Genomic DNA, 57,671 nt, shown 5'->3' with positions numbered 1-57,671 from the left:
TCCAGAGATGCCGGCCGTCTGCGACGAGCTGTTGCGCAACGTCGAGTTCGGGTTTTTCGACAAAGCGAACGACGGGATGGACGCCCGGCGCATCACTCGTGCCTTCGTTGTATTCGATGTAGCCGTAGCCGGTCTCGGGTTTGTCGGGGCGGATTCCGAAGGTGACGATGCGGCCCTGTTGCGCGGCTTCGAGTGCCTGTTCGACTGCACTCCAGAATGCCCCCTCGTCCTGCACTAACTGGTCCGCAGGCATGACGAGCATGAGCGCATCGCTACCGTGCCGGTCCCTGATGACTTCCGCCGCGACACCGATCGCTGCTGCGGTATTGCGCGCGACGGGCTCCAGCACGAAGCCGAGAGAGGGCGGTTCGGCGCCGATTTCCGCGCACTCGTCCTTGGTCAGGAAATAGGTTTCGCGATTGGTGACGATGATGATTTCCCTCACGCCGGCGAGTCGCGATGCCCGCAGAAAAGTCTTCTGCAAAAGACTTTCCCCATCGGCGAGTCTCAGCAGCGGCTTCGGAAAGGTCTCTCGGGAAACGGGCCACAGGCGTGTGCCTGCACCCCCGCAGATGATGACTGGGATGAGATTCATAGATCACTCGTATATGGCGTGCAGAAGTCGACGCAGTGAGCGATTTTAGCGGAATTCGATAGGGGAACCTTCGTTCCCCATGTGTTGCCGTCAGTATTTACGGCCGGAGGAGATGAGTTTTCGCGCCGCGCGAAGCGGCGCGGTGAGTCGCCAGGACGTTGAGCGCTGCATGGCCGATACGATATGAGTTGCCTGCTCCAGCGCGTTATGAGCGGCAACCGCATCGTTCTGGATCGATTGCATCCGGTCAGCCATCGATCCAATCGTTTCCCTGCATTGCCGGATCTCGACATGCAACTGCTCTGCCTGAGCGTAAAGGCGGGTCGTGGTATCGAGCGACTCGCGGGTCTGGGCCTCGCTTTCGTGCAGAGCGTGCTGTAGTTCCTCGACACGCTGTCTGTAGCCGGCGGTTTCCGTGCTCAATTGCGAGTGCTGCTGCTCGAGGCGCCACTCGTGTCGCAGGATGGGCTCGAGGTCGTCGAGAAAACGCTGCGACTCGGCGAGTACCATTTCCGGAATCGGCGCGTGCATTTCGTCGACGACCGACGCGGTCGTTTGCATGGCCTGGAAGAGACTGCTTACCTGCCGTGGTGCTGAACGCACGACGTCGAGATCACCCGCTTCGAAGCGCGAATGCTGCAGTTGGCTGTCGAGGAATTCGCTCTGAAAATCACTGAACCGCTGTGCATCGATAGGCAACTCGAGCAGTTGCGAAATGCGCTCGAGTTCGCTGCGAGGGGATGCCATTACGCGGTCGTAGTCGACCAGAGCTCGCTGCGAGTCGTTCGTCGCGGCGAGCGCAGGGACCATATGCGCGAGCCATAACAGGAAAGACTTCTCCCGGGCGAAGTGATCCCGTTTTTCAAGCGACAGCGCGACACTGATCGGATTGCGAATGGTGACCACATAAACGACGCGCACGGCAATTCTGTCGAATACCGGTTGCCAGAATGGAAGGAGTCGGGTGATGCGTGGATCTTTGAGCGCGAAAATACGGCCTCGACATTTACCGCGAAGTATTTCGATTGCGCGGGTTTGCAGCGCATCGAGTTGCGGTTTTTCGATTTTCTCGAGTTCGATCGGCGCGAGGCTGTGCCAGTCAGTGCCGGCCGCGGACATGACGTCGACATTCAACGAATAGACATCCAGATCCTCAAAGAAGCCTTTGTCATTCACACCGGGCACCGGTGGCATCAGGTTGTCGCCGAATTCCGCGCCCATGACCTCCATGGCTCGGGTAATGGCACTCGTGCCGCTGCGGTGCATGCCCAACACGACGATGAGGACGCTTTTATCTGGCTCTGCCAATTTTGTGGGGGATTCCATGGGCTTTTTTTGCACTGGTCAACGGTGAACATGCACGACATGTCATACCCACCTCGCCGAAAGTATGGCGGCGAATTTTACTGATTGCAGTGCAGCCCCAAGCGCTCTGTAATATTCAATAATGTAAATTGCGTTTCGCTCTATATATTGGTCTCGGTGGGTCCGCCGATTAGATTCCGCATATCGCGCTTTTTTGCCTGAATGCCGCCTATTCAGTCCGTGTTTTTAGAAAGCAATTGCCTATGGTCGCGATTCCCCCGTCTGTAATGTGCCGTAATTTAGTGAGGCCGAAGATGGCCGGTTTGCGTACGGCGGGGGCTCGCTCGCATCGCTCATCGGGGGTGTAGCCGGCACCATTGATACGGGAACGTCCCCTGGCCGATATGCGCGAAATAGAGTTTGCACGATTGCGGGTCGATATCGAATCCGTGCTTCGAGAGTAAAGGCGTCGCTGCTTCTACGGCCTGCCGGTTCCCGGCGGTCGTGTCCTTGACGTCGTCGGCTCGCAGATCGAGGCGGCAATACCGGCCATCGACAGGTGCTGTCGGACGAACGACGCTCGCATGGAGGTGGAGGCGATCCACAGTCCGTTCGATGGCATCGCAGCCGCTTTTCATCGACGTCAGGCCAAGCACGTCGACGATCCTGTTCATGCTCGCCACGTTGTCGATGCGCCAGTTGTATTTGCCGTCGAGTATCGCAAACGTCGGGCCGCCGCGCTGTCTGACGATCTCGTGCAATCGCGCCTCAAATGACGGCGTGTCCGGGAAGTTGGCTTCTATCTGTGCGAACGCGACTGTGGAAGGGAAGAAGGTCGTGAGCCATCCCCACGGAGGATCCCCCCCGACGAGAATCCCTGTTGTTTTCGACGGCTCGTCGAGATGGGGCGTGTCTGCGCGAAATGCCTGCCGTGCCCACTTCTCATGTCCCCACGTCTGAACTCCTCCGGCTACGACGAGCAGCGTGCACGCGGACAAGATACAGACTGAGAGCCGGCGCGCTCGCGTGTACGACATCATGGCCGTCAGCAGAACATATAGCACCAGGGGTGCCAGCGTCTCGATTGGTACGATGTAGCGATAGATGCTGAAGACACGCATCCAGAGCAAATAGCCGAGCGCGACAAAAGCAACCACAAGCCCGGCTTGCTTAGGCATCGATGCAATGTGCCGTTTTGTTACGCGGCGCCACGCACCGATCAAAACCCACGCGAAAAAGGCCATGTACACCACGGGCCAGATCATCTGATGAAGCGTTGCCTGCCCGACACGCTTTGAATCGAGCGAGAAGACGAACGGCCAGAAGATCCATTCCATCGCGCTACGCGGCAGCCACGATTGATCGGATATGCCGACCGGCGGCGTAAGTGGATTAGGGAACAGCGAACTGAATTGCGGGAACAGCGGATTGCCGAACGTATGCCACATCGTCCATATCCAGTATCCGCTGGTCAGCGCGAGTCCCATCGTGATCCCGATGCCATACACGAAGCCGAGGCGAATCCTGTGAATGAGCGTGCCGGGGTAGAACAGCAGCGCAACGCACAGGGCCGCGCCGTACACGACATTGGTCAGTTTCAGTCCGACCGCGAATCCTCCGAGTAAACCTGCCGCGAAGAGGATCGCAATGCTCCGCCACGAACGGCTTCCAAGTTCTTGCCAGCGCTTGAGCAGAAGCGCGAGCGAACTGAGCGTGAAGAGCGCAGTTGTATCGTCGCCCATGCTGTTCCCAAGGCCCGACAGGAAATTCGCAGTGAGCACACCGGCGAGCGCGAGCAGCAACGGAACACGAAGACGATCTTCTTCGGGAAGCTCGGGTAGTGATGAGCGGGCGATGGACAGTATCGCGACGAAGTTCAATCCATGCACGAAGCCCAGCAGAAATCCGACGAGTGGGGCAGGAAGCGTTGCGTTGGCAGCGAAGTAAACGACGTCGAGGACCGGATTGAAATACGTCTGAATACCCGCAGGCGCGAGGTCGGTGTGGAGCTTCCCGTTGAGGAATGCGTACGCGTTGTAAAGGTGATAATTAAACATGTCCCAGTTCCGGTCCTGGCCAAGCAGGACCGACCAGAGACCGAACAGGACGGGTATGCAGATGCAGGCCCACGTAATCGTACGAGGGCTATTGAGATCGATCGATTTGAGGCGATGCTGCCGTGGCGACTGCGGGATTGATGGTGTAGTCATGTTGGTCTTGTCAGTTCGACATACGGCGGCGTATCCGTCTTCGCGCTATCGCGAAATTGGACGCGTTGTCGGAGCATGCGTGAACACGTTGCTTCTCGCCCGGTTGGCAGCGGGCGTTGGCTCGTCTGCGGACTGTTTTTGCGATGCGGCGGACGGCCTGTGGCATTGGAGCGCAGAAACAGAAGTACCCCTGCCAAAAAGGCGGAGAAGTCAAGCAGGCCTGCCACCAGGTCGACAGCAAGTGGTCGCGAGATTCGATCAAGCTGTAACGGAAGGTAAGGGGGAGCCTTGCATCCCGCCGAAACGGCATCTGCGCCGCGTTCGGGCCGCGCTAAACGCGACCGGTATGGCGGCGCTACTTTACTATCGCCCGCCAGGCCATACAACCCGACCGCGTGAAAGTGACTGAATTTTTGCCCTTTCTCGCGTTGTATCGCAGCTGCGCTCGACGGGGTCCTTGTCAGCCGTAACAAAAAGCAAACTGGCTTGCCGAAAACCGGAATTTTGAGCAAACTTCGGAACTGCTGCGGCCCTAAAACGATCAAGTGTCGTCCACAAGACACGCCGTTTCCAATCTATGAATTCCATGCGCGAGCCGCGTTCCGAGGTCGAGGGACTGTCGATATCCATCGTTGTATATCGGCCGGATTTCGCATTGCTGCAAAGCACGCTTCAAGGCATCGTCGGCGCGTGCGACGCGCTCCGTGCCGTGCGTCCCACTTTTGCTCTTCACCTCTCGGTCGTTGACAACGGCGGTCTGCCGGATGTCACGGAACTGCTCGAGATTTTACGTACTCGGGGTGTTGTGTGTGAGGTGCTCAGTGGACACGGTAATGTCGGTTACGGACGAGGGCACAATCTCGCGATCGAACGCTCAGTGAGCTCATTTCATCTGGTGTTGAACCCCGACATCGAGCTGGATCCGCAGGCGCTCGTGAATGCGACAGGTTTCATGGAGGCGCATCCGGAAGCGGGGTTGCTGGCGCCGCGCGTCGGCGACGATGCGGGGCAGTTGCAGTATCTCTGTCGCCGGTTTCCGACACTCGTCGATCTGTTTGTGCGCGGTTTCCTGCCGACGGGCATCCGTCGACTATTCGCGCGACGCCTCGCGCGTTATGAGATGCAGGACGTGATCAACGAGCGCGATATCGTGTGGGATCCACCGATCATCAGCGGCTGCTTCATGCTGTTCAGGACGAAGGCGCTGAAAGCACTCGCGGGCTTCGATGCGCGCTACTTCCTCTACTTCGAGGACTACGACCTGAGCTTGCGCGCGCACGACGTGACGCGCGTGGCCTACGTCCCGCTCGTGCGCGCGCTGCATCACGGCGGAGGCGCGGCACGTAAAGGAAGCGCGCATATCCGGATGTTCGTCTCGTCGGCGTACAAGTTTTTCAACCGCTTCGGCTGGAAGTGGCTATGAGTCGAATGCTGGTCACGGGTGCAAATGGTTTCGTCGGGCGGGCTGCATGCGATTTGCTGGTCGCTGAGGGGCATCAAGTGACGGGATTGGTCAGGCGGACGGAAGGTTGCATCGCCGGTGTCGACAAGTGGATTGATGCGAGTCGCGATTTTTCCGACGTCGAACGCACCTGGCCCGCGTCCTTCGTGCCCGATTGCGTTGTGCATCTCGCTGCCCGTGTCCATGTGATGGATGCCGGGGCCCGCAATGCCGACGAGGCGTTCCGCGAGACCAACGTCGACGGCACGCTGAGGATTGCACAGGCAGCCGCACGTCGCGGCGCAGGCCGCTTTGTGTTCGTGAGCAGTATCAAGGCGGTCGCCGAAAGCGACGCCGGTCACGCGGTAACGGAAGTCGATCCGCCAGCGCCGCACGACGCTTATGGCCGTTCGAAGCTGGCTGCTGAGCAGGCGCTGATGCGCTACGGCGCAGAGTCGGGGATGGAGATCGTGATCGTGCGTCCGCCACTTGTTTACGGTCCAGGCGTGCGGGCGAATTTTCTGCGGCTGATGGACGCGGTATGGAAGGGGGTGCCGTTGCCGCTCGCCTCGATCGATGCACGCCGCAGTCTCGTCTACGTCGGTAACCTCGCGGACGCGCTGCTGCATTGCGCGACCGACCCACGTGCGGCCCGCCAATGTTTTCACGTTTGCGATGGTGACGATCCGACTGTAGCCGGATTGGTACGGTCGCTGGCGATGCATCTGCAACGGCCGGCGCGGCTGTGGCCTGTGCCGCCGACCTGGCTGCGCGCGGCTGGAAAGCTGACGGGCCGCACTACGCAGATCGAGCGGCTGGTCGGCAGTCTGCGGGTAGACGGCAGCCGCATCGAGCGCGCATTGGACTGGCGGCCGCCGTTTTCCATACAGGACGGGCTTGCTGCAACGGCCCGCTGGTATCGATCGACACACTAAGGATCGGGATCGTCAATGTTGTTTGAAGGTGTCTCTGTGGGGATTCTGAATCGGGTGCTGGCAGTGGCAGCCGGTGCCGGCTGCGCGAGCGGACTGATCCTGCTCGTGCTGTTGCGAACGGGTCTTGCATGGCGTCTCGCGACGGATGTCCCGAACGATCGTTCTCTGCACGTTCAGCCGACCCCACGGGTGGGCGGATGGGGCATCATCCCGGCCGTTGCAGTTGCGATGGCAGTTCTGACACCCACCCTGCGAATGGCTGCGCTGGCGGTCGTTTTTCTGGCACTGGTGTCGCAGGTCGACGACCGGCGCGGCCTCCCTGCGCGCGCGCGGTTTCTTGCGCATCTCATTGCGACCGTCGGTTTCGTGGTGCTGTTTCCTGCCGCGGCGCCGCTCTGGGTGCTCGCGATCCTTGCATTTTTGATGATCTGGATGGTCAATCTTTACAACTTCATGGACGGGGCGGATGGCCTTGCCGGCGGCATGGCACTGATCGGTTTCGGCGGCTACGCGATCGCTGCGCTCATCAGCACGAGCCCGATGCCGGAACTTGCCATTGCGTCGGCGGCGGTGGCCGGCGCAGCACTCGGCTTCCTGTTCTTCAATTTTCATCCGGCGCGCGTGTTTCTCGGCGATGCGGGCTCGATCTCTCTGGGCTTCCTCGCGGGCGCCCTTGGCTACTGGGGCTGGCGCGGCGGCGTGTGGCCAGTCTGGTTTCCCGTGCTGGCGTTTTCGCCGTTCATTACCGATGCGTCGATTACGCTTGCCCGACGTCTGTTGCGCGGCGAAAAATTCTGGCAAGCGCATCGCGAGCACTACTATCAACGTATGGTGCGCTCCGGGATAGGCCATGCCGGAACCGCGCTTGTCTGGTACGCGGTAATGGCGCTTGGTATGATGCTTGCTGTCGTTGCTCTTGGCTGGCCTGTTCCCGCGCAATGGTGTGTCGTCGTCGGGTGGCTCGCGGTGTTGTGCGTGCTGGGAAGACTCGTGGACCTGCGGTGGCGTCGCTTCGAAGCGACGCTATCTGGACAATCTTGAAGGTTTCGCGTCGATGCTAAAAACCAAAGCAACGTATCTTTCGTTCAGTGCATTCCTGTTCGATCTCTGCGCAGTCGCCGGCGCGTGGCTGGCCGCCTACATCATCCGTTTCAACGGAACCGTGCCGGAAGAATTCTGGCACGGCGCGATGCACTCGCTCGCGTGGATACTTCCGACCTACGCCGTCATGTTCCGCATCTTCGGTTTGTACCGGGGAATGTGGGTGTTCGCGAGCCTGCCCGATTTGATGCGCATCTCGAAGGCCATTATGTCGGGCGCGCTGATCGCAATGGTCGCGTCAGCGATGGTTCAGCCGATGCCCATCGTTCCGCGCTCTGTGTTGATCGTCTCGCCGCTGCTGCTGTTCCTTGCAATGGGCGGTTCGCGCGCGCTCTACCGCGCAACCAAGGAGTTCTATCTGTATGGCGGCCTCGTCGCGAAAGGCAAGCCGGTGGTCGTACTCGGTGCTGGGACGGCAGGCGCGAGCCTCGCGCGCGAGCTGTCGCGTTCCAGCGAATGGCGGCTTGTCGGGCTGCTCGACGACGATGTCGCGAAACACGGTCGCGAAATATACGGCTACAAGGTGCTCGGCTCGATTAGCGAACTGCCACGGCTCGCCGAATCTCTGAAGACGGAGTACGCGATCATCGCGATTCCGTCGGCGTCGGTCGAGACGCAGCGCCGCGTCGCCACGCTTTGCGTGCGTGCGGGCGTCAAGGCGATGGTCTTGCCGGCGCTCACTGAGATCACGCAGGGTCAGGCGTTCCTTTCTCGCGTCCGGCACATCGATCTCGAAGACCTGCTCGGCCGCGAGCCAATCAAGATCGATACGCCACATGTCGAGGCGCTGCTGCGCAACCGCGTCGTGATGATCACGGGCGCGGGTGGCTCGATCGGCTCCGAACTATGTCGCCAGATCATGCGCTTCGAGCCGGCGCAACTGATCGCCTATGACCTGTCCGAGTTCGCGATGTACCGGCTCATCGAGGAACTGCACGAGCGTTTCCCGAATATGTCCGTGGTGCCGGTGATTGGCGATGCGAAAGATTCCTTGTTGCTCGACCAGGTGCTGTCGCGCCACACGCCGTACATCCTGTTTCATGCGGCAGCCTACAAGCATGTGCCGTTGATGGAGGAGCAGAACGCGTGGCAGGCGGTGCGCAACAACGTGCTCGGTACCTATCGCGTGGCGCGTGCGGCGATCCGTCATCAGGTGAAGCACTTCGTGCTGATTTCCACGGACAAGGCGGTCAATCCGACCAACGTGATGGGTGCGAGCAAGCGTCTTGCCGAAATGGCATGTCAGGCACTGCAGCAAACCAGTACGACCACACAGTTCGAAACCGTGCGTTTCGGCAATGTGCTCGGCAGTGCCGGCAGTGTCATCCCGAAGTTTCAGCAGCAGATCGCGAAGGGCGGTCCCGTGACGGTGACGCACCCCGAGATCACGCGGTTCTTCATGACCATTCCGGAAGCGTCGCAACTTGTGTTGCAGGCGTCGAGCATGGGGCAGGGTGGTGAGATTTTCATTCTCGACATGGGGCAGCCGGTCAAGATCGTCGATCTCGCAAGAGACCTGATTCGCCTTTATGGATTTACCGAAGAACAGATCCGGATCGTATTCACGGGTCTGCGGCCGGGCGAGAAACTGTACGAAGAACTGCTCGCGGACGAAGAAACCACGATGCGCACGCCCCACCCGAAACTGCGGATCGCACAGGCTCGCGGCGTGCCGGACAATCTGCTCGACGAGTTGCTGCCGTGGCTGATGCAACACCGCGTCCCGGGCGACGCCGAAGTGCGGCGCGACCTGCGTCGCTGGGTACCTGAATATCAACCGATGCTTGCGCCGGTATTGAAGAGTGTCGAAACCGCCGCGCGGGTTCAGTGAAACCCGTTATTGGGCTACCGGCTGTCGACGGGACGGTGTGAGTGCGTCGATTAGCGTATTCACACATTCGTCGATCCCTTGATTCGACGTGTCGATAGTGACATCGGCGCCGGCAGGCGGCTCGTAATCAGCAGATACGCCGGTGAAGCCGGGCAATTGCCCTAGCTGGGCCTGTGCGTACATTCCCTTCGGGTCGCGCTGCCGACAGGTGGCAAGGGGCGTTGCGACAAACACCTCGAGAAAATCCGACCCAATAATCGAGCGAGCAAGTTGACGCTGTTGTACGAGCGGGGAGATTGTCGCGACCACGACCGTGTGACCCTCCCGCTGGAAGAGCCGGGCGACGTGTGCGAGTCGTCTCACGTTTTCGGTTCGATCTGCTTCGGAGAAGCCGAGGTCAGAGCAGAGCCCTTTCCGTAGCGTGTCGCCATCCAGCACGATCGCGTGACGATGGGCGTCGTGCAATCTCGCTGCCATCGCGTTGGCAAGCGTTGTTTTGCCTGCGCCCGGCAGCCCCGTCATCCAGACGACCGATGTGGTTGTCTTCGGGATATCGTGGGTAGCGTTCATCAGTGGAGCCTCGTATGCAGTGGCACCGAGTCTAGCGTTAGCTCACTGAAAAGTTGTCACCGACGTTTACAGTCGATTGCATTTGCAACACGTCTGTCATCCGCGTGATCCACATCCGTTGTGACCTACGAACGCCGCCCCTTCCTCACCACCAACCACCTCGGCGACTTAAACCTCACAATACTCACATAAAGCCAGACATAAGTCGCCGCAAACACAACGACAAAGCAGAACAGATGCACGGTATGCCGCCAGAACAGCGTAGCCGGAACCACGGCGACCAGACATAGCAACCACAAATAAGGCGACGTCAGCGAATTACGCCGCGTCAGCTCGCGCGCGGTCCGCACCCCGACAGCCCAGCGCATCAGCCGCTTATAAACCAGCATGTGCAAATGCACGCCATCGGGAATACCCGGCGACATCCCGCGAATAAACTTCTTCCGGTAGATCGAGAAACACGTCTCGAAGATCGGATACATGAACAGCAGCACCGGGTACCACGCCGACACGTCGCGATTGCGCATCACCAGCATGATCGACAGTTCGGCCAGCATGAAGCCGATGAAGTACGCGCCGCCGTCGCCGAGAAAGATCAACCCCGCGGGGAAGTTCCAGATGAAGAAGCCCATCACGGCGCCCATCATGATCAGCGACGCGGACAGCACGATCGGATCGGACACCTGAAAGGCCACGTACGCAAGCGACGCGAACATCATGAACGCGACCATCGATGCGAGCCCGTTGAAGCCGTCGATGATGTTGATCGCGTTCGCCAGCGCCGCGACTGCGAGCACGGTCACCGCGCACGAAATGACCGCATACGTGAGCAGAAAATCGAGCGGCGGCACGCTGATGCGCGTGACCGCGATGCCGAGCAGGAAGTACGCGAGGGCCGCAGCGCCCATCGTGCAGACGAGTCGCACGAACGGCGATACGCGCTTCGTCAGGTCTTCCACGAGACCCGACGCGAACGCGGGCATGCCGCACGCGATCAAGCCGAGAATGCCGCCGGACACAGCAGGATAGGTGTGATGCAACTGCGCGGCCGACACGACAAGGCCGACAAGTATCCCCATGCCGCCGATGCGCGGCACCGGCCGTGCGTGGAATTTTTGCACGCCGGCCAGATCGGTGTCGGTCGAAAACTTTTCGTGCAGATGCGCGTAGCGCACGATCAGCAGCGTGACCAGCAGCGAAACGATAAATCCGAGCGCAAAACTAAGCATAAAGTGGCCGGCCAGAACGCAAACGCACGATTATACAAACGAATCCTGTCGGCTCCGTGGGGCATCGGCGGTAGCGTGCCGCATCCGCTATGGCCGTCTCATGGATATCCCCTATCGATCCGCAGCGCAGCTGCGCCGATATCCCGCTGAGGGACGCCGTGCCGGCGGCCTGTATGTACCACGCCATCACGCCATCGAGGACGGACGGAATCACTATGCTCAACAACGTTACCATCCGCGGAGGGTTGACCCTGATCATCTGCATCTTCGTCGCGTTTCTTCTGACGGTGATCGGGGTCGGTTACGGCGCGCTGAAGCACACCAGCGACGGTCTGCGCGATCTGCAGCGCAGCTCGGTCGAGCTCGCGTCGCTGAAGGCCAGCTCGGAGAAACTGCTGCAGGTGCGGCTCTCGCTCGGCAGCTACGAAACGCTCTTCAGTGTCGGCAAGGAGACGGACGGCCTGCTGGCTTCCGCGCACAAGATGCTGCTCGACTCGAACAACGATTTCCGCACGTACGCGGCCGGCCCGTTCGCGAGCGACGACGAGCGCAAGCTCGCGCAGGCGGTGTCGCAGGCGCGCACCGCGCTCGTCGAGCAGGCGATCGAGCCGGAGCACAAGGCGCTCGTCGACAACGATTTCAATACGTTCCGCACGATCCAGGGCGAGACCGCCGATCGCTACTACAAGACCTACGCGAAAGCGATCGACGCGCTCGAGCGTCTGCAGATGGACAACCAGCGCCGTGGCGCCGACGACGTCCAGCAGCGCTTCCGGATGTCGGTCCTGCTGTTCGCGGGCATCGGCGCGCTGGCGATCGTGATCGGCGTGGCGGCGCGCATGGCGCTGTCGGTGGCGCTGATCCGTCCGGTGAAGCAGACGATTTCGCACTTCGAACACATCGCTGCCGGCGATCTGACGATCGCGGTCGGTGAGCGTTCGCGCAACGAGATGGGACAACTGCTCGGCGCGTTGACGCGGATGCGCGACGGTCTCGTCGACACGGTCGCGAAAGTGCGCAGCAGCACGGGCGCAATCGCACACGGCGTGAAGGAGATCGCGGCGGGCAATCTCGATCTGTCGCGCCGTACCGAGCAGCAGGCCGCAGCGCTCGAGCGCACGGCGGCGAGCATCGAAGAGTTGTCGTCGACGGTGAAGCAGAACGCGGACAACGCGAAGGAAGCGAACCGTCTCGCGCACGGCGCACTCGATACAGTCACGCGCGGCGGCGAGGTCGTGCAGCGCGTGACGCAGACGATGGACGGCATCACCGAGTCGTCACGCAAGGTCACGGAGATCACGGGGATGATCGAAGGCATCGCGTTTCAGACCAACATCCTCGCGCTGAACGCGGCCGTCGAAGCGGCGCGAGCGGGCGAGCAGGGGCGCGGCTTCGCGGTGGTCGCGAGCGAGGTGCGCAGTCTCGCGCAACGCTCGGCGACGGCGGCGAAGGAGATCAAGGAACTGCTCGGACACTCGGCGGCGCAGGTCGAGCAGGGCGCATCGCTCGTCGTGCAGGCGGGCGGCACGATGAAGGACGCGATGCAGGCCGTGGAGCGCGTCACGCGCATCATGGGCGAGATCGAAGCGGCGGCCCGCGAGCAAAGCTCCGGTATCGAGCAGGTCAATCAGGCGATCACGCAGATCGATGAGGTGACGCAGAACAACGTCGCGCTCGTCGAAGAAGCGGCTGCCGCAGCGAAATCTCTCGATGAACAGGCGGAAGCGTTGCGCGAAGCGGTGGCGGTGTTCAGGATTAACGAAGGGCGCAGCGAAGCGGTGGTCGAGGTGCGTCGGGATGCAGCGCGGACAGTTGCGCCGGTCGGGGCACTGGTGCTTTCGTGAGTGCTAACACGGGTAGTGTCGCTTCACCGAGGCGACACTATCAAAATCGACTCCCCTGCATCGTGACGTCCAGCTTCCGCTCCTGACGTTCCACATACTCTGCGCCCGACAGATCACTTACGGCACGCAAGCTGCCCCTCACTCCACATCCGCCACCGGCTCCCCCGGCAGCACATAGTGCATCTCGTAGAACAGCATGTCGCCTTTCGACGGCAACTTGAAAGGCGGGTTCGACGATGCGAATCCCAACGCTTCGTAAAACCCACGCGCCGACTCCCTCGCGGTACACCACGCGAGCCGTCCGCCATGTTGTAGCGCGTGCTCGAGGCACTGCTTGATCAGCAGCCGGCCGAGGCCGTATCCTTGCAGACCTGTGTCGACGGCTACGCCGCGCAGTCGCCATTCGGTATCGCTGTGCGAGCGGGGCATCGCTTCATTGCAGATCGTCGCAACTGCGACGATCTGTTCGCTACGGTAGATGGCAAGATGCAACGTGGATGGATTATCGTCGCCGCGGAAGCGGCTGCCTTCGGTCTGTCCGTCGAGCAGCACCGCGCTGCGCAATGGTATGACCTGTTCGGCGGGAACCGAACGAACGGCAAGCAGTGTCTCGTAAGAGGCCATATTCGATGATGCGATGATGGGTTACGCAGCCGTGCGCTGCCGTTTTTTGAAATGGTCGTCGCGGACCGTCTTGCATACGTGACACGGCAGTGCGCGGGTCCGTATGCGATGCGATATGCAACATGGTTCGTAGCGAGCGAACTTACCGGGTCTTTCGGCATCGCGCAACCGCTGTAGCAGTAAGCGATGCAAGGCTGCATGCCGCCGCATCAGATTGAACAGCGCTACCTATCAAGAGAGGCAGGTGGCGCATTTCGCCCTTCACAGGGTACCCTTCATCAACTTCGTACAGCCGGACAACAAGTCAACTGAGATCTCAGATGCTCGGGACCGCACAATCCGATACCCAGATGGCGTATGCCCAGATCCGTTCGCGGATTCTGGACGGCCGTCTCGCACCCGGCGCCGCCGTGTCGCCGCGCAACATTGCCGAGCAGCTGACGCTCGGGCACACGCCGGTGCGCTCCGCGATCCAGCGGCTCGTGGTGGAGGGGCTGGTGGAGGTCGTACCGCGTAAGGGGACCTATGTCGCCGCGCCGACCATCCACGATCTGCGTGAAATCTTCGAAGTCCGGCTCGCACTCGAAAGCACCGCGGCCTACCTCGCCGCCGTGAATGGACCCACCGACGGTCTGACCTCCGTCGTCCAGCAGTTGAAAGACATCGTCGATACCGATTCGACCGATCTGATGACCGAGCAACGCATCGGCTGGGTGTTTCATCAGGAAATGTTCTCCGCATCCCGCAACGAGCGTCTGTTCACGACGTACAAGATGCTGCGGGTGCAGACAGGTCTCGCGCTCAACGAACTGCATCGCGACGATGCGACGACGGTTCGGCGGGGCACGCGCGAGCACCTGCTCATCTACGAAGCCATCCACGCGAAAAACGCTGATGCCGCCCACCGGCACATGTGGAATCACATCGTGGACGGCACCGACGCACGAATCAAAATAATCAGAGGAAGCGATGAATCACACACGTAGCCGGTTTCCCCTTCCCGCGCAGATGCTGACCGGCCTCGTGCTGGGCGTCATCGCGGGAATTTACGCGCCGACCGCGAGCGTCAAGTTCGCGTTTCTGTCGGTGATGTTCGGTCACGCGATCAAGATGGTCGTGTTGCCGCTGATCCTGCTGTCTGTCACGACGGGTGTGTTCCGGATGGCTTCGCAGGGCGGCAAGCTCGGCCGTACGGCGTTGCTCAGTATCCTTTTCTTCATCCTGATGACCTGCGTCGCGAGTTCGCTCGGTCTCGGTCTGAACATGCTGTTCCGCCCCGGCGTCGGTGCGAGCCTCGAGCACACGGCCACGCTGCCCGCGAATCTTGCCGGCAGCATCGACTGGACGAAGTTCATCGTCGATCTGATCCCGGCCAACATCGTCGATGCACTCGCGTCGGGTAATTCGCTGCCGGTGCTCGTGTTCGGCGTGCTGCTGGGTGCCGCGCTCGCGGCAGTCAAGGAACGCGCCGAGCCGATGGTCGCGGTGCTCGATTCGCTGCTGTCGGCGCTCTTCAAGATGATCGAGTGGATCGTCGCGCTGTCGCCGCTCGCTATTTTTGCGGCGCTCGCGTCGCTGCTCGCATCGAAGGGCGTCGCGGCGATCCTGCCGCTCGTCAAGCTGCTCGGCATCGCGTACCTGGGCATGGCGGTGCTCGCGGTGATCCTGTCGCTGATCATCAAGGCGATGGGCAAGTCGCCGTTCGCCGTCGTGCGGCAGGTGAGCGAGCCGCTGATTCTCGCGTTCACGACGCGTTCGTCGGAGATCACGTTCCCGGTGCACCTGAAGCGTCTGACGGAGATGGGCATTCCGTCGGGCGTCGCATCGACCGTGCTGCCGCTGTCGTACATCTTCAATCGCGACGGCGCCGTTCTGTACACGGCGCTCGCGGTCGGCTACCTCGCCGACGCCTATCACCTCGCGTGGAGCTGGCCGCTGCTGCTGACCATCGGCGTGCTGACGATCGTCACGATCGACGGCGCGGCGAACGTGCCGTCCGGTGCGATCGTTGCGATCACGGTGATCCTGGCGGCGATCGGTCTGCCTGCGGAAGCGGTGGTGCTGATCCTCGGTATCGATGCGTTCTTCGACATGGGCCGCACTGCGCTGAACGTGTATGCGAGCACGGTCGCGACGACGGTCGCGATGCGGATCGCGGGCGCAGAAATGGAGCCGGTGTCGGAGCAGGCGCGCGTCGGCGGGATCGGCACGTTGCGCAGCGATACGTGAACGACGCAGAACTGAATTGAGTCGAAGCGAGCTTTGGAACGACTGAGCCTGCCCGTCCGCGAGCATGCAGCCATAAGCAGCAGCCACGCGCGGCAGGAGCAGCAAGCAGAAAGAACGGGAAGTAAAGCAGGCAGGAACGAGTGGTTGACGCCAGTGTTGCGAGCACTGGCGCCAACCTGACCACGGAAGCGTAATAAGAGAGACACCCATGGCTGACCGTATTTTACGGGAACATCGACGTGACGCAGTCCGGGACGGACACGTCGCGACCGACCCTTCAGCGTCGTTTCATTCGTCGCGTAGCGGCGTCGCGCCCGGCCGCATCGGCAGCGGCTTGTGCGTGTCGTCCGGTTGCGTGTGCCAATCTGTCGACGGGGAGGCGAGACGCTCATGAAAGGCCGCGCTAACGGCATACGCCGCAAGACTTCCCCCACGTCGCTGCTGCGCTGCGATCTGCGCACCGAGTTGCGTATGGGTTTGCGACCCTCCGGTCGCGCTGCGACGGAACCGCACGTGATCGCGCGGCGTCCGTCGCCCGAGTCGTTCGATACCGGCGTCGTGACGCCCGTGCGTCTGCCTTTGCGGCAGGGCGCCGAAGCGGCGGACAAGTCGCATTTTCTCTGTCGCGACGGTCGTGCGCTGCCGCTGTACGGCTCGATGAAGGATGCCGCGCAGGGTCTGTACCTCGGTCTTTTTCACGGCCGCGACAACCTCGCTGCGTCGATGAACGAGATGGGGGCGCCAGGTCCCGCGATCGGTCCGTTGCTGTACGCGAGAACCGCGTACGCGGCGCATCTGTATCTGCGCTTCGTCGATCCGGCCACTGCGGGCCAGTTCTTCCCCGAGTTTCTCGCGGAGGCGGAGAGCGGTCCGTTCATGGGCATAGTCGACGAGATCCCCGTCGATCTGGCGGCCTGCACGGTTCCGTACGACGGACGCTTCTTCGGCGACTGGACGGTGTTCTATCACGACGCGTCGCAGGACGAATCGCGCGGCGAAAGTGGCACGCGCACGAGCCACCGATAACGTACGTTGTCGCGCGCAGTCTACGGCTGCGCGTGCCCCGCATGGCTCGCCACGTCCGCGAGCGCACCCGAGCTCAAAGCCGTCCGCAAGATGCCGGCGAACGCATCGGAGGCTGCCGAACGGTACGCTTCCTTGCGCCTGAGCAGCGCCACCGTGCGCGCCGGAAATTCCGGTGCGAGCGGAATGTACGCGAGTTCGCCGTGCTCGCGCCGCATCGCGCCGGGCAGCAGCGTCGCCGCGCTGCCCGCCTTCACGACCTGCAGCACCGCACTGATCGAATTCGCCTGCACGACGATGTTCGGTTCGATGCTGTGCGTACGGAAGTAACTGTCGGCGAACGCACGCGACACGAAACCGCGCGTGAGCAACGCGAGCGGAAGCGTCTGCAGCTCATCGAGTTCGAGCGGGGCGGTCCGGTCCGCGAGCGCATGCGACACGCTCGTCACGAGCGTCAGCTGTTCGAGAAACAGCGGCTCGACGTCGATTTCCTCAGAGCGCACCTCGGTGAAGCCGACCGCCAGATCGATCGCGTCGGTCTCGAGCGCGGACTCGATGTCCTCCAGCGACGCTTCCGTCAGTTCGATCACGATCCCCGGATGCAGCGCATGAAAATGTGCGACCAGCGGTCCGATCAGATATTCGATGAACGTCGGCGTGTACGCGAGCCGCAGATGTCCGCGCGACAGATCGCGGACGTCGTGCAGCGCGCGCTGTCCCATCTCCAGATTGCGCACCGCGTGCCGCGCATGCTCGATGTACGCGCGACCGAAGTCGGTCAGACTCACCATGCGTCCGCTGCGGTCGAAGAGCTGTCCGCCGAGTTCGCGTTCGAGCTGGCGAATCTGCTGCGACAGCGCGGGTTGCGAAACGTGCAGCGCGTCGGCGGCTCGCGTGAAGTTGCGGTGCTCGGCCACGGCGAGCATGTAGCGGATCGGGCGAAGCAACACGTTACGCTCCATAAGCAACTGTTATCGAATCGATTCGGATCACGTCTTGGACGCCATCGACGCGCCCGGACATAATCTCCGACGCTAAACGGTAGCCCGAGCGATGTCGCGACGCTGCCGGATTGTATGTCGAATGTCGTGAGCATCGGAGCAGGAGGGGGTATGGTCGTGATGACGATTGCCGCGCTCGCCGCTGTGGCGTGCTGCGTCGTCGCGACGTGTCTGCTGGCCGCGCTGCTGCCCGACGAGGTTGCGCAGAGCAGCGCGCGCAACGGCCGCCACGCGTATCTCGGCGAACCCGACGAGGTCAGCGTGCCCGATTGTTCGCCTGACTGCTCACCCGCCAATCGCCCCGACCGGGGCGCCGCACGCCGCGCACTACGCAGCGGCGTCACGGCGCGGGAGCGGGCAGCCCGCGCGATCGCGCTGCGGCAACGCGTCGGCAGGCTGGGTGGCTGGGCGATGGCGTCGTGCAGGCATTCGAGATGACAATCGCTGCTTCATAGACATCGCTGGATTTTCGAACCCGCCGATCCCTTTCCACTTTCCTCGTTTTCGCGACCCGATCTTGTCCCGTTCCGTTGTTGTCCGCTGGCTTCTCCGTTTCGTTCCCATTGCTGTCCACGTTGGCTGGCGGGAGCGTGTGCGCGCGTGCATCGGCGCGCTGTTCGGCATCGCGTTGACCGGCGCCGCCACGTATCTGCTGATCGGGCCGGGCACGCCGATTCCGCTGCTGGTCGCGCCGATGGGCGCGTCCGCCGTGCTGCTGTTCGGCGTGCCGGCGAGTCCGCTCGCGCAACCGTGGTCGATCATCGGCGGCAATCTCGTGTCGGCGACCGTCGGCGTCGCGTGCGCGGCAGCCATTAACAACCCTGTGCTGGCGTCGGCGGTTGCGGTGGCCTGCGCGATCTGTGCGATGTTCGCGCTGCGCTGCGTGCATCCGCCATCAGGCGCCGTCGCGTTGACCGCGGTGCTCGGCGGTCCGACGATTCACGCGATGGGTTACGGTTTCGTCATCGAGCCGATTGCGCTCCAGTCGGCGGCGCTGCTGTGCGGCGCGCTCGTCTATCACGCGGTGACCGGGCATCGCTACCCGCATGCAGCGGCGGCGCCTTCCCCGAAAACCCATACGCCGACCGTGCAGGCGACCGATTCCGCGTTCACGCGCGAGGATCTCGACGCGGTGCTGAACCGCCGCAGCGAAATGCTCGACATCGACCCGAACGATCTCGAATCGCTGCTGCGCGAAACGCAGCTGCAAGCCTACGGGCGAACCTTCAACGAGCTGACCTGCGCGGACATCATGTCGCGCGACGTGGTCGGCATCAAGCCGATGACGACCGCCGGCACCGCGCTCGACCTGCTGCAGCGTCATCGCGTGAAGGCGCTGCCGGTGATGGATGCGGCGCAGCGTCTGGTCGGCATCGTCACGCGCGACGATCTGATCGGCACGCGCACCGGAACACGCGCGTTCGCCGGGCGCAGCACCGCCGCGAAGATCGTCGAACGCTGGTTCGTCCGGCGCGATGCGAGTCTCGAGGTGCCGGTCGGCGCGTTGATGACCACCCGTGTCCGCACGATCGACTCGACGATGCCGATCGCCGGCCTGGTCCCGCTCTTCGCCGACAACGGCCACCATCACGTGCCGGTGCTGGACGTGCGGAAACAACTCGTCGGAATCGTCACGCAGGCGGATGTCATTTCCGGTCTGTATCGACAGACCCGGGCGCAGCAGCGACGGGTCGCCTGACCCCGGGGGACCGGCCGCGGTGAACGTGGCCGATTGCAGGATCGTGCGGCACAACGCTTGCCGCCCTTCGTGAAAGCTCTTTCACGAAGGATGCCGCAATGAACAGCCCGCACGATCAATTCACGATGCGGGACCCCACGAAGCAATATCCTCAGCCCGAGTTTCTGCGCCAGCCGCAATCGCCGCCTGGACTCGCAGGAGTCGAGCTTCGTCACGGGCGAGGTGTACGGTGTCACAGGGGGAAATCACCTGCCGTGATGATGTGAGAAACAACCGCGCGAGCCAACATTACAAGTCCGCGCGGAAAAACATGACCTGCAGGTTATCGCCTGCGACAAACCAGCCACGCCCCCACCGCACCGCACACCGCCAGCGACCCGAGCACCGCATTGCGATGCATCGTGAACCACAGCGCGGGACTCGTCCCCGTCGCTTCGTCGTCGAACCGTCCGTGGGTGCGATGCAGTTGCGCGACTGGTTGCCACAGGTTCGACGGCGCATCCGGCGCGCGCGGAACCTGACCCTGCTGCGCACGATAACCGGTGCGCCCGAGGTAATGATCGAGCCACCCCGGCACGAGCTTGTTCGCGACGATCGCCTTGAACGACGACATACCGACCGCCACTTCGCGACGCCGATGCATCGCGGCCCACACGATCGCGCGCGCGGCGACCTCCGGCTGAAAAATCGGTGCAACCGGCCGCGCGACGTGCGGCATATGGTTGTCGGCCCAGTCGAACTGCGGCGTATTGAGCGCGGGCATCTGCACCATCGTCACGTGCACGCGGCTCTTTCGATGCAGCAGCTCGCAGCGCAGCGCGTCGGTGAAACCTCGGATCGCGTGTTTCGCGCCGCAGTACGCGGATTGCAGCGGAATCGACCGGTACGCGAGCGCCGATCCCACCTGAACGATCGCACCATGATTGCGCGCGGTCATGCGTTTGACCGCGGCCATCGTGCCCCACACGAACCCGAGGTACGTCACGTTCGTCACGCGCGCGAATTCGGCAGACGTCATCGATTCGACCGGCGCGAAGACGGTGACCATTGCGTTGTTGACCCACACGTCGATCGGTCCGAGTTCGTCTTCGATGCGCGCAGCCGCGTGTTCGACCGCATCGGCGTCGCTGACGTCGAGCGCGATCGGCAACGCTTGCACGCCGTGCGAACGCAGTTCGTCGGCGACGGTGTCGAGCGCGGCGGCATCGCGCGCGATCAACGCGACGTTCGCGCCTAGCTGCGCGAATTCGAGCGCGGTCGCGCGGCCGACGCCTGCGCTGGCACCCGTCACGACGACGGTGCGCACCCGTTGCGAATGACTGGCCATCATAGTTCTCCTCGCGCGGCGAGCGCTTCGATGCGATCGGCGGTGCGGCACGCGATCGCCTGAATCGTCAGCGACGGATTCACGCCGCCGACCGTCGGAAACACCGAGCCGTCGCAGATCCACAGATTGCGGATGTCCCAGCTGCGGCAGTCTGCATCGACGACGCTCGTCGCCGGATCGTCACCCATGCGCGCGGTGCCGTTCAGATGACAGGTGTCGTCGGGCTGTTCCCAGATGTCGTGCGCGCCGGCCGCATCGAGCGCACGGCCCATGAAGCCGAGCGAATGCGCGATCAATCGCCGGTCGTTATCGCACAGCGAATAGCTGACGCGCGCGACGGGCAGACCGGCTGCGTCCTTTTCATCAGCGAGCGTCACGCGATTGCGTTCCTGCGGCATCATCTCGCCGACTATTTTCAGTCCGGCCTGATGGTTGTAGCGACGCATCTCGTCGACCAGCGCGCGGCCCCACAGACCGCGGCTATTCTGCGTGTCGGCCCACGCGTTCGGCAGCGGTCCCTGGCTCATATAGCAGTAGCCGCCGAAGAAATCTTTACCCGTGTCGTTGTAGTTCCAGTGCTCGGTGATCGACAGCGACGGCGGTCCCTTGTACCAGCGGACCTCCTCATCCATCGTGCCCCACACGGCCTGGTTCGCCTGCACCATCAGGTTCTTGCCGACGAGTCCCGAACTGTTCGCGAGGCCGTCGCGATAGCGGTCCGTGGCGGACATCAGCAGCAGACGCGGCGTTTCGATCGCATAGCCGGCGACGACCACATTGCGCGCGCGCTGGAACTGCCAGCGTCCTTCGCGCAGATACTCGACGCCGGTCGCACGGCCCGCATCGTCAACAGCCACGCGACCGACCATCGCGAGATCGCGGATCTCCGCGCCCGCGCGCAACGCGCGCGGCAGCCACGCGACGAGCACGCTTTGCTTCGCGTTCGTCGCGCAGCCCGACACGCAGAAGCCGCGATACGCGCACGGATGCGCGAGACCGCGCGGCGCGGACAGCGTCGCGAGCGGCGTCGGTGACCAGTCGATACCGAGCGCCTCCGCGCCGCGCGCGAGCACGAGCGCCGCCGCATTCAGCTCGTGCGCGCGATACGGATAGCGCGGCCGTTTCGGTCCCCACGGATAGTTGACCGGCCCCGAGATTTTCAGCGCGTCTTCGACATACGCGTAGTAACGCCACATCTCGCGCCAGTCGAGCGGCCAGTCGGCGCCGTAGCCGAGCACGCTGCGCGACTTGAACCACTCGGGCCGAAAGCGCAGCGACACCATCGCGAAATGCACCGTGCTGCCGCCGACTGCCTTGCCGCTGTTGTTGGTGCCGAGCTTCAGCGGGTTATCGCCGTCGCAGATGCGCTCGTCGGTCCAGAAGAGTTTCGACTGATGCGTTTCGTCGGACGCGAATTCTTCCAGCGGACGCCACCACGCGCCTGCATCGAACGCGACGACGCTAAAGCCTTTTTCGGCGAGCCGGCATGCGAGCGTGCCGCCGCCCGCGCCGGTGCCGACGATCGCGAAGTCGACCGCTTCGTCCTGCGGATACTCGCGCATCGGCACCCAGCCGTTTTCGACGAACACGTCGGGTGCGCGACCATTCTTGCCGCGCGGATGGTGAAGCGCATCATCGAGCACGCCGGTTCTCCCTGCGCGCGGTTGCGTCGCCGTGTTCGTCGCCTTGCGCCGCTTCCCACGGATCGCGCCGGTCGAAACCCATCCGCACATAACCGCGCGGATTTGCCGGTCCGCCGAAGCCCATCGCGTTCCACGCATACGGATGCGAGTAATACGCGGCACAGATGTCGTGCAGCACGCGCTGCGTGAAGAACAGCGCGCATGGCATCCGCTGCCACGCGGCGGACGTGAGCGCGCCTTGCTGCATCGCGTGCAGCAGCGCGCCGCGCAGCACGTCGTCGAGATCCGCGAATGGTGAGCCGTGACGGCTACGGCTTTCGTCGTCGAGTGCGGCGAGGCCGATACGCCACGCTTCGTCGAGACGCGGCAGCGACTCATGACGATAACCGTCGCCATGCCCGCTCGCGATCTTGCGATCGACCAGCGCGGCGACCGGCGCATGCGGCTCGCCCGCCGGTTGCGGCACGATGCATTCGCACAGCGCGTGCAGTGTGCGCCATTGCGCGGGATCGCAGAACGCGGGACGGTCGTCGATCGCGAGGCGTTCGTCGAGGACCGCGTGCGTCGCGTCGTCCCATGAAGGCGAGTCGTGTTTGCGCAGCACGTCATAGTCCGGATAGCGCGGCAGCGGTTTATTCACGATTCCGGTCATGATTCCCTTTCCCTCAGACGAAGTGCGGCGAGTCCCGCGATGGCGAGCGCAGTGAAACCCGGCGGCGCGGGTAGCGGCGGCCCGTTGAGCAGGTTCTGCGTCCAGTTGCGCCAGCCGCCCTGGCTGCGCGCGACACCGCGCGCATGAAACGCAGCGCCGATACCGCCGAGCGCAGCAGTCAGGCCGAGCCATACGCGCGTGAACCAGCGCGGCCGCGGCGGCGCGAGTGCGGCGTGTGCGAGCAGCAGCGCACCGAGCGGCGGCACGACCAGCGGCGCGACCATCGCGGGATGCTGGAACGCGCCACGAAAATGCAGCAGCGCGACTTCACCGACCGTCCCGACGAGACCCACACTCGCGAGCAGCGCGAGCGCCTGGCCGGCCGGCATGCCGAACAGCTGCGGATCGATGGCCGGTTCGTCGCGCAGCTGTTCGCCGACCGCGCCCAGCGCGCCGGCCAGCAGCAGCGACATCGGTGCGCCGAGCGGCGCCCCGTAGAACAGGTTCTGCCAGCTCCAGCCGCCGGGCCGCTTCGTCACGTTGTACAGATGAAAACCGGTACCCGCGACGCCGGCTGCGGCGGCTGCGAGATAGATCGCATGACGCGCGCGATGCGTGCTCGCGCGAGGGTCGCGGCCGCCGTGCAGCCCTGCGAGCATTGCGCACGTTGCGGTGACGAGCGGCGTGTACATACCGGGGTTATTGAACGAACCGCGATAGTGTTCGATCGCGCTGTCGGCGAGCGCTGAAAACGCAAGCAGCGCGGACCCGTGATTGAAACCGCGCGCGGCTTCGATGTGCGCGTGAACGGCGGGTGCGGGAGTGGGCACGACGTCACGTAGCGAACGCGCACGCGTCTTTCCGCGCTCGCTTCGCGCGGCAACCGCTGTCGCGCCGGACAACGCGCACAGTGCGCCGATCAGTAACAACGGTGGCCGCGTCATCGTCATCCTCCGCTCGTGACCGCATAGCGCTGCGCGTCGGCGCGTTTGAACTCAAGCCCGCAGCCGGGGCGCGACAGATCCGGCGCGATTGCGCCGTCGCGCGGATGCGGTGCGCCGTCGAACAGCATCGACTCGATCCGCACATGATCGTGGAACCACTCCTGATGCACGAGGCTGCGCGCGGCGGTAGCCGCATGAAGATGCAGCGCGGGCGCGCAGTGCGCCGATAGCGGAATGTGCGCGGCGTCGCACAGCTGCGCGACCTGCAGAAAGCCACTGATGCCGCCACAGCGGCTCGCGTCGGCCTGCAGTACATCGACGGCCTGCGCATCGAGCATGCGGCGGAAGTAGTCGGCGCTATAACCGTATTCGCCGGCCGTGATCTGCATGCCCGCAGGCGCGCGGCGGCGCACGGCATGCAGGCCGGCGAGATCGTCCGACGATACCGGCTCCTCGAACCATTCCACTCCATCGGCTGCGAAGACCTCTGCATAGCACAACGCGGTCTTCGCATCGAACGCGCCGTTCGCATCGACGAACAACCCATGCGAGCCGATCGCCGCACGCGCCGCGTGAACCCTTGCGGGATCGCGCGCAGGTTCGCTGCCGATCTTGATCTTGACCCACTGGCAGCCGTCCTGCTCGACCCATCCCGCGAGCTGCGTCTGCATCCGGCTGTCGCTGTAGGTTGTGAAGCCACCGCTGCCGTAGATCGGCACCTGCGTGCGCGCGCGGCCGAGCAGCGTCGCGAGCGGCACGCCGAGACGCTTCGCATGCAGATCCCACAGCGCGCAATCGAGTGCCGATAACGCGGTGGCGACGAGCCCGTCGCGGCCGAGATTGCGAACGTGCTGCTGTAGCCGACGCATGAGCGCCGCGATGCCGGCCGGATCCTCGCCGATCAGCAACGGCGCGAGCGTCGCGCGGATCAGGTTCGCGACGCACGCATCCGTATACGTGTAGCCGAGACCGGTCGCGCCGCCCGCGTCGATTTCCACGACGACGAGCGTCGTCGCGTGCCATGCGAACGTGCCGTCGGCTTCGGGCGCGTCGGTCGGGATCGTGAACGCGTCCGCGCCGACACGGGTGATCGTCGATTCGGATAACGAAGAACGGGTCATCGTCGCAATGTCCGGGGAAGGGAGCAACGAACAGAAGCGCAACGGCCAGGACAACAGTCGTCAACCGCGCTGCGTTCCATTCAAGCAAGCGACGTACCGCAGGTTTACCGGACCGATCCGACTGTAATCCGACCGCAATCCCACCGTAACCGCACGCGCATTCCCGGGCGCGGCGATTGCTGTGCTGATCGCGTTCATCACGTTCATCCATCCCGCAGGAGTAAAGACATGGCGACCACCGTAGGCGACTTCGTCGTCGAGAGACTGCATCAGTGGGGTATCCGGCGCATGTTCGGCTACCCGGGCGACGGCATCAACGGCGTGCTCGGTGCGCTGAATCGTGCGGAGGGCAAGATCGAATTCGTGCAGGCCCGTCATGAGGAAATGGCGGCGTTCATGGCGAGCGCGCACGCCAAATTTACCGGCGAGCTGGGCGTCTGCCTCGCGACGTCGGGGCCGGGTGCGTCGCATCTGCTGACGGGGCTCTACGACGCGCGGATGGATCACATGCCGGTGCTCGCGATCGTCGGGCAGCAGGCGCGCGCGGCGCTCGGCGCGCATTACCAGCAGGAACTCGATCTTCTGTCGATGTTCAAGGACGTCGCCGGCTCGTTCGTGCAGCAGGCCAGTGTGCCGGCGCAGGTGCGTCACCTGATCGATCGCGCAGTGCGCGTCGCGTTGTCCGAGCGCTGCGTCACCGCGGTGATCCTGCCGAACGATCTGCAGGACCTCGAATACACGCCGCCTGCGCGCAAGCACGGCACTGCGCATTCGGGCATCGGCTACTCGCGGCCGACGGTCGTGCCCGTGCAGGAAGATCTGGAGCGTGCGGCCGCTGTGCTGAACGAAGGACGGCACGTCGCGATTCTCGTCGGTGCGGGCGCGCTCAACGCGACTGACGAAGTGATCGCGGTCGCCGACCGCCTCGGTGCCGGCGTCGCGAAGGCGCTGCTCGGCAAGGCGGTGCTGCCCGACGATCTACCGTGGGTGACGGGCTCGATCGGCCTGCTCGGCACGAAGCCGAGCTACGAGATGATGACCACGTGCGACACGCTGCTGATGATCGGTTCGGGCTTTCCGTATTCCGAGTTTCTGCCGAAAGAGGGCGACGCGCGCGGTGTGCAGATCGATCTGAAGGCGGACATGCTGAGCCTGCGCTATCCGATGGAAGTGAATCTGGTCGGCGATGCGGCGACGACGTTGCGCGCGCTGCTGCCGCTGCTGCAACAGAAGACCAGCGACGCATGGCGTTCGCGCATCGAGCGCTGGACGGATCGCTGGTGGCGCACGCTCGACGAACGCGCGCACGAAAAAGCGGAGAAGGGCGTGAACCCGCAGCGCGCGTTTACCGAACTGTCGCCGCGTCTGCCCGACCGCGCGATCCTCACCAGCGATTCGGGCTCGTGCGCGAACTGGTATGCCCGCGATCTGAAGATTCGTCGCGGCATGATGGCCTCGCTGTCCGGCGGGCTCGCGTCGATGGGCGCGGCCGTGCCGTATGCGATCGCCGCGAAGTTCGCGCATCCGGATCGTCCGGTGATTGCGATGGTCGGCGACGGCGCGATGCAGATGAACAACATGGCCGAGCTGATCACGGTCGCGAAGTACTGGCGTCAATGGGCCGATCCGCGCTGGATCTGCATGGTGCTGAACAACGAGGATCTGAATCAGGTCACGTGGGAGCAGCGCGTGATGGAGGGCGACCCGAAGTTCGTCGCGTCGCAGCAGATTCCGAACGTGCCGTATCACCGCTTCGCCGAGATGATCGGTTTGCGCGGGCTCTACGTAGACGATCCGGAACAGTTGGGCGCCGCATGGGAAGACGCACTCGCCTCCGATCGTCCGGTCGTGCTCGAAGTGAAGACCGATCCCGAAGTGCCGCCGCTGCCGCCGCACGTCACGCTCGATCAGGCGAAGGCCTTCACCCGCACGTTGATGGAAGGCGACCCGCAGGAGCGCAGCGTGATTGCGAATACCGCGCGTCAGGTGATTGCGTCGGTACTGCCTGGCGGAAAGAGCTGACCGCGCGCGTGGTGAGCCTGCAGGAACGAACGGAACAATGGACATGGCGGAGACGCGACAACCCGGCATGCGGTGCGCTGAACCGATGACGGCGGACGCGTCGCGGCGCGTGCGTGCCTGCACATGTGCGCTCGCGTTCGCGGTTGCGTTGCTCGTGTGCGATGCAAGCGCACACGCCGCGCCGCTCGATTACTTCCTGCACGCGGCCGGTGCCGCCGCCGAGCCGACGATGCATCTCGGCTGGGCGCTTGCCGCGCTCGCGGTTCTGATCACGATCATCGTCGGCGGATTGCTGGCGGGCGCGCTGCTGCGCCGTCGTCCGCATGCCGAGCCGTCGAGTCTGCACGGCGAGGGCGGCGGCCTGCGCTGGGTGTGGATCGGCACGGGCGTCTCGTCGGTCGCGCTGTTCGCGATACTCGTCTACGTGCTCGTGACACTCGAATCGGTCGCGTCGCCGTCGCACCGTCCGACATTGACGATCACCGTCACCGCGTACGACTGGTGGTGGAAGATCGACTACGCCAATGACGACAACGCGGCGCACGTCACGACGGCCAACGAGATCCACATTCCGGTTGGCGAACCCGTCGACATTCAACTCAAAAGCGCGGACGTGATCCACGCGTTCTGGGTGCCGCGTCTCGCGGGCAAGACGCAGGCGATTCCAGGCGTCGTCAACAAGCAGTGGATCGAAGCAGATCAGCCCGGCATCTATCGCGGCCAGTGCTCGCAGTTCTGCGGCGCGCAGCACGCGCACATGGCATTCGAAGTCGTCGCACAGACGCGCGGCGATTTCGACGCGTGGCTGGCGGCGCAGGCGAAACCGGCTGCGGTCTCGACGGCGGCGAACACCGCCGACATCCGCGCCGGCCAGCACCTGTTCATCGAACGCTGTGCAGGGTGCCACACCGTGCGCGGCACCGACGCAGCCGGCGTGCAGGCCCCCGATCTGACGCATCTCGATTCGCGCCGGCTGATCGCTGCGGGCACGCTCGTCAATACGCGGGAGAACCAGCTCGACTGGATCCGCCACGCGCAGCGGATCAAACCCGATTCGCTGATGCCGTCCATCGCACTCAGCGCCGCCGAAGCTGCCTCGCTGTCCGCTTATCTGGGAACGCTCCAATGAACAGCCACGTCCGTTCCGTCAGCGCATCGCACGCCGTTCCACTCGACGAACGCGTGGCGGTCGTCGGTCGAATCGAACGCGGCAGTGCAGCGGAAAAACGTTTGCACGATCTATGGGAAACGCAGCCCGGCTGGCGCGGCTGGTTCTCGAGCGTCGATCACAAGACGATCGGCCTGCGCTATCTGGTGACCGCGTTTATCTTTCTGCTCGCGGGCGGCGTCGAGGCGCTGCTGATGCGCGTGCAGCTCGCGCGTCCGAACGCGACCGTGCTGACCCCGGAACAGTACGACCAGCTGTTCACGATGCACGGCGTCACGATGATTTTTTTGTACGCGTTACCGGTGCTGTCGGGTTTTTCGAACTACCTGTGGCCGCTCGTGCTCGGCGCGCGCGACATGGCCTTTCCCAGATTGAACGCGCTGTCGTACTGGGTGTTCCTGTTCGCCGGGCTGTTCCTGTACGCGAGTTTTCCGTTCGGCGAGGCGCCGAACGCCGGCTGGTTCAACTACGCGCCGCTCGCGGGACTCGAATACGACAGCGGACCGAACATCGACGTGTACGCGCTCGGCATGGTGCTGCTCGGCATCTCGACGACGGTCGGCGCGATGAACTTCGTCGTCACGTTTCTGCGGATGCGTGCGCCCGGCATGTCGCTCGACCGGGTGCCGGTGCTCGTGTGGGGCACGCTCACCGCGTCGGGTGCGAATCTGCTCGCGGTGCCGTCGGTGAGCCTCGCGTTTTTTCTGCTGTGGCTCGATCGCCGGATCGGCACGCATTTTTTCGACGTGATGAACGGCGGTCGCGCGTTGCTCTGGCAGCACCTGTTCTGGATTTTCGCGCATCCGTGGGTCTACGCGGTCGTGCTGCCGGCGATGGGTATCGTGTCCGATGCGTTGCCGGTGTTCTGCCGGAGACCGCTCGTCGGCTATGTGCCGGTCGCGATGTCGACGGTCGCGACGATGGTGGTCGGCTTCGGCGTGTGGATCCATCACATGTTCGCGACCGGCATTCCCGCGCTCGCGCTGTCGTTCTTCGGCGCGGCGAGCATGGTGATCGCGATTCCGAGCGCGATCGCGACGTTCGCGTGGATCGCAACGATCTGGACCGGCCGTCCCGTGTGGCGCGTGCCGTTCCTGTATTTCGCGGGCTTTGTGCTGCTGTTTGTCGTCGGTGGATTGTCCGGCGTGCTGACGGCGGCCGTGCCGTTCGACTGGCAACTGACGGACACCTACTTCGTCGTCGCGCATCTGCACTACGTGCTGCTCGGCATCAACGTGTTTCCGGTGATCGGCGGCGTCTACTTCTGGTTTCCGAAATTCACCGGACGGATGATGAGCGAACGGCTCGGCCGGATCGGCTTCTGGATTCTGTTCGTCGGCTTCAACGTCGCGTTTTTTCCGATGCACATCGCGGGGCTGCTCGGCATGCCGCGACGCATCTACACGTATCCGGCCGACATGGGCTGGAACACGGTGAACATGGTGACGTCGATCGGCGCATTCGTGTTCGCGGCCGGCGTGCTGGTGTTTCTCGTCGATCTGCTGATCAGCCTGCGACGCGGCGCGCCGGCCGGCGACAACCCATGGGATGCACCGACGCTCGAATGGACCGTGCCGTCGCCGCCACCGCCGTACAACTTCGCAGTGACACCGCGCATCGCGAGCCGTCATCCGCTGTGGGAGACGCGCCTCGACGGCGAGATGCGTTCGCAGCTCACGACCGGCTACGTGCTCGACAACGGCCGCGAAGCGCTCGGCACCACCGCGCTCGACGGCGAACCCGATGTGATCCTCAAGATGCCCGCCGATTCGTACGCGCCGTTCTGGCTCAGTGTCGGCGCGACGGGTGTGTTCGCGGCGCTCGCGTTGCGGGTGCCGTGGTTCGCGGGCGCGATGCTGCTGCTGTGCGCGGCGTCGATCGTCGTGTGGTTGTGGCCAGAGCGGAAGCTGGCGCAGCGAGGTTCGCTGCAGGCGAATGAAGGGGGCCAGTCATGAGCGACACATTGCCCGGCTCCGTCGAATTGCCGGTCGGCAGTGCAGGCGAGCGCTCCGGCGGATGGTGGGGCTGTCTCACGCTGATCGTGACCGAGGGTGCGCTGTTCGGCTATCTGATCTTCTCGTACCTGTACCTCGCGATGCAGACCACGCAATCGTGGCCGCCCGAAGGTCTGCCCAAGCTCGGACTCGGCTCCGCGAATACGGCGATCCTGTTGTCGAGCAGCGTGTTCGTGTGGCTCTGCGAGCGCTGCGTGCGGCGCCGCAGGCTGCGTTGGGGCGTCGCATCGATGGCGGTCGCGATCGTGCTCGGCGCGGTGTTCATCGGTATCCAGCTGAAGGAGTGGCACGACCATCCATACGGCCTCACGACGCAGCTGTACGGCTCGCTGTACTTCACGATCACCGGCTTCCATATGGCGCACGTCGTGGTCGGGCTCGTCGTGCTGTCGTTCCTGCTGCTGTGGACCGCGCTCGGCTATTTCGACGACGAACGCTACGCGCCGCTGACGATCGGCGGGCTGTACTGGCATTTCGTCGACATCGTGTGGCTGTTCATTTTCACGACGTTGTATCTGACGCCCTACGTGTTGAGGAGATGACGGTGACTGCAGAGCGAAGCGACCGGCCATCGACGTCGACGAATGCTCGCGGCGAAGCGTCGCCCGGCGAAGTGTCGTCCGGTAATGGCGACGGCGGCGCGTACGCGAGACGTCCTGGCGGATGGGCGTTGCTGGCAGGGCTGCTGCTCGCACCGGCCGCGTGGTTCATGCAGACCGACGTCGCTCAAACGCTTGCCGCGCAGATCTGCTTTCCTCACGAGCGGCCCGTCGCGTCGCCTGCACTGCCGTGGCTGATGCCTGCGCTCGTGGCGTTGTCGGTGGTCGCGCTGGTGATCGGGCTCAGTGGCTTCGGCATCGCGTGGCGCAACTGGCGTCGCACGCGCGAACTCGCTGCCGCGCTCGCCGCGCATCAGCAAGTGGCCCGCAACGCGGCACGCGACTGCTTTCTCGCGCGCGTCGGGACGATTTCGAGTGCGTTGTTCATGTTCGGACTCGTCGCAGCCGATGCGGCGATGCTGATCGTGTCGCCGTGCGCGGGAGGGTGACGGCGATGACGCGCGCGACGAGGGCGACGACGAAGCAGTGCGTGCAACGACGAGCGAAGTCGTGCACGCGGCAGCGTACATGGGAGCCGCGCATGCGCGTCGCGCGCGAGAGCGGGCGCGCGTTGCTTGCGCTTGTCATTGCGATCGCCATTCCGGTAGCGGCAGTGGTCGGTGTAGCGTTGTCTTCCGCACAATCGCGATCGTCGCCCGCGCCTGCCGTGGCACCGCAGGCGACTTCCAGCAGCACCGGTGCCGATGCGAATACTCGCGCGAGAATTGCAGACCCCGCGGACGCCGCAACAGCCGCCGACGCCTCCACCAACCTGATCGCCCGAGGCGCCTACCTCGCGAAAGCCGCCGACTGCGCGGGCTGCCACACCGCCGCGCCGCGCGCAGTCCCCGGACACACGCCCATACCCGCATCGCCGTTCGCCGGTGGACTCGGCATGGGCTCGCCGTTCGGCACGATCTACTCGACCAATATCACGCCGGACCCGAACGCGGGCATTGGCCGCTATACGTACGACGATTTCGCGCGCACGTTGCGTCACGGTGTGACGCCGGACGGCAAGCGACTCTATCCGGCGATGCCGTTCCCGTCGTTCGCAAAAATCGACGACGCCGACATGCATGCGCTGTACGCGTACTTCATGCACGGCGTGCAGCCGGTCGCGACACCGGCGCCGTCGACCCGTCTGCCGTTTCCGTTCAATCAACGCTGGGCGCTGATGTTCTGGAGCTGGGCGTTCGCGCCTGGCGACCGCTTCAAGCCGCGCGCCGACCGCGACGCGCAATGGAATCGCGGCGCGTACCTCGTGCAGTCGCTCGGCCATTGCGGTGCGTGTCATACGCCGCGCGGCCCGGCCTATGAAGAACTCGGCTATGCGGAAGGCTCGCGCTTCTATCTGACGGGCGGCAACAACGATCACTGGTTTGCACCGAACCTCACCGGCGATGCCGGCGCGGGCCTCGGACGCTACTCCGCGCAGGACATCGCCGCGTTCCTGAAGACCGGTCACGGCGGCGGGCTCGTCACGTTCGGCAGCATGGTGCAGGTGGTCGAGGACAGCACGCAGTACATGAGCGACGACGATCTCGCTGCGATCGCGGGGTATCTGAAGAGTCTGCCCGTGCGCGCGCCGTACGCGCACTACGACGCCGGTTCGCATGCCGCGCAGCAGACCTCGCTCGCGTTGAAGACCGGCGACGTGCAGCGGCCCGGTGCGGGCATCTTTCAGAGCGACTGCGCGCGCTGTCATCGCGCGGACGGCATGGGCGTCGCGCAGAAGTATCCGAGGCTCGCGGGCAATCCGGCGGTGCTCGCGCCCGATACGACCTCGCTCGTGCGATTACTGGTCGAAGGGGGCGGCAGCCCGCACACCGAAACGGGGCCCGCGTCGCACGACATGCCGTCGTTTGCCGGCAAGCTCACCGATACGGAGATGGCACGCGTGCTGACCTTCGTGCGGACGACGTGGGGCAACGATGCCGATCCGGTGACGACGCGCGATGTGACGCGCACGCGGAGTGCGCTGCATAAGTGACGCGGCACATGCGGGCACCAGACCCGCCCAGGTACGCCGGTTGCGCATCTCCTCACATATTTCAGGCGACGCGGAGCCCGGCCATGGACAAGAGACAGACCACGCACGACTATCCCTTCGCATCGGGCGGATGGGGATCGCTCAGAGCGGTGACGAAAATCGTCACGCAGGAGCATGTGCCGCTGAAGGGCGGCAAGGCACTCCTGCATCAGAACCAGCCGGACGGCTTCATGTGCGTCAGCTGCTCGTGGGCGAAACCGGCCGATCCGCATACGTTCGAGTTCTGCGAGAGCGGCGCGAAAGCAACCGCGTGGGATTTGACGGCGAAGCGCGTGACGCCGGATTTCTTCGACCAGCACACGGTCGCGGAACTGCTCACATGGCACGACCACGATCTCGAAGAAGCCGGGCGTCTGACTGCGCCGCTGCGCTACGACCCGGCAAGCGACCGTTACGTCGAAGTGGCCTGGCAACAGGCATTCGAAGAGATCGGTACCGAACTGAATGCGCTCCATCCGGACTCGACGGTGTTCTATGCGTCGGGCCGCGCGTCGCTCGAAGCGACCTACATGTACCAGCTTTTTGCGCGGATGTACGGCACGAACAATCTGCCGGACAGTTCGAACATGTGCCACGAGAGCAGCAGCGTCGGCCTGAAGGCGGCGATCGGCGTCGGCGTGGGGACGATTACGCTGGACGATTTCGAGAAAACCGACCTGATGTTTTTCTTCGGCCAGAACGTCGGCACGAACAGTCCGCGGATGCTGCATCAACTGCAGGATGCGCGCAAACGCGGCGTGCCGATCATCACGTTCAATCCGCTGCGCGAACCGGGCCTCGTGCGCTTTGCGAATCCGCAGTCGCCGGTGCAGATGCTCACGCCCGACACCACGCAGATCAGCACGCAGTATCACCAGGTGAGGACGGGCGGCGACACGGCGGCGATCGCGGGTCTCTGCAAGGCAGTCATTGCCGCCGACGATCTCGCGATCGAACAGGGCGGTGCCCGCATGATCGACGTCGCATTCATCGAGCAGCACACGACCGGCTACGACGCATTTGCCGACTACGTGCGCGCGCTTTCATGGACCGACATCGAACAGGTCAGCGGTCTGCCGCGCGATGCGCTCGAAGCGGCGGCCGCGGAGTACATGAAGGCGAACGCGGTGATCGCGCACTACGGGATGGGGCTCACGCAGCACCGGCTCGGCGTGCAGAACGTGCGGATGCTGTGCAACCTGCTGTTCCTGCGCGGCAACGTCGGCAAGCCGGGTGCGGGGCCTTCGCCGGTGCGCGGGCATTCGAACGTGCAGGGTCAGCGCACGGTCGGCATGACCGAGAAGCCGGAGCTTGCGCCGCTCGATCAACTCGCGAAGCAGTTTTCGTTCGAGCCGCCGCGCAACAAAGGCATGAACACCGTCGAAGCATTCGAGGCGATGTTGAAGGGCGACGTGCGCGCGGTGTTCAATCTCGGTGGCAATCTCGTGCGCTCGGTGCCCGACCGCACACGGATCGAACCTGCGTGGCTGAAGCTGCGGCTCACCGTCAACGTCGCGACGAAACTCAATCGCAGCCATCTGCTGCACGGCGAGATTTCGTATGTGTTGCCGTGCCTGAGCCGCATCGAGATCGATCGCGTGGGGCCGGGGCAGGGGCGGGAGCAGGCGGTGTCGATGGAGGACAGCACCGGCTGCATGCACGGCTCGCACGGCGTCGCCGAACCGGCGGACAGCACGATCCGCTCCGAGCCGGCGATTATTTCGGGGATCGCGATGGCGACGCTCGGTGCGCGTTCGACAGTCGACTGGGACGCATGGTGCGACGACTACGCACGCGTGCGCAGCGAAATCGCGACGACGTTCCCGGAGATTTTTCACGACTTCGAAGCGCGCATGTGGACGCCTGGCGGTTTTCATCGGCCGCTGCCTGCGCGTGAGCGCAAGTGGAAGACCGAAAGCGGCAAGGCGGAATTTCAGGTGCCCGAGTCGCTGGGCGAAGACCCCGATATGCCCGTACACGAACCCGGCGCATTGCGGCTGATGACGCTGCGCTCCGACAGCCAGTTCAACACGACGATCTATTCGCTCGACGACCGCTTTCGCGGCGTGAAGGGGAGTCGCATGGTGATCCTGATGAGCCCCGACGATATGCGCGCGCAGGGTCTCGACGAAGGGCAGATCGTCACGCTGCAAACGATCGCGGACGATGGCGTCGATCGGCGTGTCGAAGGATTTTCGGTGAAGGCGTACGACATTCCGCGCGGATGCATCGGCGGCTACTACCCGGAGTGCAATCCGCTGCTGCCGTTGTGGCATTACGCGAAGGAGAGCAAGGTGCCGGCGGCGAAGTCGATTCCGGTGAGGATCCTGCGTGGCGACGACGCAGCAGATGCACGTGCAGCAGTTGTTCAACCGGCGGAGATCGACGGCGTATGAGCGGCACGTGATCTGCATCGCTATTCGCACAGCGGTTTTTCATCCACCTGCAGGAGGACATCATGCCGTTGAAGAAAGGGACATCGAAGGAAACAGTCTCACACAACAAGCAGGCGGTCGCGATTGCGTTGAACGAAGCGCGCAAGTCGGGTGCGAAGATTCCGCACAGGAAGGATAAGTAGCACGCGGTGGTCACGCGTGAAGCGCTCGTCGCTGCTTCACGCGCACCTGTCTTTCTTACTCGGCAAACAGATCCGGCCCGAAGACCTCGTAGTGGATCCTCGGCTCCGGAATATCCAGTGCCCTCAGCGCATCGTGCTGCACGCGCATGAACGGGATCGGACCGCACACGTAGTAGTCGGCATCCTTCAGCAGGATCGCGTCCTTCAATTCGGCGAGATTCACGAAGCCCGGACGATCGTAATCCTGTCCGCGCACGTCTTCCGGTAAAGGTGCGTCGTAAAACACGACGGTCTTGAAGTTCGGATAGGTTGCGGCCGTTTTCCGCAGGCGGTCGCGCATCGCGTGTACTGCGCTGTTGCGTGCGCCGTGTACGAAGACCACCTCGCGCTGTGGATCCTGAACGGCTCGTTTAAGCATGCTGATCATCGGCGTGAGGCCGACACCGCCGCTGATCAGCACGAGCGGCGTCGTCGCGTTCACGTCGATATGAAAATTGCCATACGGTGCCGACAGCTTCACCTCGTCGCCGACCTTCACATGATCGTGCAAAAGCGCCGACACATAACCCTCCGGCCGCGCAGCATCGCCGTCCTCGCGTTTAACGGAAATGCGGTACGTGTGGCCGTTCGGCATGTCGGACAGACTGTACTGGCGAATCTGCTGCAGATTCAGCGACGGCACGTCGATCGCGATGCTGATGTACTGCCCCGGCTCGAAGTTGACCGTAGGTTGACCGTCGCACGGCTCGAGAATGAACGACGTGATCACGCTGCTCTCCGGCCGCTTCTCCTTCACGACGAAGGTCCGCCAGCCGGTCCAGCCGCCAGGACTCGCGACCGATTTCTCGCGCAGCGCGCTTTCCATGCCCATCAGGATATCGGCGAGATTGCCGTAGGCCTGCGCCCACGCCGAAATGATTTCGTCGGTGGCCGCATCGCCGAGCACTTCCTTGATCGCGCCCAGCAGATGCTCGCCGACGATCGGATAGTGTTCCGGCCGCACGTCGAGGCTCGCATGCTTGTTCGCGATGTTGTTCAGCACCGCAGCGAGGCTGCCGGGATTCTCGATGTTTTCCGCGTACGCATAGACGGCGCGCGCGAGTGCCTGCTGCTGTTGCCCCTGTTCCTGATGCGCCATGTTGAAGACGTTCTTCAACTCCGGATGCGCTTCGAACAGCCGCGTATAAAAGCGCCGGATGATCGGATATCCATGTTCCGCGAGCACTGGCGCAGTGGCCTTGACGATGTCCTTCGTTCTTTGAGTAAGCATTTGATTCCTCGTCCCGCGATTGCATTGCATGTGCGTCGGATTGCATCCGATTGCGTGCGTCGGTCGTTGGGGGAGAGTGTGTTTCTGCACGACGCGTGACGGCGGGTTCGTCGGAATTAATTCTCCCACGCCAACTAAAGACCGATGCGTCGAAGGGGTATCGGTTTGGGCACGTAAAGGGGTGTCGGACGATGCGTCGGCGTTGTGAACGATGCGGCGAAAAACGTCCGCTGCGAAGGCGAACGAACCATCTGTCAGTCGGCTGAAAGCCTTGTCCCGCTTGCGTCTCAACGTGACTTGATCGCCTCCACTTCGCGTTCCGGTACACGCCTTCGGATGCATCCGAAATGGCTCGATTGCGCGGCGGTATTGTCGGCATGAGTCGTATTGCCGCATGACGGATTGCCGATAGCGCATCCGTCGTGTGTCGCCGCACGTCCACCCTCCATTCCACGATTCCTCATCGGGAGCACGGCATGAGCGTCTCCGCTTTACAGCAGCCATTGCAATCCATTCCGCCCACGATGGGCACCACGTATCCGGCCAACGCGGGAAGCAATCAGGCTGCGCTGTCGCTGCTCAGCGAACTGATGCCGATCATCGAGCAGGCGCTGCAAGAACTGCAGGCGGCATCGCAGGCGCCAGGCCAGCCGCCCGCAGCACCGCAGCAGTCGAGCCCGGGCATGACGCAGCCCGGTGGCACGGGCGCCACGGCACAGCAACCGACGACGCTGCCCGCAACGCAAGGCGCACCTGCTACGCCGACTGGCGGCAGCAGCACGACCGGCACAGGCAGCGGCGCAACCGGCACGACCGGCGGCGGCACCAGCCTCGAAAACGCGATGTCGCAAACCCAGCAGATGGACCCGACGCTGTTCGCGAAGACGATGAAGGACGCGAAGAGCGGCGACGGCAACTCGCTGGCCGAGGACGAATTGCAAGCGTACAAGGAAGGCGCGATCACGAAGGATCAGGCGATCCAGGAAGTGTCCGGCGCGCAGAAACTCGCCAACGATCACGGCGGCGGCAAGATCAACGGTCACGTGAAGGACGACGCGAAATCGCTGCTCGGCGGCAGCTATATCAAGGGCGGCCAGACGCGCGCGGGTCACGCGATCTCGAAGTTCTTCGAGAGCTTCACGCCGATCGGCGCGATCGTCAAAGGCGTGCAGGACAAGACGTCGAAGAAGTCCGAAGACATTCTCACCGCTGCGGCACCGGCGGAGCAGCAGGGCACGCAACAGGCGATGGCCGACATGCAGGCCGCCGACCCGACGCTCGCCGCCAAATTCCAGGCGGACGCGAAGAACGGCGACGGCAATTCGATGGTCAACGATCTCGTGCAACTGAAGAGCGAAGAACAGAACGGCCTCGTGCCGAACACGTTCAGCGATCAGGATGCGCAGATGCTCGGCAGCCAGATCGGCGATATCGGCAAGGGCAAGGTCAGCTCCGACGCGGACAAGGCGTTCACGCAGGCGTTCGGCACCGATACGCTGTATCGCGGATCGAGCAAGGCGTCGAAGACCTGGGGCAAGATCGAGAACGGCGTCGGCGGCTTCATGCAGCAGATCGTTTCGCCGGTGACCGATACGGTCGGCGGCGTGTCGTCGCTGTTGCACGGCGACGTGAAGGGTGCGTTCAAGCAGTTCGGCCAGGCGGTCGTCGGTGCGGCCACGGATGCGGCGATGGTCGTCGCGCCCGAAGCCGCGCCCGAAATGGAAGTGGGCATGATGGCCGCGCGCGGCGGCGCGGAAGCCGCCGAAGCGGCTTCCAGCGGCAGCAGCATGGTCAGCAACCTGATGAAGGGCGCGAAGGTCATCGACAAGGCCGACAAGTACTACGACCACGCGAACGATGCGGCGAACTACCTGACGGGCAACAACGGCAACGGAAATCAGCCGCAGGAAGTGTGATGCATCGTCGTTAGAACAGATGGCGGATGCCGATCTGCACGCCGGTTTCGTTCTGCCCGGCGTCGGGCGTGAGGAACGAACCGGTCGTGATGCTCGCGCCCGCCATCTTGAACTGCGCCGTGCCGGAGTTGTTGAGCCGCGAAACGACGCCGTACAGTCGCGTGCGTTTGGACAGATCGTAGTTGACGATCGCGCTCATCTGCCGCGCGTTATTGCCGAGCGACGAACTGTCCTTGATCCACGCATAGCCGGCACCGACGCTGAGGAACGGACTCACGCGATAGTCGGCGGATACCGAGTACGTGCTGTGATAATTGCCCGCCGTGTTGCCGACGGGGCCGACGGTCGGATCGTACTTGCCGGCCGGATTGCTCAACGCGTTGCCCGTGGTCGCTGAAATCACATCGTTCGCGCGGAACCATGCGAGGTACACGCGGCCGCTGCCGTAGTCGACGTTGCCGCCGGCCATGATTTCCTGCACGCGGTTCGTGTTCGTCGCGTTGGCCGCGTTCAGGTAGGCGAACGCGAGATAGACCGGCCCCTGGTTCGTCTGCACGCCCACCTGATAAACCGCATTGCCGGCCAGCGTGCCTGCCTTTCCGCCGACCGAGTAGTGCGCTTCGAGCTGCGTATTGGCGATTTTCGGCGAGATATAGCTGATGTCGTTGTCGACCCGCGCGAGCCAGTTCGCGAAGTTGTTGTAGCCCGAACCGTAGGTGGCCGCGCTGAACGCGTCGAGGTTGCCGCTCCATCCGAACATCGGCGTATTCTGCCGACCGAAACGAAATTCCCCATACGGTGCCGAGATGCCGATCCACGCCTGCCGGTCGAAGAAGCGGTACGCATTCTGTTGCGTACCCGTGGTGGGATCGAAGCCGCTCTCCAGATCGAACGTGGTGCGGTATCCGCCGCCGAGGTCTTCGGTTCCACGCAGACCCCAGCGGCTCGTCATCTCGCCGTTGCTGCCGAGTACCGCCAGCGACTTGTTGCTGCCGCCGACCTTCGCCGACTGATAGCCGCCGAATACGTCGAGTACACCGTACAGCGTGATCGACGATTGCGCATGGGCCTGTTCCGTCATCGCCGTCGTCGCTGAAACAACAGTCAGGATGGCTACGAGTTTTGTTTTCATGTCGTCCCCGGATCTATACGTTCTACTGGTTCAGTTCGCGGCGAGCTTGCGCTTGATGATCAACGCGAGCGGCACGGTGAAGCAGAAGTGCGACATGAAGCCGCCGATGATCACGGCGGGGTCGTAGTAGTTCGGATGATTGGTCGATGCGATCATGATCGCGACGTGCATCACGATCCACGCGAACATCGCGTAGAACAGCGCGACGAACGTCGCTTCGTAACCGCGTCGGCGGAAGGATGGCCAGATCGCGGCGAACAGGATCCCCCAGCCGGTCGCGAAGACGAAGTGAATCGCGGTGCCGAGAAAATACGCCCAGATGCCGAGCGAATCCTGCACGTCCTTGCCGAACACGAGGCCGGTTGCGTTGCGCGGAATGCCGGCGAGCGGCATCAGATGCTGCGCGCCGACCCAGATCAGCGCTTCGTAGATCCAGATGATCACCGCTCCCGCGAGACCGCCGGCCACGCCCGCGCGGATGATTTTCTGCAGGCCCGGTCGTTCGGTCGTGGGTTGTGCCGGTCCGTTGCCGATCTCGGCGCTTGTACTGTAGTTGTTGCTCATGTCTCCGCTCCTCAAGAAGTTATAAGAATCGATGTGTTGCTTGCCGCGTGCCGTATGCATGCATTCACGTCTCCGCGACAGGATTCGTGATGTAGCGCAACGCGACGCGGTTCATCACGATCGCGACTGCCGCGAGGACGGCCGGTATCGCGAGAATCGTAAAGACCGTCGCGAAGCTGAAGCCCATCGACAGCAGCACGCCGCCGACGAGCGAACCCAGAATCCCGCCGAGCCGGCCGAAGCCGAGCATCCAGCTGACGCCGGTCGCGCGGGCGCGAGTGGGGTAGTAGGTCGGCGCGAGGGCGTTCAGGCCGGTCTGTGCGCCGCTCATGAAGAAGCCCGCACAGCAGACGAGCACCGGCAGCAGGCCCGACGTCAGCGTGCCGGTGCCGAGCGCGAAAATGAAGACGCCGCCCAGCAGGTACGCGACGCCGATCACCGCGTTGCGGTTCATGCGGTCCATCGCGAAGCCGACCGCGATGGCGCCGACTGTCCCGCCGAGCTGGAACAGACCGGTGATCGCCGCCGCGCGCGCGACCGGCAGACCGGCTTCCTTGATCAGTGTCGGCAACCAGCCCGTCAGCAGATAGATGATCAGCAGGCCCATGAAGTACGTGACCCACAGCGTCAGCGTGCCGAACGCGTAGCCGTCGGAAAACAGCATGCGTACCGGCGCTTTCGCGGCGACCGGTGCTTCCGTCGCGGCGAAGGTCACGTCGTCGCCGAACGTGTGCCGGCACACGCGACCGAGCGTCGCTGCGATGCGCGCGGTCGCCATGCGGCGCACGAGCATAAAGCGCGCGGATTCGGGCAACAGCCACACGAGCAGCGGCACGCTCAGCAGCGGCACGACGCCGCCGAACACGAACACCGCACGCCAGCCGAAGTTCGGAATCAGCCACGCTGCGACAAAACCGCCCGCACCCGAGCCGAAGTTGAAGCCGGTGAACATGATCGTCAGCAGCAGCGACTTGCTGCGCGACGGCACGTATTCGGACAGCAGCGTCGTCGAGTTCGGCATCGCGGCGCCGAGCCCGAGACCGGTCAGGAAGCGCAGAGCGATCAGTTGCAGCGGCGTGTCGGCGAATACGCAGGCGAGGCTGAAGACGCCGAAGCACGCGACCGATCCGACCAGAATCGCCTTGCGACCGATGCGATCGGCGGCCGGTCCGGCGACGAGCGCACCGACCGCGAGGCCGATCATCGCGGCGCTCATCACCGGCCCGAAGGCCGCGCGCCCGACATTCCAGTCGTGCATCACGACCGGTGCGACGAAACCCATCACCGCGGTGTCGAGCCCGTCCATCGTGACGATCAGGAAACACAGCGCGAGAACGAGCCACTGGTATCCCGACATTTTGCGGGCGTCGATGAACGCCTTGATGTCCACTGCCGATGCTGGGTTCATGCCTGTCTCCGGAAAAAAGCTTCCCCGCCCCGCGCGCTGTCGAGCGCGGGGTCGTGTTGTCGTATGAAAAGGAGCGGGACGTCGTGCCGTCCCGTTCGCTATGCCGCGTCCGGCACCTGACGTGTCTGCAGAAATGCTTCGAGGGTCTCGCCGCGCATGGACGCATACATGGCGAGGTTGGTGACCTTCACGACGCGTGCGAACTTCTCGAGTACGAAGAAGCACACGCCGTAGCGAATCAGGCCGAGCCAGTCGCAGTCGTTGACCAGCATTCTTTCTTCGCTGGTGAGGCCGGCTGCGTCGTACGCCGCGTTGCGGTCGCGCAGCCACAGCTCGCGTGCGTGAGGCATGCGCATCTGCCAGAAGAAGCGGTTCAGCGACAGCGTCTTGATGCTTTGCTGGATGTCGAACGGGTAGGTGCCGGTCAGTGCTTCGATGCCGGTCAGTTGCGGATTCATCGCGTGTCCTCGCGTTCGTTGCGTGGGTCGCGTTCTTCGTAGAGCGTGACGGCCATTGCCGTGCTCGTCGCGAGGTAGTAGTTGCGATGCAGCTCGCGAATCTCGTTGCCGAGCGCGCCGCGCATCGCGAGCCACATGATCGTCTCGACGCTTTCCGCACCGCCCAGGCGCACGTAATCGACGTGCTTCATCGCCGCGAGACGCTGCGGGTCGTGCACGATCAGATCGAGAAATTCGATGTCCCACTCGGTGTTGTTGAAGCCGCTGCGCTCGCCGTGCACTTGATGCGACAGCCCGCCGGTGCCGACCACGACGACCTTCAGATCCTGCGGAAACGATTCGATCGCACGACGCAGCGCCTGGCCGAGCCGGTAGCAGCGTCGCGCGGTCGGCAGCGGGTACTGCAGCACGTTGATCTCCATCGGCACCAGCGCGAGCGGCCAGCCGCCGTCGTGCGGCAGCATCAGCGACAGTGGCGAGTTGCAGCCGTGATCGAGTGGACGCTCCTGAAAGATCGTCAAGTCGAACTCGTCTTCGATCATCTGCTCGGCGATGTGGATCGCGAGATCGGGATGGCCCGCGATGTCCGGCAACGGACGCTTGCCCGCACCTTCGTCAGCGAACTCGTGATGCGGCGACACGCCTAGCGCGAAGGTCGGATAGCAGTCGAAGAAGAAGCTGTTCGCGTGATCGTTGTAGAACATCACCATCACGTCGGGCTTGTGTTCCGCGAGCCATCGCGCGACCGGTTCATAGCCGTCGAACAGCGGCGCCCATGCCGGATCGTTCTGCCGCTGGTTGTCGTAGGCCGCGCCTATGGTCGGCACGTGCGAGGTGCCGATTCCGCCGATGATTCTTGCCATGTCCTTCCGTTCCGTTGTTTCAGTGAGCGTTGTGCGTTGTCGTGCGTGTGTTGCGTGGGTGTGACGTCGGATTCGATACGATCCGGTTTTGGGGTCTCTCGCGCTCAAAGCTTGTATGGGATACCAAAGTACAAAAAGTCGCGCATTTGGGACAGTGGGGGTAAACGTCACGAAAACGGAGTTTGTGTCTTAAAATAAGGCATTACTTCCAGATATGATGATTCTGAAATGACGCGGAGGCCCGTCCCGCAAGCCTATTTTGGTATCCCGTAGCGAGAATGCGTAGCTGCATGGCACCCCGCCAGGGCCGCTGCGCGATAAATGGAACAGATGGCCGTAGAACCAACTCGCAATCCGCGAGGGGCGCTCGTTGCGCGGCCGCCCATACAGGGCTATGTTCGGGACGAGGAGACCTGGCACATGAATTCGACTACCCAACACGCGATCGTGCAGACGCTGCGCGAAAAGATCCTGCGCGGCGAACTGGCGCCGGGACACCGGCTCGTCGAGGCACAACTGTCGGAACAGCTCGGCGTGTCGCGCACGCCGCTGCGCTACGCGTTGAGCGTGCTGTCGTCGGAGGGGTTGCTGGAGCGCTCCGGCGCGCGCGGATTTCTCGTGCGGCGCTTCAGCGTCGGCGACGTGCTCGATGCGATCGACGTGCGTGGCGTGCTCGAAGGGCTCGCGGCACGCAGCGTCGCCGAGCGTGGGACCAGCGCCGCGTTGCAGAGCGCGCTCGAAGACTGTCTGCGCGAGGGCGATCGCCTGTTCGAAAGCGGCGCGTTGAAAGCGGGCGATGACGTTCGCTACGCCGACATCAACGGACGCTTCCACGCATTGATCGCCGACGCTGCGCAGAACGCAGCGTTGACGGCCGCGCTGAACCTGAACGACAAGATCCCGTTTGTCTCACCGGCGACGATCGCCTTCGACGAAACCGCGAAAGCGCGGCAATACACGATGCTCGCATACGCGCATCGCCAGCATCACGTGATCGTGACGGCGCTCGTGAACGGCGAGGGCGCGCGTGTCGAGGCGCTGATGAAGGAACACACGCACATCTCGCGGGAAAGCCTCAACCTGTCGCTGCCGAAGCTGCAGTTGATCGGCGGTGCGGCATGAAGTCTGAGGCACTGGAACAACCGCGAGGTCGTGCCCGATGAGCGGCGGACAACTACTGAATCTCGCAGGCCTGCGCGCGGTGCGGCTTGTCGCGGAGACGGGCAGCGTGAGTCGCGCAGCGGCCGCGCTGTTTCGTGCGCAATCGGCGGTGACACGCGCGGTGCGTGAAATCGAGTCGGCGCTCGGCGAGCCGTTGTTCGATCGCAAGCCGACGGGGATGCTGCCGACATCGGTGTGCCGTGCTGTGCTGACGCGCAGCGATCGCGTGTTCGGCGAACTCGAAGCGCTCGCGCGCTGGTGCGCGATGCGTCAGGCGCCGCGTCGCGCGGTCGCGCAAGGGGCCGTGCCCGCGTATCTGCTGAACACGCGACGGCTCGAACAGTTCTCCGCGCTCGCGCGTCATCGGCACATGCCGAGTGCAGCGCGTGCGCTCGGGATCACGCAGCCGGCCGTCAGCAGCGCGATCCGGATTCTTGAAAGCGGCGCGGGGTTGACGCTGTTCGACCGGAACCCGCGCGGCCTGTTATTGACGAGCGACGGCGAGACGTTTCTCGCACACGTGCGCAGTGCGCTGAACGAATTGCGTCACGTGTCGGACGATGTCGCCGCGTTGCTCGGCAGCATCCAGGGCAGCGTGACGGTCGGTGCTTTGCCGCTCGGTCGCACGCTGATCCTGCCTGAAGCGATCGCCCGTGTGACGATGCGCTATCCAGGCGTGCGCGTCGTGACCGACGAGAGCGCGTACGAAACGCTGGTTGCGGGGCTGCGCGCAGGCGACATCGATTTCATCCTCGGCGCGCTGCGTGCAAACGACGCGACAAGCGGTCTCGAGAACGAGAAGCTGATGTCGGAGGATCTGGTCGTGCTGGGGCGTCGCGATCATCCGCTCGCGAGTGCGCGCGGTTTGACCGTCAAGGATCTGGCGGGCGCGCGCTGGATTTTGCCGCGTAGCCATTCGCCGGCGCGCGGTCTGTTCGAATCGATGTTCAAACGGATGAAAGCGAAGCCGCCGCTGCCGACCGTCGAATCCGCCGATCTTGCGACGATACGCGGTTTGCTGCTACGCACCGACATGATCGCGGCACTGTCCGCGCAGCAACTGCATTACGAGCGCGAATCGGGGCAACTGGTGATGCTCGACATTCCGATGCGCGGCACAAACCGCGACATCGGGTTGACGCTGCGAACCGCCGGCAGTCCGTCGCCGGCCGCGCGTGCGTTGATCGATGCGATTCGTGTGGTGGTGGGGGAGGTGGCGAGCGTCAAGCCGCGTTAAGCAGATCAAGCAGGTCCTGCCACACGAATGGCGACAGCGTGTCGTACTTCACGCCGCGCGCGGCCATCGTATCGACGAAACGATCCTGCAACTGCGCGCACGCATCGCTCATCGACGGTTCGATGCCCACTTCGCGCAGCGTTTCGCCGACTTCACGCATTTCCGCCGCGCGACGACGTCCATGCTCTGCGACGCGGCTGATCAGATAGCCGGGCAGGTCTTCGGTGCTACGCATCTTGTCGAAGGTTTCTGAAAGCGACGCAAGCACGATGTGCTCCGCACCGTGTGCGCGTGCCGCACTCAGACATTCGACGGTCAATGCTTCGATACCCTTGATCATCACGCTTCGGCACATCTTCGCAGCCGACGCGACGCCGACTTGCGTCGCGACGGCGCGCGCGTTGAAACCGAGTGCGCTTAGCTGCGCTGCGAGCAATTCCGCGTGATTTCCGCCGAGCAGCATCGGCACCGCGAGGCCATACGGCGGCACTGGTGCCATCACCGCGGCTTCGACGTAGTGCCCGCCGGCCGCTTCGATGCATTGCTGGCTATGCTGCTTCGTCGCGGGCGAAACGGAGTTGATGTCGAGGAACGTTTGCCCGGGCGCGATGCAACGCGCGACGGCATTCGCGACGTCGACGTCAGACGTCGCCGTCACGGCTGACACGATCAGCGATGCGCCCGCGATCGCATCGGCAACCGTCGCTGCTGGATGCACACCAGCGCTCGTCGCCTTGTCGCGCATTGAAGCAGCAGCAGCGTGGTCGTCGAGTAATCGGTCGAACATCGTCACACGCAGACCGCGCGACGCAAGCGCCGCGCCGAGAATGCCACCGGCCTCGCCGAAACCGATGAATGCAACGCGATCGATTGGGGTCATGCGTGCTCCGTGTTCGTTGTGGTTTCCGTCCACGTTGCGCGCGCGGCGTCGTTGGCGCGCAGATCGGACGCGATAAAGAGCGTGCCTTGAGATGTGCGGCTGCGCGTCCCGCTACACCTGATCGAGCGACTCGATGTAACGCAGGCCCTTTTCAGCGAGCTTGCCGCGCATCGCGTAGTAGTCGAGACCGAGCTGACCCGACGCCAGCACACCGCGCGTCTTCTCTTCCTTCGTGAGACGGGCATCCGACGCGTCAGCCACAGCATCGACAGTTTCGAGCGGCACCACGACGATCCCATCGTCATCCGCGACGATCACATCGCCGGGCCGCACCAGTTGCCGCGCGCACACCACCGGCACGTTGACCGAGCCGAGCGTTTCCTTCACGGTGCCTTGCGCGGAAACCGCCTTCGACCACACCGGAAAATTCATCTGCTGCAATGCGCGGACATCGCGGCAACCCGCATCGATGATGAGCCCGCGCACACCGCGATGAGCCAGCGACGTCGCGAGCAGTTCGCCGAAATAGCCGTCTTCGCACGGCGACGTCGGTGCGACGACCAGTACGTCGCCGGCCTGGCATTGCTCGACTGCGACGTGCAGCATCCAGTTGTCCGACGGCGGCACCAGCACCGTGACAGCGGAGCCGGCAATCGATGCGCCGCTATAAATCGGCCGCATGTACGAGCCGAGCAGCCCAAGACGGTTCTGCGCTTCGTGAACCGTTGCGGCGCCGGCCCGTTGCAACCGCTCGACGCTAGCAGGATTCGCACGCGCGATCCGCGTCACCACAACGCCGCGGCTCATGACAGGTCTCCGACGACTTGCGGCGTCACGCGTTGATACCCCTCCGCGTACTCGATGTTCCGGCTCGCGGTGATACCGATATTGCGCTTCGCCTGCACGCCGCGTTGCAGCGCGACGCGTGTGTAGTATTCCCACAGATGTTCCTGGCCCGCCATGCATTCGATCGCGCGACGCTTCACGTCCCACACTTCGGTGATGTCGAGGAAGGTCGTCGGCGTCCATTCGCACTGCTCGGTCTGATGCGGCTCGAATGCATAGACGGGCGGCGCGCCGACCACTTTCTGACCCGGCATGTACCCTTCGGCCTGCGCGATGATGCGGGCTTCCTGCGCGACGTGCATCGCGAGCGGGTGGTCGAAGTTGTACGGGTCTTTCAGCGAATGGCTCAGCACGAACGCCGGCTGCACTTCGCGATAGACGTCGACGAGACGCATCAGCGCTTCGTCGGTGACGCGCAGCGGGTAGTCGCCCAGATCGAAGAACTCGACTTCGGCGCCGAGCACGTCGGCCGCGCGTTCCGCTTCTTCGCGGCGCGCGGTCTTCACTTTCTCGATCGTCATTTCGCCCTTGCGCCACAGCTTCGCGGATTCGCCTCGCTCGCCGAACGACAGGCAGACCACCTTCACGCGGTAGCCGTTTTTCTTATGCAGCGCAATCGCACCGCCTGCACGCCACACGAAATCCGCGCTGTGCGCGCTTACTACCAACATCGACTGATTAGTGGTCATTCTGCGTCTCGTCCCGATCGAATAGGTTATGTCAGCACTCATTCTAGGGCGCGCGCATGCGCCACAGAGGCGCAAAAAACCGCGATTAGCCTTCTGTTTTGTTTATCGGGCTACGCAGCGGAAGGCGGTGATGCTCACGCAAATGCGCGCGCAGCGGCACATCCGACGGGCGTCGAACGCATTCGATAGCGGTTTGTAGGGGGGCGAAAAGAGAAGCGACAGGGCCGGCATCAACCGGCCCATCAGAGAACAACGATCAGCCTGCCGCGAATCCGTTCGGATTGCGTTCCTGCCAGCGCCAGTGGTCCGCGCACATCCGCTCGATGCCGAACTGCGCGCGCCAGCCGATCACCTGTTCGGCGGCGGCCGGATTCGCGTAGCACTGCGCGACGTCGCCGGGACGACGCGCGACGATTTCGTACGGCACCGGTTTTCCGGAAGCTTTTTCGAACGCGCGCACGACGTCGAGCACGCTATAGCCCTGGCCCGTACCGAGGTTCACGACGAAGCTCGCATCGCGTGTGACGAGCGCATCGAGCGCGGCGAGGTGGCCGCGCGCGAGATCGACGACGTGGATGTAGTCGCGCACGCCGGTGCCGTCCGGCGTGTCGTAATCGCCGCCGAACACGCGCAGCTTGTCGAGCTTGCCGACCGCGACCTGCGCGACGTACGGCATCAGATTGTTCGGAACGCCCGACGGATCCTCGCCGATCAGCCCGCTTTCATGCGCGCCGACCGGATTGAAGTAACGCAGCGTCGCGATGCGCCATGCCGGGTCGGAGAGTTCGAGATCGCGCAGCACCTGTTCGGCGATCAGCTTCGATTGACCGTACGGGTTGGTCGCCGACAGCGGGAACGACTCGTCGATCGGCGAGCTTTTCGGCACGCCATACACCGTCGCCGACGAGCTGAACACGAACTGCTTCACGTTGCGCGCGCGCATCACGGCGAGCAGCACGAGCAGACTGTCGATGTTGTTGCGGTAGTACTCGATCGGCTTCGCGACCGATTCGCCGACCGCCTTCAGCGCGGCGAAATGAATGGCGCCTGTGATCGGATGCGCGTCGAAGATCCGTTCGAGCGCGGCTTCGTCGCGTGCATCGGTTTCGTAGAACGAAACCGGCTTGCCGGCGATGCGTTCGACTCGCGCCAGCGATTCGCGATTGCTGTTCACGAGATTGTCGACGACGACGACGTCATAATCGCCGTTCAGCAATTCGACGCACGTGTGCGAGCCGATAAAGCCCGCACCGCCCGTTACCAGAATCGTGCCCTTCGTGGCCATGCTGTGCTCCGTTAAAGTGAAACGCCCGTCAAGTTTCGAATCAGGTCTTTGTATCGTTCGACGACGTTACGTTCGTCGAACTCTTCCGCGACTTTCTGCCGGCCGCGTTCCCCCATCTCGCGGCGCGCTGCGCCGCCCATGTCGAGCATGTTTGCCATCGCGTCGGCGAGACTCGTCGCGTTTTTGACGTCGCACAGCAGACCGTTGACGCCGTCCGCGACCACTTCGCGGCAGCCCGGCACGTCGGTCGCGACAGCGGGGCGGCTCATCGCGGCCGCTTCCATCAGCGTGCGCGGCACGCCCTCGCGATACGACGGCAGTACCACGCAGTCCGCGTCGGCGATAAACGGCCGCACGTCGTGCGCCTCGCCCGCGTATTCGATCACGCCTTCGCGTTCCCACGCGGCTACTTCGTCGCGTGAAATCGCGCTGGGATTGTCGACGCCGACCGGTCCGAGCAGCCGGAACCGTGCATGCGGATAGCGCGTGCGCAACTGCCGCGCCGCTTCGACATATTCGCCGACACCTTTATCCCACAGTAAACGGCCGATCAAAATGAAAATAATTTCATTTCTCTGCGGCAAAGGCGCCGGCGCGAACTGGTCGAGATCGACGCCTTCGCCGTGCATCAGCCGCGCACGCTCGGGGTGGACGAGCAGATTCTGGTCGGTAAACGCGGCCAGGTCGTCGCGATTCAAAAACCAGACCTCACGCGGGAAGCGGAACGCGAAACGGTACAGTTTTTTCGCAACCTGCGCCGCGCGGCTCTGCTGGATGAACACATAGCCGAGACCCGTCGTCACCGCGACCGACGCGACGCCCGCGAGCTTCGCCGCGATCGATCCGTAGATGTTCGGCTTGATCGTGTAATGGAACACGACGCTCGGCCGGAGCGCGCGATAGTGGCGATACAGCGCGACGAGCGTGCGCAGATCGTCGCGCGGGTTCGTGCCTTTCGATGCAACCGGCAGATCGATACAGCGGCAGCCCATTTCCGCCAGCGGCTCGAACGTGCGATCCCGCGGCGCGAGCACGATCACGTCGACGCCGCTCGCGACGAGCATCCGGATCAGCCCCTGACGGTACGTGTAGATCGCCCACGCGGTGTTGCAGACGAGGACGATGCGCAGCTTCGCGCCGGAAGCGGAAGAAGAACTCATGCAGAAGCCAGGGAAAAGGACATGGGCAAGATCATGCGTTACCGCTCGACGCATACAGTCTGCGCTTGATGTGTTGCAGCGCGCGGTACGGCGTGACGAAATGCAGCAGATTCTTCGCGAGGCCGAGCCAGTCATATGGATTGAACAGATTGAAGTAGCGCAGTTGCAGCCGCAGCGTCGATGCGATCTGCCGACGCCGCTTCGTTGCGCTGATACCGCCTTCGTTCAGCTCATAGTACAGACCCAGTTCCGGCAGATTCGCGCAGTCGTAGCGTGTCATCAGTCGCAGGAACAGATCGAGGTCTTCGGCGGCTTTATAGGCCTCGCGATAGTTGCCGACCGCGAGGACCGCATCGATACGCAGCATCATCGATGGATGCACGAAGCAGCTGCGCAGGAAGCGCACGCGACGGATCGCTGCAGGCTCGGCGGGCGGCGCGAGCATGAAGAGCGGGCGGCCGTCGTCGTGCGCGACGACCTGCGCCCACATGCCGAGCCCTGCAATCTGCGGATGCGCTTCGAGATGTGCACGCTGTTTCGCGAGACGTCCGGGCACCGTCAAATCGCCAGCATCGATACGCGCCGCGTAACGAAACCCGCGTGAGGCGAGTGCTTCGACGCCTGCCTGCAACGCGCGCTCGATGCCGCCATTGCGCGGCATCCGCAATATTTCCACCAACAGGTTCGGCAGCACAGGCGCGACGATCGGCGGCGTGCTGCCGTCGTCGACGATCAGCACATGCACCGGCGCATCTTCGCTGAACGATGCGAGCGTGCGCTCGACGTCGGCCTGGCCGTTGTACGCGGGCATCAGCACGGCGACGTCGTCGAGCATGCCTGTACCAGGGGAACGCGTGGAAGAAGAAACCGTCATGGGCGCAACTTGAAGCGGATGTAGTAAAGATTGACGCTCGCAGCCGCGAGATAACCGACCGCGAGTCCGACGAGCGCGCCATACGCACCCAGCCGAGGAATCGCAATCAGGTTCACGACGAACGCTACAGCAAGCGCAAGCAGCCACTTTGACAGCAGCACGAATTTCGCCTGATATTTGAGCACGACGAGATTGCCGATCGCCTCGATGCCGGCCGGCACGGACAGCCACACAGCCCAGCGGAAAATATCGATCGCGCCTTCATACGCCGGCCCGAACACGCGCCGGATGATGAAGCCCGCGAGCGCATCGAGCACCACGGCGCCACCGATCATCAGCAGCGCGGTCATCCCGGTCAGGCGCCACAGGTTGCGGCGCAGCTGCGCTTCGTCCTGCACGCGATAGACGAACGCGGGCGCGATGGTCTGCGCGAGCATCAGCGCGAGCGTGATCCAGTTTTCGTTCAGCTGCTGCGCGGCGGAGTAGCGGCCGAGATCGGCGAACGAGATCGTGCGTTCGAGCATCAGCCGGTCGAGTTTCAGGAACAGATACATACAGATCAGCCCGAGCCAGAACACCGTGCCCGCGGTCGCGAAATGGCGGAACAGCGTGCGGTCGAGGCGCCAGTCGAGCGAGCCGTGGCGGCGCACGTAGTACAGCACGAGCACGATGCCGATCGCCGCCGATTCGAGCGCCCACAGCCAGCCGAAACGCGCGGGGCTCGCCGCCATGCGCACCAGCGCGAACACGAGCGCGGCTTTGACGATCGCGGTCGTCATGCTGGTGATCAGTTGCGGCTTGCTGAACGTCATGCTCTGCAGCCACGAATTGATCACGCCGACGAGCGGTTCGCGAAACAGCATCGTCATCGCGAGGCCCGCGAGCATCGCGCCGACGAGCGGATCGGTGAAACCCATCGCGATGCCGGCCCATGTGAGCAGCAACGCACCCGCCGACACGACGATGCGCAGCGCGAACGCACTGCCGAGCACCGTGCCGAGCTGGTCGGCCGGACGATGGACGATGGTGGGCACGAGAATTTCGGCGCCGCATACCCACGTGATCGGCGACAGCACGAGCAGCAGCGTGTTCGCGTATTGCCATTTGCCGAACGCATCGGGACCGAAGTAGCGGGCGAGCATCCCGCTGATCGCGATTGCGACGACGATCTGCGTGACCCGTTCGAGCCCGAGCCAGACAATGTTCGCGAAAGCCCGCGCGACGTCCGGGTTCGCGAAACGGCGCGTCACCGGGGTCATCCGGCGCGGGTCCGTGGAGCGCGCGGCAGCACGCGGTTCTGCGTGAATGCGCGCCCGGTCACCCTCACCACGATTGCCGGCAACTTTGTTCGACGAGCGCGTCTAAGCATTAGAATAGGGGCCTGCACGGCATCTCTGAAAACCGCGATTATAAGTTGGAACCGGACCGCTTCCGGCAAGGGCGCCACGCGAAGTCTACCGATCTCGCGTGCCGCGCCGGTCAAAATTTCCTTTGCACGTAAGTGAGCCAATCCATGATCTCCCAGTCCATTTTCAAGGCGTATGACATCCGCGGTGTGATCGGCAAGACGCTCGACACGGATGCGGCCCGTTCGATCGGCCGCGCGTTCGGCAGCGAAGTGCGCAAGCAGGGCGGCGACTCGGTCGTCGTCGCGCGCGACGGCCGGCTGTCCGGTCCCGATCTGATCGCGGCGCTGTCGGACGGCCTGCGTTCGGCCGGCGTCGACGTGGTGAACGTCGGCATGGTGCCGACGCCGGTCGGCTACTTCGCGGCGAGCGTACCGCTGCCGTTGAAGGGCGGCGAGCGCCGCGTCGATTCGTGCATCGTCGTGACGGGCAGCCACAACCCGCCCGACTACAACGGCTTCAAGATGGTGCTGCGCGGCGCCGCGATCTACGGCGAGCAGATCCAGGCGCTGTATCAACGGATCGTCGACGATAACTTCGAGGCCGGCAGCGGCAGCTACGAGGAACACGACATCGCGGACGCGTACCTCGCGCGCATCGTCGGCGACGTGAAGCTCGCGCGGCCGATGAAGCTGGTCGTCGATACCGGCAACGGTGTCGCGGGCGGTCTCGCGCCGCGTCTGTTCAAGGCGCTCGGCTGCGAACTCGTCGAGCTGTTCACGGAGATCGACGGCAACTTCCCGAACCATCACCCGGACCCGGCACATCCGGAGAATCTGCAGGACGTGATCAAGGCGCTGAAGGAAACCGACGCCGAAATCGGCTTTGCATTCGACGGCGACGGCGACCGCCTCGGCGTCGTCACGAAGGACGGCCAGATCATCTATCCGGACCGTCAGCTGATGCTGTTCGCCGAAGAAGTCCTGTCGCGCAACAAGGGCGCGCAGATTATCTACGACGTGAAGTGCACGCGCAATCTCGCGAAGTGGGTGAAGGACAAGGGCGGCGTACCGCTGATGTGGAAAACCGGCCATTCGCTCGTGAAGGCGAAGCTGCGCGAAACCGGCGCTCCGCTCGCGGGCGAGATGAGCGGTCACGTGTTCTTCAAGGATCGCTGGTACGGGTTCGACGACGGTCTGTACACCGGCGCGCGGCTGCTCGAAATCCTGACGCGTGTGCAGGACCCGAGCGCGCTGCTCAATGGTCTGCCGAATTCGCATTCCACGCCGGAATTGCAGTTGAAGCTCGAAGAAGGCGAGAACTTCGCGCTGATCGCACGTATGCAGAAGAACGCGAAGTTCACCGGTGCCGACGACGTGCTGACGATCGACGGTCTGCGGGTCGAGTATCCGGACGGCTTCGGGCTTGCGCGTTCGTCGAACACGACGCCGGTCGTCGTGATGCGCTTCGAAGCCGATAACGACGAGGCGCTTTCGCGCATCCAGGAAGACTTCCGCCGCGTGATTCTGGCGGAAAAGCCGGACGCGAAGCTGCCGTTCTGATTGCGAAGCGGCGGGGCCAATCGGCACGCGCGCAAAGCAGGCGAAACAAGCGTGTGCAATAAGCGGTAAGGGCGCGGCGCGTGGGTGAAAACCCCCGCGCCGCGTTTTTACGCGTTTTATGCGAGGCGACGCCCGCGGCGCGCTAAAATTGCGCACTTTTAACGCATCTTCGGCCGGACCCTGTCCGGCGTTCCATTCTTGAGCGCACAAAAGATACTGATCGTGAGGGTGTCGTCGCTCGGCGACGTCGTACACAACATGCCGGTGATTGCGGACATTCGCCGCAGGCATCCGGACGCGCAGATCGACTGGCTCGTCGAAGAAAGCTTCGTGTCGCTCGTGCAACTGGTGGACGGCGTGCATCGCGCGATTCCCGTGTCGCTGAGGCGCTGGCGCAAGCGGCTGTTCTCGCCGGGCAACTGGCGCGAGATCGGCGCGTTTCGTCGCGCGCTCGCGGCCGAGCATTACGACCTCGTGATCGACTGCCAGGGGCTCATCAAGACCGCATGGGTCGCGCGGATGGCGCGCGGGCCGGTGGTCGGCCTCGGCAACCGCACCGACGGCGCGGGCTACGAGTGGCCGGTGCGCTTCTTCTACGACAAGCGCGTGCCGATCGAGCCGCGCACGCATGTGGTCGAACGCACGCGGCAACTGGTCGCGGCGGCGCTTGGCGATCCGATGCCGCAACCCACCGACGACATCGACTTCGGTCTCGACACACGCCGCGCTGCATTGGCATTGAACGAGACCGGACTGAACCTGCCGGTGCCGTACGTCGTATTCGTCCACGCGACGTCGCGAGCCGACAAGCAGTGGCCCGACGCGGCATGGATCGAGCTGGGCCAGTCGCTGATCCGGCGCGGCGCGTCGATCGTGCTGCCGTGGGGCAGCGATGCCGAACGCGCGACCAGCGAACGCCTCGCGAAGGAATTCGGCGCCGCCGCGATCGTGCCGCCTCGTCTGTCGCTGCCGGCTGTGGTCGGGTTGATCGACGGTGCGGCTGCGACGGTCGGCGTCGACACCGGCCTCGTGCACATCGCGGCAGCCCTGAAGCGGCCGACAGTCGAGTTGTACAATTTCGCGACCGCGTGGCGGACCGGCGGCTACTGGTCGCCGAACGTCGTCAATCTCGGCACCGCTGGACAGTCGCCGACGTTGCAGCAGGTGAAGGCGACGCTTGCGGGCTTCGGCCTGCTGTGACGTTGCATACCTTCGGCCTCACGCACGCATTTCCGCTCCACCCGTTTTTAGAGCGACCATGAACGAATCCCAGATCATCGAAGTCTCCTCAGGCGACTGGCACGCACAGAACCTGTCCGTGCCGCGCGAGACGCTGCTTGCCGGCGTCGAGCGGGGCAAGGTGCTGTACTTCCCGAACCTGCGCTTCGCGATCGAAGGCGGCGAACCCGCGCTGCTCGATCCCGCGCTCGCCGATCCGAAACGCAAGAACATCTCTCTCGAACCGAACGGCGGCGCGCTGCATGGCGTGCTCGGCGATGCGGTCACGCAGTCGGCGGTGCGTGCGTTGATTGCGCGTTATCAGGCGAATGCGCGCTCGCTCGTCGATGGCCTCTTTCCCGAATACGACGGCAAGCTGCGCGTCGCACCGACGAGTCTGCGACTGCATCAGGTCGAAACGCGCGAGACGTCGTGGCGCAAGGACGACAGCCGTCTGCACGTCGATTCGTTTCCGTCGCGGCCCAACTACGGCGAGCGCATCCTGCGCGTGTTCACGAACGTGAATCCGCATGGCGTGCCGCGCGTGTGGCGTGTCGGCGAGCCGTTCGAGGATATGGCGAAACGCTTCCTGCCGCGCATCAAGCCGCAGCTGCCAGGCGCCGCGTGGCTGCTGAATCTGCTGCACGTGACGAAGTCGCCGCGCAGTGCCTACGACCACCTGATGCTGAATCTGCACGACGGCATGAAGGCCGATCTCGACTACCAGAAAGTCTCGCCGCAACAGACGATGCCGTTTCCGCCCGGCAGCGTGTGGGTCTGTTTCTCGGATCAGACGTCGCACGCGGTGATGTCCGGTCAGTTCATGCTTGAGCAGACGTTCTTCCTGCCGGTCCGCGCGATGGCGCAGCCGGAGTGCGCGCCGCTCGGTATTCTCGAACGCCTGCAGGGCAGGGCGCTGGTTTGAGCGCCGGCTTCTGCGTTTTCATGATGCGGTCGACGGAGGCCGCATGCTGAGGCCGATCTATAACGCGCTGTGGTGGATCGTCGCGCCGCTTGCGGTGCTGCGTCTGATGATCCGTTCGCGTCGCGAGCGCGGCTATCGCGAGCACATCGCGGAGCGCTTCGGTCGCACGCCGGGTCGCGTGCCCGAAGACGATGCGCCGCTGATCTGGGTCCACGCGGTATCGGTCGGCGAGACGCGGGCCGCGCAACCGCTGATCGATGCGCTGCTGACCGCGCGTCCCGATGCACGCATTCTGCTCACGCATATGACGCCGAGCGGTCGCGCGACCGGCGAACAGATCTTCGGCGATCGCGTGCTGCGCAGCTATCTGCCGTACGACATGCCGGGCGCAATCCGTCGCTTTCTGCGTGCGTGGCGTCCGTCGCTTGGGCTCGTGATGGAAACCGAGGTGTGGCCGGCGCTGATCGACGAATGCCGTCGTGCGGATGTGCCGCTCGTGCTGACCAATGCGCGGATGTCGGACCGCTCGTATCGACGCGCAGCAAAATTCGGCCGCGCGACGCGCGAAGTGTTCGGTGGTTTCTCGCGTGTGCTTGCGCAGAGTCCATCCGATGCCGAACGCCTGACTGCGCTCGGTGCGCGCAATGTCGTCGTGCTCGGCAACCTGAAGTTCGATATGACGCCGACGCCGGAACTCGCGGTGCGCGGTCATGCGTGGCGTGCGGCGATCGGCACGCGGCCGGTGTGGGTCGCGGCGAGCACGCGCGAAGGCGAAGAGGAACTGGTGCTGCAGGCGTTTGCTGCGCTCGCCGTCGAAGATGCGTTGCTGATTCTCGTGCCGCGTCATCCGCAGCGTTTCGATGAAGTCGCGGCGCTTGCGGCGAAGCGAGGCCTGCGTGTCGAACGGCGTTCGACGTGGGCGCCGCAAGGCGCTGCTGCTGCGGCACAAACACCGATCCCCGCATTGCCCGCCGACGTCACCGTGTTGCTCGGCGATTCGATGGGCGAACTCGGCGCGTACTACGCGGCGTCGGACCTCGCGTTTATCGGCGGCAGTCTGTTGCCGCTCGGCGGACAGAATCTGATCGAGGCTTGCGCGGTCGGCGTGCCGGTGTTGATCGGGCCGCACGTGTTCAACT

General features: G+C 63.8%; 50 protein-coding genes (2 of these 50 cut by a window edge). 25 read left to right on the top strand and 25 right to left on the bottom strand.

Annotated elements, in window-relative coordinates; translation table 11 throughout:
- From E1748_RS29815 to E1748_RS29805, 3 genes are all read right to left on the bottom strand, one after another.
- A protein-coding gene (locus E1748_RS29815) for a mannose-1-phosphate guanylyltransferase/mannose-6-phosphate isomerase (protein WP_133650901.1) crosses the window boundary here: on the bottom strand, positions 1-595 show its 5' end (the start). 869 nt of this gene lie to the left of the window's left edge; only the first 595 of its 1,464 coding nucleotides appear in the window; the start codon lies at positions 593-595; its stop codon lies off the left edge, out of view.
- Positions 596-685: 90 nt separating this feature from the next.
- Positions 686-1,921, bottom strand: a complete 1,236-nt coding sequence (locus E1748_RS29810) for a sulfotransferase family protein (protein ID WP_133650900.1) — start codon at positions 1,919-1,921, stop codon at positions 686-688.
- A gap of 332 nt (positions 1,922-2,253) precedes the next feature.
- Entirely contained in the window at positions 2,254-3,957 is a 1,704-nt protein-coding gene (locus E1748_RS29805; RefSeq protein ID WP_240766857.1) for a hypothetical protein, read from the bottom strand.
- 730 nt (positions 3,958-4,687) lie between these two features.
- Here E1748_RS29805 and E1748_RS29800 point away from each other — a divergent pair.
- From E1748_RS29800 to E1748_RS29785, 4 genes are read left to right on the top strand one after another with little or no spacing between them, the layout of a single operon-like run.
- The gene (locus tag E1748_RS29800) at positions 4,688-5,533 is read left to right on the top strand and encodes a glycosyltransferase family protein (RefSeq protein WP_133650898.1); all 846 of its coding nucleotides are present in this window, start codon (positions 4,688-4,690) and stop codon (positions 5,531-5,533) included.
- A complete protein-coding gene (locus tag E1748_RS29795) occupies positions 5,530-6,486 on the top strand; it encodes an NAD-dependent epimerase/dehydratase family protein (RefSeq protein WP_133650897.1) in 957 nt (318 codons plus the stop codon). Before E1748_RS29800 ends, E1748_RS29795 begins: the two co-directional genes overlap by 4 nt.
- A 15-nt stretch (positions 6,487-6,501) precedes the next feature.
- Positions 6,502-7,527 carry an MraY family glycosyltransferase gene (locus E1748_RS29790; protein WP_133650896.1) on the top strand — a complete coding sequence of 342 codons (1,026 nt, stop codon included), beginning with the start codon at positions 6,502-6,504 and terminating at the stop codon, positions 7,525-7,527.
- A 13-nt stretch (positions 7,528-7,540) separates the two neighbouring features.
- Entirely contained in the window at positions 7,541-9,418 is a 1,878-nt protein-coding gene (locus E1748_RS29785; RefSeq protein ID WP_133650895.1) for a polysaccharide biosynthesis protein, read from the top strand.
- A 6-nt stretch (positions 9,419-9,424) separates the two neighbouring features.
- On the opposite strand, the gene cysC is transcribed toward E1748_RS29785, so the two are convergent.
- Complete coding sequence (cysC, locus tag E1748_RS29780) at positions 9,425-9,988, bottom strand: adenylyl-sulfate kinase (protein WP_133650894.1); 564 nt, start codon at positions 9,986-9,988, stop codon at positions 9,425-9,427.
- 125 nt (positions 9,989-10,113) lie between these two features.
- Positions 10,114-11,217 (bottom strand): MraY family glycosyltransferase, encoded by a 1,104-nt coding sequence (locus tag E1748_RS29775; RefSeq protein WP_133650893.1) that lies wholly within the window; start codon positions 11,215-11,217, stop codon positions 10,114-10,116.
- A 215-nt stretch (positions 11,218-11,432) separates the two neighbouring features.
- Between E1748_RS29775 and E1748_RS29770 the strand changes: the two genes are divergently transcribed.
- Positions 11,433-13,061 carry a methyl-accepting chemotaxis protein gene (locus tag E1748_RS29770; RefSeq protein WP_133650892.1) on the top strand — a complete coding sequence of 543 codons (1,629 nt, stop codon included), beginning with the start codon at positions 11,433-11,435 and terminating at the stop codon, positions 13,059-13,061.
- A 138-nt stretch (positions 13,062-13,199) separates the two neighbouring features.
- Here the strand turns inward: E1748_RS29770 and E1748_RS29765 are convergent, their stop codons facing one another.
- Positions 13,200-13,685 carry a GNAT family N-acetyltransferase gene (locus E1748_RS29765; protein WP_133650891.1) on the bottom strand — a complete coding sequence of 162 codons (486 nt, stop codon included), beginning with the start codon at positions 13,683-13,685 and terminating at the stop codon, positions 13,200-13,202.
- A gap of 320 nt (positions 13,686-14,005) precedes the next feature.
- Between E1748_RS29765 and E1748_RS29760 the strand changes: the two genes are divergently transcribed.
- The 3 genes from E1748_RS29760 (at position 14,006) to E1748_RS29750 (ending at position 16,940) form a co-directional block, all read left to right on the top strand.
- Positions 14,006-14,671 carry a GntR family transcriptional regulator gene (locus tag E1748_RS29760; RefSeq protein ID WP_133650890.1) on the top strand — a complete coding sequence of 222 codons (666 nt, stop codon included), beginning with the start codon at positions 14,006-14,008 and terminating at the stop codon, positions 14,669-14,671.
- On the top strand, positions 14,655-15,914 hold the full coding sequence (locus E1748_RS29755; protein WP_166653652.1) for a dicarboxylate/amino acid:cation symporter: 1,260 nt from the start codon (positions 14,655-14,657) through the stop codon (positions 15,912-15,914). The genes E1748_RS29760 and E1748_RS29755 overlap by 17 nt, the downstream gene beginning before the upstream one ends.
- 390 nt (positions 15,915-16,304) lie before the next feature.
- Entirely contained in the window at positions 16,305-16,940 is a 636-nt protein-coding gene (locus tag E1748_RS29750) for a hypothetical protein (protein ID WP_133650889.1), read from the top strand.
- A gap of 20 nt (positions 16,941-16,960) precedes the next feature.
- Here the strand turns inward: E1748_RS29750 and cynR are convergent, their stop codons facing one another.
- Positions 16,961-17,887 carry a transcriptional regulator CynR gene (gene cynR, locus E1748_RS29745; protein ID WP_205965316.1) on the bottom strand — a complete coding sequence of 309 codons (927 nt, stop codon included), beginning with the start codon at positions 17,885-17,887 and terminating at the stop codon, positions 16,961-16,963.
- Positions 17,888-18,049: 162 nt separating this feature from the next.
- On the opposite strand from cynR, the gene E1748_RS29740 reads away from it, so the two are divergent.
- On the top strand, positions 18,050-18,376 hold the full coding sequence (locus E1748_RS29740) for a hypothetical protein (protein WP_133650887.1): 327 nt from the start codon (positions 18,050-18,052) through the stop codon (positions 18,374-18,376).
- A gap of 79 nt (positions 18,377-18,455) precedes the next feature.
- Entirely contained in the window at positions 18,456-19,637 is a 1,182-nt protein-coding gene (locus E1748_RS29735) for an HPP family protein (protein WP_133650886.1), read from the top strand.
- 322 nt (positions 19,638-19,959) lie between these two features.
- Here the strand turns inward: E1748_RS29735 and E1748_RS29730 are convergent, their stop codons facing one another.
- The 5 genes from E1748_RS29730 to E1748_RS29710 are packed head-to-tail and all read right to left on the bottom strand — an operon-like array spanning position 19,960 to position 25,324.
- The gene (locus E1748_RS29730; RefSeq protein WP_240766856.1) at positions 19,960-20,964 is read right to left on the bottom strand and encodes an SDR family oxidoreductase; all 1,005 of its coding nucleotides are present in this window, start codon (positions 20,962-20,964) and stop codon (positions 19,960-19,962) included.
- Positions 20,964-22,607 (bottom strand): GMC family oxidoreductase, encoded by a 1,644-nt coding sequence (locus E1748_RS29725; RefSeq protein ID WP_133650885.1) that lies wholly within the window; start codon positions 22,605-22,607, stop codon positions 20,964-20,966. Before E1748_RS29725 ends, E1748_RS29730 begins: the two co-directional genes overlap by 1 nt.
- Entirely contained in the window at positions 22,597-23,259 is a 663-nt protein-coding gene (locus E1748_RS29720; RefSeq protein WP_133650884.1) for a gluconate 2-dehydrogenase subunit 3 family protein, read from the bottom strand. The genes E1748_RS29725 and E1748_RS29720 overlap by 11 nt, the downstream gene beginning before the upstream one ends.
- Positions 23,256-24,203: a hypothetical protein gene (locus E1748_RS29715; RefSeq protein WP_133650883.1), complete on the bottom strand. Its 948-nt coding sequence runs from the start codon at positions 24,201-24,203 to the stop codon at positions 23,256-23,258. Before E1748_RS29715 ends, E1748_RS29720 begins: the two co-directional genes overlap by 4 nt.
- A gap of 2 nt (positions 24,204-24,205) precedes the next feature.
- A complete protein-coding gene (locus E1748_RS29710) occupies positions 24,206-25,324 on the bottom strand; it encodes an enolase C-terminal domain-like protein (protein ID WP_133650882.1) in 1,119 nt (372 codons plus the stop codon).
- Between the two features lie 228 nt (positions 25,325-25,552).
- On the opposite strand from E1748_RS29710, the gene E1748_RS29705 reads away from it, so the two are divergent.
- From E1748_RS29705 to E1748_RS31895, 8 genes are all read left to right on the top strand, one after another.
- Positions 25,553-27,346 (top strand): thiamine pyrophosphate-requiring protein, encoded by a 1,794-nt coding sequence (locus E1748_RS29705; protein WP_133650881.1) that lies wholly within the window; start codon positions 25,553-25,555, stop codon positions 27,344-27,346.
- Between the two features lie 43 nt (positions 27,347-27,389).
- Positions 27,390-28,475, top strand: coding sequence for a cytochrome c oxidase subunit II (coxB, locus tag E1748_RS29700; protein ID WP_420819362.1), 1,086 nt, complete (start codon positions 27,390-27,392; stop codon positions 28,473-28,475).
- A complete protein-coding gene (gene ctaD / locus E1748_RS29695; RefSeq protein ID WP_133650880.1) occupies positions 28,472-30,469 on the top strand; it encodes a cytochrome c oxidase subunit I in 1,998 nt (665 codons plus the stop codon). Before coxB ends, ctaD begins: the two co-directional genes overlap by 4 nt.
- Positions 30,466-31,071 carry a cytochrome c oxidase subunit 3 gene (locus E1748_RS29690; protein ID WP_133650879.1) on the top strand — a complete coding sequence of 202 codons (606 nt, stop codon included), beginning with the start codon at positions 30,466-30,468 and terminating at the stop codon, positions 31,069-31,071. Before ctaD ends, E1748_RS29690 begins: the two co-directional genes overlap by 4 nt.
- Before the next feature lie 2 nt (positions 31,072-31,073).
- Entirely contained in the window at positions 31,074-31,577 is a 504-nt protein-coding gene (locus E1748_RS29685) for a hypothetical protein (RefSeq protein ID WP_240766855.1), read from the top strand.
- Positions 31,578-31,669: 92 nt separating this feature from the next.
- Complete coding sequence (locus E1748_RS29680; protein ID WP_133650878.1) at positions 31,670-33,121, top strand: c-type cytochrome; 1,452 nt, start codon at positions 31,670-31,672, stop codon at positions 33,119-33,121.
- 83 nt (positions 33,122-33,204) lie between these two features.
- The gene (locus E1748_RS29675) at positions 33,205-35,556 is read left to right on the top strand and encodes an FdhF/YdeP family oxidoreductase (protein ID WP_133650877.1); all 2,352 of its coding nucleotides are present in this window, start codon (positions 33,205-33,207) and stop codon (positions 35,554-35,556) included.
- Between the two features lie 62 nt (positions 35,557-35,618).
- Complete coding sequence (locus tag E1748_RS31895) at positions 35,619-35,738, top strand: DUF6496 domain-containing protein (RefSeq protein WP_240766854.1); 120 nt, start codon at positions 35,619-35,621, stop codon at positions 35,736-35,738.
- A 55-nt stretch (positions 35,739-35,793) separates the two neighbouring features.
- On the opposite strand, the gene hmpA is transcribed toward E1748_RS31895, so the two are convergent.
- Entirely contained in the window at positions 35,794-37,008 is a 1,215-nt protein-coding gene (gene hmpA / locus E1748_RS29670) for an NO-inducible flavohemoprotein (RefSeq protein ID WP_133650876.1), read from the bottom strand.
- A gap of 476 nt (positions 37,009-37,484) precedes the next feature.
- Between hmpA and E1748_RS29665 the strand changes: the two genes are divergently transcribed.
- Positions 37,485-38,924: a hypothetical protein gene (locus E1748_RS29665; RefSeq protein ID WP_133650875.1), complete on the top strand. Its 1,440-nt coding sequence runs from the start codon at positions 37,485-37,487 to the stop codon at positions 38,922-38,924.
- 10 nt (positions 38,925-38,934) lie between these two features.
- Here E1748_RS29665 and E1748_RS29660 read toward each other — a convergent pair whose 3' ends face one another.
- The 5 genes from E1748_RS29660 to E1748_RS29640 form a co-directional block, all read right to left on the bottom strand.
- Positions 38,935-40,056, bottom strand: a complete 1,122-nt coding sequence (locus tag E1748_RS29660) for a porin (protein ID WP_133650874.1) — start codon at positions 40,054-40,056, stop codon at positions 38,935-38,937.
- Between the two features lie 30 nt (positions 40,057-40,086).
- Entirely contained in the window at positions 40,087-40,620 is a 534-nt protein-coding gene (locus E1748_RS29655; protein ID WP_133650873.1) for a hypothetical protein, read from the bottom strand.
- 64 nt (positions 40,621-40,684) lie between these two features.
- Positions 40,685-42,028: an MFS transporter gene (locus tag E1748_RS29650; protein ID WP_133650872.1), complete on the bottom strand. Its 1,344-nt coding sequence runs from the start codon at positions 42,026-42,028 to the stop codon at positions 40,685-40,687.
- 98 nt (positions 42,029-42,126) lie between these two features.
- Positions 42,127-42,486 carry a protocatechuate 3,4-dioxygenase gene (locus E1748_RS29645; RefSeq protein WP_133650871.1) on the bottom strand — a complete coding sequence of 120 codons (360 nt, stop codon included), beginning with the start codon at positions 42,484-42,486 and terminating at the stop codon, positions 42,127-42,129.
- Complete coding sequence (locus E1748_RS29640; RefSeq protein ID WP_133650870.1) at positions 42,483-43,349, bottom strand: gallate dioxygenase; 867 nt, start codon at positions 43,347-43,349, stop codon at positions 42,483-42,485. The genes E1748_RS29645 and E1748_RS29640 overlap by 4 nt, the downstream gene beginning before the upstream one ends.
- Before the next feature lie 420 nt (positions 43,350-43,769).
- On the opposite strand from E1748_RS29640, the gene E1748_RS29635 reads away from it, so the two are divergent.
- On the top strand, positions 43,770-44,471 hold the full coding sequence (locus tag E1748_RS29635; RefSeq protein ID WP_133650869.1) for a GntR family transcriptional regulator: 702 nt from the start codon (positions 43,770-43,772) through the stop codon (positions 44,469-44,471).
- A gap of 37 nt (positions 44,472-44,508) precedes the next feature.
- Positions 44,509-45,747: a LysR family transcriptional regulator gene (locus E1748_RS29630; RefSeq protein WP_133650868.1), complete on the top strand. Its 1,239-nt coding sequence runs from the start codon at positions 44,509-44,511 to the stop codon at positions 45,745-45,747.
- Here E1748_RS29630 and E1748_RS29625 read toward each other — a convergent pair.
- The 7 genes from E1748_RS29625 to E1748_RS29595 form a co-directional block, all read right to left on the bottom strand.
- A complete protein-coding gene (locus tag E1748_RS29625; RefSeq protein WP_133650867.1) occupies positions 45,734-46,627 on the bottom strand; it encodes an NAD(P)-dependent oxidoreductase in 894 nt (297 codons plus the stop codon). The two genes, E1748_RS29630 and E1748_RS29625, sit on opposite strands and share 14 nt — an antisense overlap.
- A 111-nt stretch (positions 46,628-46,738) precedes the next feature.
- Positions 46,739-47,434, bottom strand: coding sequence for a 4-carboxy-4-hydroxy-2-oxoadipate aldolase/oxaloacetate decarboxylase (locus E1748_RS29620; RefSeq protein ID WP_133650866.1), 696 nt, complete (start codon positions 47,432-47,434; stop codon positions 46,739-46,741).
- Complete coding sequence (locus E1748_RS29615; RefSeq protein WP_240766853.1) at positions 47,431-48,204, bottom strand: PIG-L deacetylase family protein; 774 nt, start codon at positions 48,202-48,204, stop codon at positions 47,431-47,433. The genes E1748_RS29620 and E1748_RS29615 overlap by 4 nt, the downstream gene beginning before the upstream one ends.
- A 214-nt stretch (positions 48,205-48,418) precedes the next feature.
- Positions 48,419-49,447 (bottom strand): UDP-glucose 4-epimerase GalE, encoded by a 1,029-nt coding sequence (galE, locus tag E1748_RS29610; protein WP_133650864.1) that lies wholly within the window; start codon positions 49,445-49,447, stop codon positions 48,419-48,421.
- A gap of 11 nt (positions 49,448-49,458) precedes the next feature.
- Positions 49,459-50,607 (bottom strand): glycosyltransferase family 4 protein, encoded by a 1,149-nt coding sequence (locus E1748_RS29605; RefSeq protein ID WP_133650863.1) that lies wholly within the window; start codon positions 50,605-50,607, stop codon positions 49,459-49,461.
- A 31-nt stretch (positions 50,608-50,638) separates the two neighbouring features.
- Positions 50,639-51,481 (bottom strand): glycosyltransferase, encoded by an 843-nt coding sequence (locus tag E1748_RS29600; RefSeq protein WP_133650862.1) that lies wholly within the window; start codon positions 51,479-51,481, stop codon positions 50,639-50,641.
- Positions 51,478-52,740 (bottom strand): oligosaccharide flippase family protein, encoded by a 1,263-nt coding sequence (locus E1748_RS29595; RefSeq protein ID WP_133650861.1) that lies wholly within the window; start codon positions 52,738-52,740, stop codon positions 51,478-51,480. The genes E1748_RS29600 and E1748_RS29595 overlap by 4 nt, the downstream gene beginning before the upstream one ends.
- A gap of 254 nt (positions 52,741-52,994) precedes the next feature.
- Here E1748_RS29595 and E1748_RS29590 point away from each other — a divergent pair, with 254 nt between their 5' ends.
- The 4 genes from E1748_RS29590 to waaA all read left to right on the top strand — a co-directional run.
- On the top strand, positions 52,995-54,389 hold the full coding sequence (locus E1748_RS29590; RefSeq protein WP_133650860.1) for a phosphomannomutase/phosphoglucomutase: 1,395 nt from the start codon (positions 52,995-52,997) through the stop codon (positions 54,387-54,389).
- 198 nt (positions 54,390-54,587) lie between these two features.
- Positions 54,588-55,589 (top strand): lipopolysaccharide heptosyltransferase I, encoded by a 1,002-nt coding sequence (gene waaC / locus E1748_RS29585; protein WP_133650859.1) that lies wholly within the window; start codon positions 54,588-54,590, stop codon positions 55,587-55,589.
- Between the two features lie 58 nt (positions 55,590-55,647).
- Positions 55,648-56,532 carry a Kdo hydroxylase KdoO gene (locus E1748_RS29580; RefSeq protein ID WP_133650858.1) on the top strand — a complete coding sequence of 295 codons (885 nt, stop codon included), beginning with the start codon at positions 55,648-55,650 and terminating at the stop codon, positions 56,530-56,532.
- A gap of 43 nt (positions 56,533-56,575) precedes the next feature.
- Positions 56,576-57,671 carry the 5' portion of a lipid IV(A) 3-deoxy-D-manno-octulosonic acid transferase gene (gene waaA / locus E1748_RS29575; protein ID WP_133650857.1) on the top strand. The gene runs 215 nt beyond the window's last position, so 1,096 of the gene's 1,311 nt are visible here — the first part of the coding sequence; the start codon lies at positions 56,576-56,578; the stop codon falls past the right edge of the window.

This window comes from Paraburkholderia flava (assembly GCF_004359985.1).
Lineage (GTDB): Bacteria > Pseudomonadota > Gammaproteobacteria > Burkholderiales > Burkholderiaceae > Paraburkholderia > Paraburkholderia flava.
Note: the sequence above shows the minus strand (reverse complement) of the source record. Positions and strands in the feature narration are given on the sequence as shown.

Bases quoted from the DNA above. Each gene is read 5' to 3' on its own strand.
- E1748_RS29810 (WP_133650900.1), bottom strand. From the start codon at position 1,921: ATGGAATCCCCCACAAAATTGGCAGAGCCAGATAAAAGCGTCCTCATC.
- E1748_RS29805 (WP_240766857.1), bottom strand. From the start codon at position 3,957: ATGTTTAATTATCACCTTTACAACGCGTACGCATTCCTCAACGGGAAG.
- E1748_RS29800 (WP_133650898.1), top strand. From the start codon at position 4,688: ATGAATTCCATGCGCGAGCCGCGTTCCGAGGTCGAGGGACTGTCGATA.
- E1748_RS29795 (WP_133650897.1), top strand. From the start codon at position 5,530: ATGAGTCGAATGCTGGTCACGGGTGCAAATGGTTTCGTCGGGCGGGCT.
- E1748_RS29790 (WP_133650896.1), top strand. From the start codon at position 6,502: ATGTTGTTTGAAGGTGTCTCTGTGGGGATTCTGAATCGGGTGCTGGCA.
- E1748_RS29785 (WP_133650895.1), top strand. From the start codon at position 7,541: ATGCTAAAAACCAAAGCAACGTATCTTTCGTTCAGTGCATTCCTGTTC.
- cysC (WP_133650894.1), bottom strand. From the start codon at position 9,988: ATGAACGCTACCCACGATATCCCGAAGACAACCACATCGGTCGTCTGG.
- E1748_RS29775 (WP_133650893.1), bottom strand. From the start codon at position 11,217: ATGCTTAGTTTTGCGCTCGGATTTATCGTTTCGCTGCTGGTCACGCTG.
- E1748_RS29770 (WP_133650892.1), top strand. From the start codon at position 11,433: ATGCTCAACAACGTTACCATCCGCGGAGGGTTGACCCTGATCATCTGC.
- E1748_RS29765 (WP_133650891.1), bottom strand. From the start codon at position 13,685: ATGGCCTCTTACGAGACACTGCTTGCCGTTCGTTCGGTTCCCGCCGAA.
- E1748_RS29760 (WP_133650890.1), top strand. From the start codon at position 14,006: ATGCTCGGGACCGCACAATCCGATACCCAGATGGCGTATGCCCAGATC.
- E1748_RS29755 (WP_166653652.1), top strand. From the start codon at position 14,655: ATGAATCACACACGTAGCCGGTTTCCCCTTCCCGCGCAGATGCTGACC.
- E1748_RS29750 (WP_133650889.1), top strand. From the start codon at position 16,305: ATGAAAGGCCGCGCTAACGGCATACGCCGCAAGACTTCCCCCACGTCG.
- E1748_RS29740 (WP_133650887.1), top strand. From the start codon at position 18,050: ATGGTCGTGATGACGATTGCCGCGCTCGCCGCTGTGGCGTGCTGCGTC.
- E1748_RS29730 (WP_240766856.1), bottom strand. From the start codon at position 20,964: ATGGCCAGTCATTCGCAACGGGTGCGCACCGTCGTCGTGACGGGTGCC.
- E1748_RS29720 (WP_133650884.1), bottom strand. From the start codon at position 23,259: ATGACCGGAATCGTGAATAAACCGCTGCCGCGCTATCCGGACTATGAC.
- E1748_RS29715 (WP_133650883.1), bottom strand. From the start codon at position 24,203: ATGACGCGGCCACCGTTGTTACTGATCGGCGCACTGTGCGCGTTGTCC.
- E1748_RS29710 (WP_133650882.1), bottom strand. From the start codon at position 25,324: ATGACCCGTTCTTCGTTATCCGAATCGACGATCACCCGTGTCGGCGCG.
- E1748_RS29705 (WP_133650881.1), top strand. From the start codon at position 25,553: ATGGCGACCACCGTAGGCGACTTCGTCGTCGAGAGACTGCATCAGTGG.
- coxB (WP_420819362.1), top strand. From the start codon at position 27,390: ATGGCGGAGACGCGACAACCCGGCATGCGGTGCGCTGAACCGATGACG.
- ctaD (WP_133650880.1), top strand. From the start codon at position 28,472: ATGAACAGCCACGTCCGTTCCGTCAGCGCATCGCACGCCGTTCCACTC.
- E1748_RS29690 (WP_133650879.1), top strand. From the start codon at position 30,466: ATGAGCGACACATTGCCCGGCTCCGTCGAATTGCCGGTCGGCAGTGCA.
- E1748_RS29680 (WP_133650878.1), top strand. From the start codon at position 31,670: ATGCGCGTCGCGCGCGAGAGCGGGCGCGCGTTGCTTGCGCTTGTCATT.
- E1748_RS29675 (WP_133650877.1), top strand. From the start codon at position 33,205: ATGGACAAGAGACAGACCACGCACGACTATCCCTTCGCATCGGGCGGA.
- E1748_RS31895 (WP_240766854.1), top strand. From the start codon at position 35,619: ATGCCGTTGAAGAAAGGGACATCGAAGGAAACAGTCTCACACAACAAG.
- hmpA (WP_133650876.1), bottom strand. From the start codon at position 37,008: ATGCTTACTCAAAGAACGAAGGACATCGTCAAGGCCACTGCGCCAGTG.
- E1748_RS29665 (WP_133650875.1), top strand. From the start codon at position 37,485: ATGAGCGTCTCCGCTTTACAGCAGCCATTGCAATCCATTCCGCCCACG.
- E1748_RS29660 (WP_133650874.1), bottom strand. From the start codon at position 40,056: ATGAAAACAAAACTCGTAGCCATCCTGACTGTTGTTTCAGCGACGACG.
- E1748_RS29655 (WP_133650873.1), bottom strand. From the start codon at position 40,620: ATGAGCAACAACTACAGTACAAGCGCCGAGATCGGCAACGGACCGGCA.
- E1748_RS29650 (WP_133650872.1), bottom strand. From the start codon at position 42,028: ATGAACCCAGCATCGGCAGTGGACATCAAGGCGTTCATCGACGCCCGC.
- E1748_RS29645 (WP_133650871.1), bottom strand. From the start codon at position 42,486: ATGAATCCGCAACTGACCGGCATCGAAGCACTGACCGGCACCTACCCG.
- E1748_RS29640 (WP_133650870.1), bottom strand. From the start codon at position 43,349: ATGGCAAGAATCATCGGCGGAATCGGCACCTCGCACGTGCCGACCATA.
- E1748_RS29635 (WP_133650869.1), top strand. From the start codon at position 43,770: ATGAATTCGACTACCCAACACGCGATCGTGCAGACGCTGCGCGAAAAG.
- E1748_RS29630 (WP_133650868.1), top strand. From the start codon at position 44,509: ATGAGCGGCGGACAACTACTGAATCTCGCAGGCCTGCGCGCGGTGCGG.
- E1748_RS29625 (WP_133650867.1), bottom strand. From the start codon at position 46,627: ATGACCCCAATCGATCGCGTTGCATTCATCGGTTTCGGCGAGGCCGGT.
- E1748_RS29620 (WP_133650866.1), bottom strand. From the start codon at position 47,434: ATGAGCCGCGGCGTTGTGGTGACGCGGATCGCGCGTGCGAATCCTGCT.
- E1748_RS29615 (WP_240766853.1), bottom strand. From the start codon at position 48,204: ATGAGTGCTGACATAACCTATTCGATCGGGACGAGACGCAGAATGACC.
- galE (WP_133650864.1), bottom strand. From the start codon at position 49,447: ATGGCCACGAAGGGCACGATTCTGGTAACGGGCGGTGCGGGCTTTATC.
- E1748_RS29605 (WP_133650863.1), bottom strand. From the start codon at position 50,607: ATGAGTTCTTCTTCCGCTTCCGGCGCGAAGCTGCGCATCGTCCTCGTC.
- E1748_RS29600 (WP_133650862.1), bottom strand. From the start codon at position 51,481: ATGACGGTTTCTTCTTCCACGCGTTCCCCTGGTACAGGCATGCTCGAC.
- E1748_RS29595 (WP_133650861.1), bottom strand. From the start codon at position 52,740: ATGACCCCGGTGACGCGCCGTTTCGCGAACCCGGACGTCGCGCGGGCT.
- E1748_RS29590 (WP_133650860.1), top strand. From the start codon at position 52,995: ATGATCTCCCAGTCCATTTTCAAGGCGTATGACATCCGCGGTGTGATC.
- E1748_RS29580 (WP_133650858.1), top strand. From the start codon at position 55,648: ATGAACGAATCCCAGATCATCGAAGTCTCCTCAGGCGACTGGCACGCA.